The 57,671-nt window shown below is 62.3% G+C and carries 40 protein-coding genes (1 of these 40 running past the window's edge); 23 read left to right on the top strand and 17 right to left on the bottom strand.

The genetic code is table 11. The annotated features are described in order from the left end of the window. Positions 1 to 328: 328 nt before the first annotated feature. Both PFEN_RS11735 and leuS read right to left on the bottom strand, forming a co-directional pair. Entirely contained in the window at positions 329 to 1,231 is a 903-nt protein-coding gene (locus tag PFEN_RS11735; protein ID WP_191487005.1) for a hypothetical protein, read from the bottom strand. Positions 1,232 to 1,333: 102 nt separating this feature from the next. Continuing rightward, complete coding sequence (leuS, locus tag PFEN_RS11740) at positions 1,334 to 3,787, bottom strand: leucine--tRNA ligase (RefSeq protein WP_191487006.1); 2,454 nt, start codon at positions 3,785 to 3,787, stop codon at positions 1,334 to 1,336. Positions 3,788 to 4,394: 607 nt separating this feature from the next. On the opposite strand from leuS, the gene PFEN_RS11745 reads away from it, so the two are divergent. The 11 genes from PFEN_RS11745 (at position 4,395) to PFEN_RS11795 (ending at position 20,724) form a co-directional block, all read left to right on the top strand. Then, the gene (locus PFEN_RS11745; protein WP_191487007.1) at positions 4,395 to 5,414 is read left to right on the top strand and encodes an alpha/beta fold hydrolase; all 1,020 of its coding nucleotides are present in this window, start codon (positions 4,395 to 4,397) and stop codon (positions 5,412 to 5,414) included. 14 nt (positions 5,415 to 5,428) lie between these two features. Beyond that, on the top strand, positions 5,429 to 6,382 hold the full coding sequence (locus PFEN_RS11750; protein ID WP_191487008.1) for a D-2-hydroxyacid dehydrogenase family protein: 954 nt from the start codon (positions 5,429 to 5,431) through the stop codon (positions 6,380 to 6,382). Positions 6,383 to 6,496: 114 nt separating this feature from the next. Next, the gene (locus PFEN_RS11755) at positions 6,497 to 7,306 is read left to right on the top strand and encodes a hypothetical protein (RefSeq protein WP_224770948.1); all 810 of its coding nucleotides are present in this window, start codon (positions 6,497 to 6,499) and stop codon (positions 7,304 to 7,306) included. A 329-nt stretch (positions 7,307 to 7,635) separates the two neighbouring features. Then, on the top strand, positions 7,636 to 9,201 hold the full coding sequence (gene glgA / locus PFEN_RS11760; RefSeq protein WP_191487009.1) for a glycogen synthase GlgA: 1,566 nt from the start codon (positions 7,636 to 7,638) through the stop codon (positions 9,199 to 9,201). 14 nt (positions 9,202 to 9,215) lie between these two features. Then, positions 9,216 to 11,024, top strand: coding sequence for a malto-oligosyltrehalose trehalohydrolase (gene treZ / locus PFEN_RS11765; RefSeq protein ID WP_191487010.1), 1,809 nt, complete (start codon positions 9,216 to 9,218; stop codon positions 11,022 to 11,024). Continuing rightward, entirely contained in the window at positions 11,021 to 13,102 is a 2,082-nt protein-coding gene (malQ, locus tag PFEN_RS11770; RefSeq protein WP_191487011.1) for a 4-alpha-glucanotransferase, read from the top strand. The genes treZ and malQ overlap by 4 nt, the downstream gene beginning before the upstream one ends. Next, positions 13,099 to 15,840, top strand: coding sequence for a malto-oligosyltrehalose synthase (locus tag PFEN_RS11775; protein ID WP_191487012.1), 2,742 nt, complete (start codon positions 13,099 to 13,101; stop codon positions 15,838 to 15,840). The genes malQ and PFEN_RS11775 overlap by 4 nt, the downstream gene beginning before the upstream one ends. A gap of 16 nt (positions 15,841 to 15,856) precedes the next feature. Then, positions 15,857 to 16,138 carry a DUF2934 domain-containing protein gene (locus tag PFEN_RS11780; RefSeq protein ID WP_191487013.1) on the top strand — a complete coding sequence of 94 codons (282 nt, stop codon included), beginning with the start codon at positions 15,857 to 15,859 and terminating at the stop codon, positions 16,136 to 16,138. A 179-nt stretch (positions 16,139 to 16,317) separates the two neighbouring features. Further along, entirely contained in the window at positions 16,318 to 18,477 is a 2,160-nt protein-coding gene (gene glgX, locus PFEN_RS11785) for a glycogen debranching protein GlgX (RefSeq protein ID WP_191487014.1), read from the top strand. A 140-nt stretch (positions 18,478 to 18,617) separates the two neighbouring features. Further along, complete coding sequence (locus PFEN_RS11790) at positions 18,618 to 19,370, top strand: PIG-L deacetylase family protein (RefSeq protein ID WP_191487015.1); 753 nt, start codon at positions 18,618 to 18,620, stop codon at positions 19,368 to 19,370. A 307-nt stretch (positions 19,371 to 19,677) separates the two neighbouring features. After that, positions 19,678 to 20,724: an autotransporter outer membrane beta-barrel domain-containing protein gene (locus tag PFEN_RS11795; RefSeq protein WP_191487016.1), complete on the top strand. Its 1,047-nt coding sequence runs from the start codon at positions 19,678 to 19,680 to the stop codon at positions 20,722 to 20,724. Between the two features lie 6 nt (positions 20,725 to 20,730). On the opposite strand, the gene glgB is transcribed toward PFEN_RS11795, so the two are convergent. The 3 genes from glgB to PFEN_RS11810 all read right to left on the bottom strand — a co-directional run bounded on the left by glgB (position 20,731) and on the right by PFEN_RS11810 (position 28,499). Further along, positions 20,731 to 22,959 carry a 1,4-alpha-glucan branching protein GlgB gene (glgB, locus tag PFEN_RS11800; RefSeq protein ID WP_191487017.1) on the bottom strand — a complete coding sequence of 743 codons (2,229 nt, stop codon included), beginning with the start codon at positions 22,957 to 22,959 and terminating at the stop codon, positions 20,731 to 20,733. Then, positions 22,959 to 26,294, bottom strand: a complete 3,336-nt coding sequence (gene treS, locus PFEN_RS11805; RefSeq protein WP_191487018.1) for a maltose alpha-D-glucosyltransferase — start codon at positions 26,292 to 26,294, stop codon at positions 22,959 to 22,961. Before treS ends, glgB begins: the two co-directional genes overlap by 1 nt. A 207-nt stretch (positions 26,295 to 26,501) precedes the next feature. Further along, positions 26,502 to 28,499, bottom strand: coding sequence for an alpha-1,4-glucan--maltose-1-phosphate maltosyltransferase (locus PFEN_RS11810; protein WP_191487019.1), 1,998 nt, complete (start codon positions 28,497 to 28,499; stop codon positions 26,502 to 26,504). 239 nt (positions 28,500 to 28,738) lie between these two features. Between PFEN_RS11810 and PFEN_RS11815 the strand changes: the two genes are divergently transcribed. The 3 genes from PFEN_RS11815 to mapR all read left to right on the top strand — a co-directional run bounded on the left by PFEN_RS11815 (position 28,739) and on the right by mapR (position 32,372). Beyond that, positions 28,739 to 28,918 carry a hypothetical protein gene (locus PFEN_RS11815; RefSeq protein WP_191487020.1) on the top strand — a complete coding sequence of 60 codons (180 nt, stop codon included), beginning with the start codon at positions 28,739 to 28,741 and terminating at the stop codon, positions 28,916 to 28,918. 366 nt (positions 28,919 to 29,284) lie between these two features. Beyond that, positions 29,285 to 30,697, top strand: a complete 1,413-nt coding sequence (ccoG, locus tag PFEN_RS11820) for a cytochrome c oxidase accessory protein CcoG (protein WP_191487021.1) — start codon at positions 29,285 to 29,287, stop codon at positions 30,695 to 30,697. A 256-nt stretch (positions 30,698 to 30,953) separates the two neighbouring features. Beyond that, the gene (gene mapR, locus PFEN_RS11825) at positions 30,954 to 32,372 is read left to right on the top strand and encodes a GntR family transcriptional regulator MpaR (protein WP_191487022.1); all 1,419 of its coding nucleotides are present in this window, start codon (positions 30,954 to 30,956) and stop codon (positions 32,370 to 32,372) included. A 25-nt stretch (positions 32,373 to 32,397) separates the two neighbouring features. Here mapR and PFEN_RS11830 read toward each other — a convergent pair whose 3' ends face one another. The 3 genes from PFEN_RS11830 to PFEN_RS11840 all read right to left on the bottom strand — a co-directional run bounded on the left by PFEN_RS11830 (position 32,398) and on the right by PFEN_RS11840 (position 34,108). Continuing rightward, positions 32,398 to 33,144: an SDR family oxidoreductase gene (locus tag PFEN_RS11830; RefSeq protein ID WP_191487023.1), complete on the bottom strand. Its 747-nt coding sequence runs from the start codon at positions 33,142 to 33,144 to the stop codon at positions 32,398 to 32,400. A gap of 94 nt (positions 33,145 to 33,238) precedes the next feature. After that, positions 33,239 to 33,592, bottom strand: a complete 354-nt coding sequence (locus tag PFEN_RS11835) for a gamma-glutamylcyclotransferase family protein (protein ID WP_191487024.1) — start codon at positions 33,590 to 33,592, stop codon at positions 33,239 to 33,241. A gap of 141 nt (positions 33,593 to 33,733) precedes the next feature. Beyond that, a complete protein-coding gene (locus PFEN_RS11840) occupies positions 33,734 to 34,108 on the bottom strand; it encodes a nuclear transport factor 2 family protein (RefSeq protein ID WP_191487025.1) in 375 nt (124 codons plus the stop codon). A gap of 295 nt (positions 34,109 to 34,403) precedes the next feature. On the opposite strand from PFEN_RS11840, the gene mrdA reads away from it, so the two are divergent. Next, a complete protein-coding gene (mrdA, locus tag PFEN_RS11845; protein ID WP_191487026.1) occupies positions 34,404 to 36,296 on the top strand; it encodes a penicillin-binding protein 2 in 1,893 nt (630 codons plus the stop codon). Positions 36,297 to 36,435: 139 nt separating this feature from the next. Here mrdA and PFEN_RS11850 read toward each other — a convergent pair whose 3' ends face one another. Then, complete coding sequence (locus tag PFEN_RS11850) at positions 36,436 to 37,065, bottom strand: LysE family translocator (protein WP_191487027.1); 630 nt, start codon at positions 37,063 to 37,065, stop codon at positions 36,436 to 36,438. 176 nt (positions 37,066 to 37,241) lie between these two features. On the opposite strand from PFEN_RS11850, the gene PFEN_RS11855 reads away from it, so the two are divergent. From PFEN_RS11855 to PFEN_RS11865, 3 genes are all read left to right on the top strand, one after another. Continuing rightward, complete coding sequence (locus PFEN_RS11855) at positions 37,242 to 38,867, top strand: NADP-dependent glyceraldehyde-3-phosphate dehydrogenase (RefSeq protein WP_191487028.1); 1,626 nt, start codon at positions 37,242 to 37,244, stop codon at positions 38,865 to 38,867. 204 nt (positions 38,868 to 39,071) lie between these two features. Beyond that, positions 39,072 to 40,652: a diguanylate cyclase gene (locus tag PFEN_RS11860; protein ID WP_191487029.1), complete on the top strand. Its 1,581-nt coding sequence runs from the start codon at positions 39,072 to 39,074 to the stop codon at positions 40,650 to 40,652. Between the two features lie 99 nt (positions 40,653 to 40,751). Further along, positions 40,752 to 41,900 carry a MalY/PatB family protein gene (locus PFEN_RS11865; RefSeq protein ID WP_191487030.1) on the top strand — a complete coding sequence of 383 codons (1,149 nt, stop codon included), beginning with the start codon at positions 40,752 to 40,754 and terminating at the stop codon, positions 41,898 to 41,900. A gap of 399 nt (positions 41,901 to 42,299) precedes the next feature. On the opposite strand, the gene PFEN_RS11870 is transcribed toward PFEN_RS11865, so the two are convergent. From PFEN_RS11870 to PFEN_RS11890, 5 genes are all read right to left on the bottom strand, one after another. Beyond that, the gene (locus tag PFEN_RS11870) at positions 42,300 to 42,506 is read right to left on the bottom strand and encodes a hypothetical protein (protein WP_191487031.1); all 207 of its coding nucleotides are present in this window, start codon (positions 42,504 to 42,506) and stop codon (positions 42,300 to 42,302) included. A 168-nt stretch (positions 42,507 to 42,674) separates the two neighbouring features. Further along, positions 42,675 to 45,794, bottom strand: a complete 3,120-nt coding sequence (locus PFEN_RS11875; RefSeq protein WP_191487032.1) for an efflux RND transporter permease subunit — start codon at positions 45,792 to 45,794, stop codon at positions 42,675 to 42,677. After that, entirely contained in the window at positions 45,791 to 46,996 is a 1,206-nt protein-coding gene (locus PFEN_RS11880; RefSeq protein ID WP_191487033.1) for an efflux RND transporter periplasmic adaptor subunit, read from the bottom strand. Before PFEN_RS11880 ends, PFEN_RS11875 begins: the two co-directional genes overlap by 4 nt. After that, positions 46,993 to 48,432, bottom strand: coding sequence for an efflux transporter outer membrane subunit (locus PFEN_RS11885; RefSeq protein ID WP_191487034.1), 1,440 nt, complete (start codon positions 48,430 to 48,432; stop codon positions 46,993 to 46,995). The genes PFEN_RS11880 and PFEN_RS11885 overlap by 4 nt, the downstream gene beginning before the upstream one ends. Before the next feature lie 249 nt (positions 48,433 to 48,681). After that, positions 48,682 to 49,380, bottom strand: a complete 699-nt coding sequence (locus tag PFEN_RS11890; RefSeq protein WP_191487035.1) for a response regulator transcription factor — start codon at positions 49,378 to 49,380, stop codon at positions 48,682 to 48,684. A gap of 172 nt (positions 49,381 to 49,552) precedes the next feature. Between PFEN_RS11890 and PFEN_RS11895 the strand changes: the two genes are divergently transcribed. From PFEN_RS11895 to PFEN_RS11905, 3 genes are all read left to right on the top strand, one after another. Beyond that, the gene (locus tag PFEN_RS11895; RefSeq protein ID WP_191487036.1) at positions 49,553 to 50,242 is read left to right on the top strand and encodes a response regulator transcription factor; all 690 of its coding nucleotides are present in this window, start codon (positions 49,553 to 49,555) and stop codon (positions 50,240 to 50,242) included. Further along, positions 50,220 to 51,578 carry a sensor histidine kinase gene (locus PFEN_RS11900; protein WP_191487037.1) on the top strand — a complete coding sequence of 453 codons (1,359 nt, stop codon included), beginning with the start codon at positions 50,220 to 50,222 and terminating at the stop codon, positions 51,576 to 51,578. The genes PFEN_RS11895 and PFEN_RS11900 overlap by 23 nt, the downstream gene beginning before the upstream one ends. A gap of 101 nt (positions 51,579 to 51,679) precedes the next feature. Beyond that, on the top strand, positions 51,680 to 52,489 hold the full coding sequence (locus tag PFEN_RS11905) for a DUF1460 domain-containing protein (RefSeq protein WP_191487038.1): 810 nt from the start codon (positions 51,680 to 51,682) through the stop codon (positions 52,487 to 52,489). Between the two features lie 6 nt (positions 52,490 to 52,495). Here the strand turns inward: PFEN_RS11905 and PFEN_RS11910 are convergent, their stop codons facing one another. Further along, positions 52,496 to 53,389: a LysR family transcriptional regulator gene (locus PFEN_RS11910; RefSeq protein WP_191487039.1), complete on the bottom strand. Its 894-nt coding sequence runs from the start codon at positions 53,387 to 53,389 to the stop codon at positions 52,496 to 52,498. Positions 53,390 to 53,514: 125 nt separating this feature from the next. Between PFEN_RS11910 and PFEN_RS11915 the strand changes: the two genes are divergently transcribed. Continuing rightward, positions 53,515 to 54,705, top strand: a complete 1,191-nt coding sequence (locus PFEN_RS11915; RefSeq protein WP_191487040.1) for a serine hydrolase domain-containing protein — start codon at positions 53,515 to 53,517, stop codon at positions 54,703 to 54,705. A gap of 77 nt (positions 54,706 to 54,782) precedes the next feature. After that, on the top strand, positions 54,783 to 55,967 hold the full coding sequence (locus PFEN_RS11920) for an MFS transporter (RefSeq protein WP_191487041.1): 1,185 nt from the start codon (positions 54,783 to 54,785) through the stop codon (positions 55,965 to 55,967). Positions 55,968 to 56,082: 115 nt separating this feature from the next. Here the strand turns inward: PFEN_RS11920 and PFEN_RS11925 are convergent, their stop codons facing one another. After that, on the bottom strand, positions 56,083 to 57,234 hold the full coding sequence (locus PFEN_RS11925; RefSeq protein WP_412071425.1) for a methyl-accepting chemotaxis protein: 1,152 nt from the start codon (positions 57,232 to 57,234) through the stop codon (positions 56,083 to 56,085). A gap of 6 nt (positions 57,235 to 57,240) precedes the next feature. Further along, a protein-coding gene (locus PFEN_RS31430) for an MCP four helix bundle domain-containing protein (RefSeq protein WP_412071426.1) crosses the window boundary here: on the bottom strand, positions 57,241 to 57,671 show its 3' portion. The gene runs 34 nt beyond the window's last position; only the last 431 of its 465 coding nucleotides appear in the window; its start codon lies off the right edge, out of view — the gene reads right to left on this strand; the stop codon is at positions 57,241 to 57,243.

Here is a 57,671-nt window from a genome sequence, read left to right on the forward strand (position 1 = left end):
CATATAGTTTCCTTCCCATAAGAGCGCTTTCGCGCAGGTTGAGCACAGCGCATTAAAAACCTATAGACCAGCAACATGATATATTTTGCTTAGCCCCTTGCTCGATGCTATTGCGACTTGAGTGTCAATTTCTCAACACACAAGCAATGTACCTTGAACAAAATCAATGCACCACCAGCTATAGCTATTACCTGCCATTCACTGATAGAGATGCGAGCAAATACCTTGACTATATGAATCAACGAGATCAAACACACTTGCATCGCTGCCAGCACGGCTACCACTAGCAGACGGCTGAGGGTGTCATACGTTTGCGCAAGACTTGCAACTATCGACGACATGACCAGTGTACTTGTGCTTCCCAACCCAAATACGGCTGCAGCCAGTAGCAGAGAATCCTCGGTAGCGTTGCCAGCAAGCCAATACCCGATGGCGCAAAGGCGAGCAACGCCACGATTAATAGCCTCTCATCACAGACCCTCAACCGGGACAACAGCGCTACACTGGTCAAAACACCGAGGATATAGAATCCGGTAATGCCGGGGACACTGCCCCACCAATGCTGCGCATCAAGTCCCGCCCAATAATGGAGTGACAGATTGAAATAATTGGCCGCGAACGCTGCAAGCATATAGCAGCACAAGTTATAGATCGAAAGCGATTTACCGAGAACCAGCAGTTGTTTGATGCTGACACGCTGGGTCTTTGCAGTACCGACAAATGTGCTGAGGTAGAGCAAAGGCACAATTGTGGCAAATGCATAGGCTAGCGACAGCCAGACTCGGGACTGCTGCTCCGAGAGCCAGCCCAGAGCGGCATACCAGACCAGAGATTCAATATTGATGATCAGCACCAACACCGATGCAAGCAATTTGCCGTGTTCTCCCTTGGAGACCTCGCGCATCGCAAAATAGAAACTCGATGAGGCAATAAGCCCCGAGCACAGCGCTTCTGGAATAGTCCACACAATACCGGTCGACAATACGCAGAGCACCAGTAGTATCTTGACCACCAGGGCCACCTGCACTACTCGCTCACAACTAGCCCCCATTAGAGGAACCAACACTACTGCCAGACAGCCCGACAAATAGAATGCCAGAATTCCCTGAGAGGTGAAGGTAATACTGGTAATGCTCAAGTAAAGCAGGGTGATTCCGCCATGAAGGGAAATCATGCCACACATAAACAATGCGAAGATAACTCTGACCTGAAGGTGAAATTTATTATTCATAATTTCTTTTCTTGAGGCGATAGGTATACTATCTTTTAGATCGAGACAAATCTCGATCCTACAAATATCAGTTGCCCCTCGCGTATTATCTGCAATCTCGGCTCAGGTTTCATGACTGCCTAGGAAATTCACGATTTGGTTTGGCACATATATCACTTTGGTCACTGCATACCCTTTCAGGGCATCAAATACTTTGTTTCGAGCCAGATCGACATCAATCAGCTCCTCACCTGTTCCCTCCATCAGATCGTCCATATATTTACCATTGATGTAGATCCGAGTCGCCCTGACATGGATCACCCGCGCCACGGGCCATTGTACATAGTCGATATTGTGATAGCCCAAACGTTCCCAGATTTCAGAACACACATGAGGGGCGAAGGGGAACAGGGCCTTCACAAAGTCGGCACCTATACGTTCGAAAAAATAGTCCTTTTGTTTCTCGGCCTGATTCAGGAACTCCATAAATGCAGCAATCGCGGTATTGAAGTTCAAGGTCACAAAGGACGCATCGACCTTGGATAGGGTTTTTCCCCACTGAATATCCAGCGGGTGCCGGTCCGAATCCGTAAATTGGTCGTGAGAAGCGTCGGATTCAAGACCGTCGGTAAAAATGTTCAGCACCCTATTAAGGAACCGCTTACATCCCTTTATACCCTTGACATCCCACTTTTTACTCTGCCCGAGCGGCCCCATGAACATCATATAGATACGGAAGGTATCGACCCCGAACTCACGAATGATGTCGTCTGGTACGACCACGTTTAGAAGGGATTTTGACATTTTTGTATTGAAAACCTGTAACTCGTGATCGCTATTCCTTAACCAGTATTTGCCGGCCCGATACTCCGCTTCATCCACCGCTACTATCCGGCCGGTCCCATCCTTGAATGCATCGGCAGTCACCAACCCCTGATTATAGAGCGTCTTGAAGGGTTCATCGAAACTCACCAACCCGACATCGAAAAGCACCTTGTGCCAAAATCTGGCATAGAGCAGGTGCATGGTCGCATGGGCCGCCCCGCCAACATAAAGATCAACCTGCTTCCAGTACTCAACACTTGCGACAGAGAACGGTTCGGCCTCGTTATGCGGATCCATAAACCGCAGGAAATACCAACACGATCCAGCCCATCCAGGCATGGTGTCAGTGACCCGGTATAGCGGGTTATCCGCAGTATCTTTGCAGTTCACCCAGTCCTGCGCGCGCTGCATCGGACTGGTACCGTCGGCGCTTGGGAGGAAACTCTCGACCGTCGGCAACTCGATCGGCAGCTCTCCACGGCTAGCCGCAACCAAGTTACCGTGACGGTCCCGGTATAGTGGAAAAGGCTCACCCCAGTACCTCTGCCTAGAAAACAGCCAGTCGCGCATTCTGTAACGAACCCTGCTGACAGCCCCATGACTGCCTATGAGTTCGGCTTCGATCCGCGCACGAGCTTCGTATCTGGAGAGACCGCTAAAAACCCCGGAGTTTTTGAGGCAGTCCCGCATATCGACCTCATCGAGAACAGAAATGTGGGGCAAACCAAATTGCTTGCACAAAGACGTGGCTTTAGGATCAGTTTCTGGAATAGAGAATATCGCCTGCTCTCTACCATCGAACGTCAGGTAGTTGACGACATAAATGGGCAGCAGTGCTCCCGTCAGTGGATGACGTACGTGGCGCTGCAAAGACAGGCCGTCTACCGTGACCTTTGGATCCTGCAAGTCGGCAATCCGGGTGAAGAGGTCACTGTCATGAACCCGGCAAAGCTCTTTTACGTAGGGGTGTTCAGTACACAGAAATACGGCGTTGGTGCCATAAAGTGTTTCGGCTTCTGAGACAAACAAAGTGAGAGAACTGGCTGCGTCCTCCCGCACGAGGAGATCGATATCGATACCCTCGGTACGCCCGATCCAATCACGCTGCATTTTTTTGACTGATTCCGGCCAATCAAGCTGATCCAAATCTGCTAACAAGCGCTCAGCGTATTCAGTGATTTTCACCATCCATTGCTTTAGCGGCTTTTTGATGCAGGGGTGATCACCACGCTCAGAACGCCCATCAATAACCTCTTCGTTCGCCAGAACAGTTTGAAGGGCCTCACACCACCAAACATTTTCCTCTTTCTCATACACCAAACCACGCTCATACAATTTGAGAAAAAGAAACAGAGTCCACCGATAGTATTTTTTATCAGATGTATTGATTTCCCGGTCCCAGTCATAGCTTAAGCCCATCAGCATAAGCTGTCGCTTGAAGTTCTGGCAGTTTGTCCGTGTCACTTCGGAGGGGTGCACACCGGTCTTTATCGCATATTGCTCTGCAGGCAAGCCGAATGCATCCCAGCCCATAGGGTGCAGCACGTTGAATCCTTCCATTCTTTTTTTGCGCGCAACAATATCTGTTCCGATGTAACCGACGGCATGACCAACATGCAAACCATGGCCCGACGGATAGGGAAACATATCAAGCACATAATAAGGAGGCTTATCGACAAAATTATCGACGGCGAATACATTACCTTCCGCCCAGCGCCGCTGCCACTTACTTCTAAACTGATCGTTATCCATATCGGACCACCACGCTTTTCCAAAAGCTTTTATGGATTCGTCGCACAAAAATGAAAATGGCTACACGCCAAATCGTTTCGCACGGATAAACTTTTCGTCTATGAAAAACACTCTAGATGTAGAAAAAACACTCTGTCAACCGCTAATTTGACAGCAAAACAATAAGCACAGCCATCAACCATCTAGTTTTTACCAAGAAATAGCTCTATATCGTGGGCAACATGCCGACCAGAGGGGCTGAGCCCTCGGAAACCATAATTTATTTCAGAGTATTTCCAAGTTGAGAAGTACTCAAGCCTTACGAAAATCACAACTGACCCGATACGTTTTTAAGACTAAGGAAGAAGCAATTTCCGCAACACTCAGCAAACCCGAGATAATCTATAAAGATATAGGAAAAGAGAAAACATTCTTGAGAAAACACACCAAATCTTGCAGGAAAACTCGCACAGCAAAGATCAAGAAATATGAGAAACATGAGGAGCGAATCGAGGTCGCACTCGACGTTAACTGCTAACCTCCAATGTTATGAATTGATTTATTCACCTGTTAATCCAGAGTTAATCGCCACTCACCAGCATCGCTCCGATTCTTCTGGAGATCCTGTATGCCGAATGCCCGCGCGCTCGTCCTCGGTAGCCTGTTCCTGGCCACTTCCCTTCCCGTGTTGTCCAATGCTGCCGAAGGGCCGGCCTATGGCGCGGAACTGCAAGGCTTCGAATACCCCTACCCGGTGCAACACTTCGCGTTCCAATCCCAGGGCAAGTCCCTGCAGATGGGCTACATGGATGTCCCGCCCAGCGGCAAGGCCAACGGCCGGAACATCGTGCTGATGCACGGCAAGAACTTCTGCGCCGCTACCTGGGACTCGTCGATCAAGGCCCTGAGCGACGCCGGCTACCGCGTGATCGCCGCGGACCAGATCGGTTTCTGCACCTCCAGCAAACCCGACAACTACCAGTACAGTTTCCAGCAACTGGCGAACAACACCCACGCCCTGCTGGAAAAACTCGGCATCGCGAAAACCCTGGTCCTGGGGCATTCCACCGGTGGCATGCTGGCCACCCGCTATGCCCTGCTCTACCCGCAACAGGTCGAACGCCTGGCGCTGGTCAACCCCATCGGCCTGGAGGACTGGAAAGCCCTCGGCGTACCTTACCGGACCGTCGATCAATGGAATGAGCGCGAGCTGAAACTCAATGCCGCGGGCATCCGCAATTACGAACGCACTACCTACTATGCCGGCCGCTGGAAACCCGAGTTCGAGCGCTGGGTCGATATGCTCGCCGGCCTCAACAAAGGTCCCGGTCACGTCGCGGTGGCCTGGAACTCGGCGCTGATCTACGACATGATCTTCACCCAGCCGGTCTATTACGAGTTCAAGGACCTGAAGATGCCCACCCTGTTGCTGATCGGCACCGCCGACACCACGGCCATCGGCAGTGATATCGCGCCACCCGAGGTCAAGGCGCGCCTCGGTCACTACGACATGCTGGGCAAGCAGGTGGCGAAACTGATCCCGCAATCAACCCTGGTGGAGTTCCCCGGACTGGGCCACGCGCCGCAGATGGAAGAACCGGCACGCTTCCACAAGGCCCTGCTCGGTTGGCTTGCCAGCAAACAATAATGAGGAAACAGCGCATGACCCTACGGATCGCGGTAATCGATGACTGGCAAGGCGTGGCCGCCGAGGCCGTGGACTGGAGTGCCTTGAGCCACGTGGGCCAGGTGAGTTTTCTCCACGACTACCCGGCCGATACCGCCACCATGGCCGAGCGCCTGGGCGGTTTCGAAGTGATCTGCGTGATGCGCGAGCGCAGCCCGTTCAACGAGGCGCTGCTGCGCCAACTGCCGCGCCTGAAGCTGCTGGTGACCGGCGGCATGCGCAATGCCGCCCTCGATATCAAGGCCGCCAATGCCCTCGGTATCCAGGTCTGCGGTACCGACAGCTACAAGCACGCGGCACCGGAGCTGACCTGGGCGCTGATCATGGCCGCCAATCGCAATCTCCTCAAGGAGGCCAACGCGCTGCGCGCCGGACACTGGCAGCAGGGCCTGGGCGGCGACCTGTATGGCAAGACCCTGGGCATTCTCGGCCTGGGCAGCATCGGCCAGCGCGTCGCCGGCTACGGCAAGGCATTCGGCATGCGGGTCATCGCCTGGAGCGAGAACCTTAGCGCCGAACGAGCCGCCGAATCCGCCGTGGAGTACGTCAGCAAGGCCGAACTGTTCAGTCAGGCCGACCTGCTCTCCGTGCACCTGGTGCTCAGCGAACGCTCCCGCGGCCTGGTGGACGCCCAGGCGCTGAGCTGGATGAAGCCCTCGGCCTACCTGATCAACACCGCGCGCGGGCCGATCGTCGACGAACAGGCGCTGATCAGCGCACTTGAATGCGGCAAGCTGGCCGGCGCCGCCCTCGACGTCTTCGAACAGGAACCGTTGCCGGCCAACCACCCGTTCCGCACCCTGGACAACGTCCTGGCAACGCCCCACGTCGGCTACGTCAGCCAGAACAACTACCGGCTGTTCTACAACCAGATGATCGAAGACATCCAGGCCTGGGCCAGCGGCCAGCCGATCCGGCTGCTGAGTTAAGCACCTGTCGGCCCGCCTGGAGCCATAAATAAGCACCTCCATCCCAGCCCCGCGCCTTCGTTTACTCGCTCCTGAAGTGTCGTCACCTCCGACGGCACGCTCAGGAGAACGCGCATGACCCGAACGCCCTTCGAACTCGGCGGCTGGAGCCAGACCCTCAGCCGCGAACCCCTGCCGCATTTCACCCAGATGATGTACGGCATGGTGACCAACCTCGACGGCCTGACCACCGGCACCGCCGGCACCCCCGGCTGGAGCCCCGCCACGTCAACCGCCCCGCGTCCGCACGATTACACCGGCAAGGTACTCTGGACCTACGGCGGCGGCCTCTGCTCGCCGAAAGCCAAGCCCGCCAACCAGGACGAGATCGATCTCATCGTCAACGCGACCCTCGACAAAGGCTGGGATGGCGTCGACTTCGACGACGAGTGCCAGATGAACATCCCGAACGTCATCACGGCCATGAGGATCCTCAAGCGGCAGGGCAAACAGACCCGCTTCGGCTTTATCTCGGGCTACACCTACAACACTCCCACCAGCAGCAACGGCATGGCCCTGAACGACAAGGTGCGGCAAGTGGTGCAATCCGGACATTGCGACCAGCTCGTGCACTATTGCTACGCCAGCCGGATGTGGACCGATGCCGAAATCGAGCGCTATGTGGGACAGTCCCTGGAGCGCACCCTCGCCCATGGTGCAAATACCGGACAACTGATCCTGGCGCTGACCAGCCGTGGCCTGACCGATCACAACCTGCGGCTGTTCCTCGACCAGGTGATCCAGAAACAGATCGGCGGGCTCTATATCTGGGCGTACCATCAACTGCTGCCCAGCCATCAATGCACCATCCTTGAGCGCCTGGGCTTCGAACCTGCGCCAGCGGGGTGCGGCCGTTCCGGGACGATCGTCCATGACCCGCTGTGACATAGATCAACCGCGCTGTATTTTTCCGACATTCGTCTAAACAACGCCTCTCACGGCGGCGACATCTCTCCTACACTGACTTCGGGCCTGCCGACCGCTCAGTCATTTCGCTGCAAAAAAGTCGAAACTTCTGAAACAGCGGTCGGTCAGGTTAAAGGTAGGGCCTCTGTTCCGGGTGTTTTGCGGGCAGTTGCTCCCCCACTCTTTCTTGCCTCCGTGCGACGGGCACTCTTGGCCCTGCCGCACGGAAACAGCGTGTCCGACCAAAGGAAGGGGTTTGGGCACACTGTGTGAAAGAAGAACCAGATCAAATAAAATGGGAGAGACACATGATCAGCGCTGCGTTGGGAACTCAGGAAGAGCATTTTAATCAGGCCAGCGAAGCAGTCCCCGTGTCAGCTCCCTTGGCGGGAGGAAAAGCCGTATTGACGGCAACTGCTGTCAATTCCAACAAGAAAAAGGTCCTGTTCGTCACCTCCGAATTCGCCGATCTGGTCAAGACCGGCGGCCTCGGCGATGTGTCCGCGGCCCTGCCACGGGCCATGCATCACCTGCACGATGTGCGGGTGCTGATCCCTGGCTACCCGCAGGTGATGCAGAGCGACAACCCGATCCATATCATCGGCGAGCTGGGTGGCCACGCCGCGCTGCCGCCGTGCAAGATCGGACGCATGGACCTGCCCGACGGCCTGGTGATCTACGTGCTGATCTGCCCTGAGCTCTACGAGCGCGATGGCACGCCCTATGGTGCCAACAACGGTCGCGACTGGCCGGACAATCACATCCGCTTCGCCCGCCTGGGCCTGGCGGCGGCCGATATCGCCGCCAACCTGGCCCAGATCCACTGGACCCCGGACCTGGTCCACGCCCACGACTGGCCGGCCGGCCTCGCCCCGGCCTATATGCATTGGCGCGGCCAGCGCACCCCGACGCTGTTCACCATTCACAACCTCGCCTACCAGGGCGTGGTCAGCCTCGCCTGTTGCCCGGAGCTGGGGATCCCGCCCCATGCCCTGCAGCAGGAAGGCATGGAGTTCTACGGCAAACTGTCGTTCCTCAAGGCCGGCATGGCCTACTCCAGTCATATCACCACGGTGAGTGCCACCTACGCCGAGGAAATCACTACGCCGCAATTCGGTTGTGGCCTGGACGGCTTTCTCGCCAGCAAGACCCATCAGGGCCTGCTCAGCGGCATTCCCAACGGCATCGACGAAAGCTGGGACGCGGCCACCGACAGCCACCTGGTCCACCCCTTCACCCCGGGTGACTGGGAAGGCAAGGCGGTCAACGCCAGCCACGTGCGGACCCTGTTCGGCCTCGATCCCTCGAACGGACCGCTGTTTGCGGTGGTCTCGCGGCTGGTCTACCAGAAAGGCCTGGACCTGACCGAAGCGGTCAGCGAAATGATCGTGAATGAAGGCGGCCAGATCGCGATCATCGGCCGTGGCGAACCGGAAGAAGAACAGGCCATGCGCCAACTGGCCCTGCGCTTTCCCGGCCGGGTGGGGGTGCGCATCGGCTTCAACGAGACCGATGCCCGGCGCATGTTCGCCGGTAGCGACTTCCTGCTGATGCCCTCACGCTATGAACCTTGCGGCCTGAGCCAGATGTACGCCCAGCGCTTCGGCTCGCTGCCGGTGGCGCGCAACACCGGAGGGCTGGCCGACACCATCGAGAACGGCGTCACCGGCTTCCTCTTCGACGAGTCCACCGTGGAAAGCTATGCGCAGGCATTGCGTCGGGCGTTCAAGGTGTTCGCCTACCCGCCGCTACTCAATGCCATGCGCTGCCGCGCCATGGCCGCGCCGTTCAACTGGTGCAAGGCCGTAGAGCCCTACGCCGAGCTGTACCAGAACCTGGTCGCCAAGTCCCGGAGTCGGTCGGGCCAGCACTGAAGAGGCCTTCATAGATGCCGTCACGGACTCTGGAAACCTGGCCTCATGGCGCGATCCTGCTGGACGCGGAACACACCCGCTTTGCATTGTGGGCACCGGACGCCTACTACGTCAGCGTCGAACTGCAGGATGGCCGCTCTCTGGCCATGCTACCGCAGCACAACGGCTGGTTTGTCCTTGAAGCACGCTGCCCGGCCGGCAGCCAATATCGCTACTGCATCGACGGCGAGCAACCGGTGCCCGACCCGGCCTCCCGGCGCCAAGCCCTGGGGGTGCACGGGCCGAGCCAGGTGGTCGATTCCCTGGCCTATCACTGGCGGCACAAGGAATGGCCCGGTCGGCCCTGGCATGAAGCGGTGATCTACGAGCTGCACGTCGGTGTCCTCGGCGGCTATCGCCAGGTGGAAAGCCAACTGGCGCGCCTGGCCGGACTGGGGGTCACCGCCATCGAGTTGATGCCCCTGGGCCAATTTCCCGGTGAACGCAACTGGGGCTACGACGGCGTGCAACCCTATGCGCCGCAGGCCTCCTACGGTTCGCCCGAGGACCTCAAGCACTTGATCGACAGTGCTCACGGTCATGGCCTTATGGTGCTGCTGGACGTGGTCTACAACCACTTCGGCCCGGACGGCAATTACCTCGGCCAATACGCCCGCGACTTCTTCCGCGATGACCAGCAAACCCCCTGGGGCGCGGCCATCGACTTCCGCCGCCGCGAAGTCCGTGATTTTTTCATCGACAACGCGCTGATGTGGCTGCTGGAATACCGCTTCGACGGCCTGCGCCTGGATGCCGTGCACGCGATCAACGACAGCGGCTTCCTCCACGAACTGGCGCAAGCGGTGCGCCAACAGGTGGACCCGGCGCGCCACGTCTGGCTGACCCTGGAAAACGAACGCAACCAGGCCAGCCTGCTGGAGGAGGCCTTTGACGCCCAGTGGAACGATGATGGCCACAACGCCCTGCACGTCCTGCTGACCGGCGAGACCGCCGCCTATTATGCCGACTACGCCCGGGAGACCACCGCCAAGCTGGCCCGCTGCCTGAGCCAGGGCTTCGTTTTCCAGGGGCACTCCAACCGTCACGGCCATAGCCGCGGCGAACCCAGCGCGCACCTGCCGCCCAGCGCCTTCGTGTTGTTCCTGCAGAACCACGATCAGATCGGCAACCGGGCCCTCGGTGAAAGGCTCAATCAGCTCTGTCCGGCCCCGGCCCTGAAGGCCGCCACGGTGTTGCTGCTGTTGTCACCGATGATCCCGCTGCTGTTCATGGGCGATGAAACCGGCGCCCGCGAACCGTTCCTGTTCTTCACCGACCACCACGGTGAACTGGCTGACGCCGTGCGCGAAGGTCGCCGCGCGGAATTCGCCGAGTTCCCGGACTTTGCCGATCCCCGCCGCCGGGCGTTGATCCCCGACCCGAACGCAGAGGCCACCTTCAACGACTCGCGCCCCGACCTGAACGAGGCGAGCGACGATTTGATCCGCCAGGCAAGCCTAAGGCTCTACCGCCAATTGCTGGAATTGCGCCACCGCGAAATCATTCCCCGACTCCCCGGCGCCCAGGCCCTGGGCTGCGATGTACTGGCCGACGGCGCGCTCAGCGCACGCTGGCGAATGGGCGATGGCAGCCTGCTGCGTATCGACCTCAACCTCAGTGCCGAGTCGATCCGCCACAGCCCGCCCACCGAGGCCCGCTTGTTGTTCGAAAGCACCGCCGGCGCCAGTCGCCAACTCGACGAAGGCCATCTGGCCCCCTACTGCGCGCTGGTTACCCTGACCCCCGGGGACGTCATGCAGTCACCCACCGGAGAGCAACCATGAGCGATGCGCAACTGGAAATACTCGCCAGCCGGGCCGGCCTGGCCGTCGATTGGATCGACGCCAATGGCCGGCCACAGAAAGTCCGGCCCGAGGTCTTGCGCAAGGTCCTCGCAGGGCTGGGGCACCCCGCCGACAGCACACAGGCCATTGAAAGCAGCTTGCTCGAACTGCAACTCACGCAGCAACAGCAACACCTGCCACCGCTGCTGACCGCGGACCTCGGCAAGGGCCTGGACCTGGCCCACTATTTCACCGCCGGTACGGCCTGCGAAGTGCATCTGGAAAGCGGCGCGGTCCTGCACTTGCATCTGGACCAGGACGCCGTGCTGCCGGGCAAGATTCCCCTGGGCTACCAGACCGTGCATATCGCCGGCCAGCGCTTTACCCTCGCCGTGGCCCCGGCGCAGTGCCACAGCATCGCGGCGGCCACCGATACCGCGACACCCCGCGCCTGGGGCCTGACAGTCCAGCTCTATGCCCTGCAACGAGCGGGCGATGGCGGTTTCGGTGACAGCCTGGCCCTGGAGAACCTGGTTCGAGCCGCCGGCGAACGTGGCGCCGACGCCCTGGCGATCAGCCCGCTGCATGCCATGTTCAGCTGTGACCCGCAACGCTACAGCCCCTATTCGCCGTCCAGTCGGTTGTTCCTCAACAGTCTCTATGCGGCACCGGAAGCGATTCTCGGCGAACAGGCCCTGCACCAGGCCATCAGCAGCGCCGGGCTGGCCGATGAACTGCGGCAGCTGGAAGCGTTACCCTTGATCGACTGGCCCCGTGCCGCCCGCGCCAAGCAGCGCCTGCTGCGCGCGCTGTACGACGGGTTTCGCCTGGATACTCAGCCACTGGCCACGGACTTCGCGCATTTTCGCCAGGCGGGTGGCGAAGCCCTGGAGAATCACTGCCGCTTCGAAGCCCTGCAAGCCGCCTGTGCGGCACGCGGCGAGAGCACTGACTGGCGGCATTGGCCCGCGGCCTGGCACCACCCCGACAACCCGGCCCTCGCCAGCTTCGCCGAGGAACAGGCCGAAGAGATCGGTTTCTACGCCTTCGGCCAATGGCTGATCGCCCGCTGCCTCGAGCGCGCACAACAAACCGCCCGGGACAACGGCATGGGCATTGGCCTGATCGCCGACCTCGCCGTCGGCGCCGACGGCGGTGGCAGCCAGGCCTGGAGCCGGCAGGACGAATTGCTGGCCGAACTTACCGTCGGCGCACCACCGGATATCCTCAATCGCAGCGGGCAAAGCTGGGGCATCTCGGCCTTCGCCCCGGAAGGTCTGAAGCGCCATGGCTTCAGGGCCTTTATCGAAATGCTGCGGGCCAACTTCGCCCATGCCGGGGGCCTGCGTATCGACCATGTGATGGGCCTGCAGCGGCTCTGGGTGATCCCCCTCGGCTCACCGCCGAGCGACGGCGCCTACCTGTATTATCCGCTGGACGACCTGTTGCGTCTGCTGAGCCTGGAGTCCGCGCGCCACCAGGCGGTGGTGCTCGGCGAAGACCTCGGCACGGTCCCCGACGGCCTGCGGGAAAAGCTCGGTGCCCGGGCCATCCTCGGCATGCGCGTGCTGTTGTTCGAGCAGGAATACGGCCATCGTTTCCGCCCCATACTCGACTGGCCGGACGATGCCCTGGCCACCACCAGCACCCACGACCTGCCGACCCTCAATGGCTGGTGGCACGCCCGGGACATTGACTGGAACATCCAGCTCGGACTGATCGACACCGACACCGCCGAATACTGGCGCGAAACCCGCGAACGCGAACGCGAGGGCCTGCATCGTGCCTTGAGCAACGATCCGCAGAATTTCCGCGATGAGTCCCAGCAAACCGACCAGATACTGGACGCCAGCGTGCGCTTCCTCGGCCATACCCGGGCGCCACTGGTGTTGTTGCCGCTGGAGGATGCCCTGGGCGTCGAAGAACAGGCCAACCTGCCGGGGACCATCGACAGTCACCCCAACTGGCGCCGGCGCCTACCGGGTGACAGCGCTCGCTTGCTCGACGATGTCGACGCCGCGCGCCGCCTGGAACTGCTGGCCTGTGCCCGGCTCCAGGCGGCCGAGCGTGACCGATGAATCCGCCATTGCGTGCCACCGTGCGCCTGCAGTTTCATAAAGACTTCAGCCTCGATGCCGCCATACCGCTGGTGCCCTACTTCGCGCGACTGGGCATCAGTCATCTCTACGCCTCGCCGCTGCTCACCGCTCGCGACGGCTCGCTGCACGGCTACGATGTGGTCGACCCGACCCGGGTCAACCCGCAACTGGGCGGCGAACCGGCCTTGCGACGCCTGGTGCGGACCCTGCGCCAACACGATATGGGGCTGATCCTCGACATCGTGTCCAATCACATGGCCGTCGGCGGCGCGGACAACCCCTGGTGGCTGGACCTGCTGGAATGGGGACGGCTGAGCCCCTATGGCGAGTTCTTCGATATCCAATGGCACTCGCCCGACCCGCTGCTCGAAGGGCAACTGCTGATGCCGTTCCTGGACAATGACTACGGCGTGGCCTTGCAGGAAGGCAGCATTCCCTTATGTTTCGACGCCGAGCACGGCAGCTTCCATGTCGAGCATTACCAGCACCGCTTTCCCATCTGTCCACGGGATTACGCACAGATACTGGCCAACATCCCGCAACTGGAAACCCTGGCCGGGCACTTCAAGGCCCTGAACAGCCTGCCCGACGCCTATGCCCAGGCGCAGGTCCTGCGCGCGGAACTGGCGCAACGCCGCGATCTGCATGAAGCCATCGAACAGAGCCTGGCGCGCTACGACTCGCGACAGCCCGAAGGCTTGCAGCGCCTGCACTGGCTGCTGGAGCGCCAGCACTACCGCCTCGCCAGTTGGCGCACCGCCGCCGACGATATCAATTGGCGGCGCTTCTTCGATGTCAATGAACTGGGTGGCCTGCGGGTCGAGCGCCCGGCGGTGTTCGAGGCCACCCACCAGAAAATCTTCCAGCTCATCGAGGAAGGCTTGGTGGACGGCCTGCGTATCGACCATATCGACGGCCTCGCCGACCCGCGCGGTTACTGCCGCAAACTGCGTCGACGGGTCGACCGCCTGGCCCCCGGACGGCACCTGCCGATCTATGTGGAAAAGATCCTCGGCCAGGGCGAAACCCTGCACCCTGACTGGCAGGTGGACGGCACCACCGGCTACGAATTCATGGATCAACTGTCGTTGCTGCAACACGATCCGCGTGGCGAACCGCCGTTGACCGAGCTCTGGACCCGTTTGAGCGAGCGCCCCGGCGAGTTCGCCGAGGAAGCCCGGCTGGCCCGCCAGCAGATCCTCGCCGGTTCCCTGGCCGGCGACTGCGAAAGCGTGGCCCAGGCCCTGTTGCAAGTGGCCCGGGACGACCTGATGAGCCGCGACCTGACGCTCGGGGCGCTGCGGCGGGCCTTGCAGGCGCTGATCGTGCACTATCCGGTGTACCGCACCTATATCAATGCCCTGGGCCGCCCGACCCAGGACGAAGCGTTTTTCCAGCAGGCCCTGGCTGGCGCCCGCACCACCCTCGGCGAAGCCGACTGGCCGGTGCTCGAGTACCTGCAACAATGGCTCGGTGGACAACCCTGGCGCGAGCGCGCGCTGGGACGTCCGCGCAAACTGCTCAAGCATGCCTGCGTGCGGTTCCAGCAACTGACCTCGCCGACGGCCGCCAAGGCCGTGGAAGATACGGCGTTCTATCGCTCGGCGGTGCTGCTCTCGCGCAACGACGTGGGCTTTTGCGCCGAACGCTTCAGTGCGCCGGTGGAAGAGTTCCACGCGACCAACCGACAGCGCCTGGAAAGCTTCCCGGACAACCTGTTGACCAGCGCCACCCATGACCACAAACGTGGCGAAGACAGCCGCGCGCGCCTGGCGGTGCTGAGCGAGTATGCTCCGTGGTACGTCGAACAGGTGCAACGCTTTCGCGAACTGGCCCAAGCGCTGCGCGGCGATCCCCTGGCGCCCTCGGCGGCGGACGAGTTGATCCTCTATCAGGCACTGCTGGGCAGTTGGCCGCTGACGCTGTCGAGCGACGATGCGCCCGGCCTGCGCGATTACGCCGAGCGTCTGTGGCAATGGCAATGCAAGGCTTTGCGCGAAGCCAAGCTGAACAGCAGTTGGAATGCACCGAACGATGCCTATGAACAGGCCTGCCGCGATTTTCTCGAGGCGCTGCTGACCCGCCCCGTCGGCCTGGCACTGCGCAGCGCCCTGCTGGCGGCGGTGGAAAAGATCGCGCCGGCCGGCGCGCTCAACAGTCTGGCCCAGTGTTTGCTGCGCATGACCGTACCGGGTGTGCCGGACCTGTACCAGGGCAACGAGTTCTGGGACTTCAGCCTGGTGGACCCGGACAATCGCCGGCCGGTGGACTTCGCCGCCCGGCAACGGGCGCTGGAGCATCCAGCGTCATCGCAGGGACTGCTGACGGATTGGCGCAGCGGCCGCCTCAAACAAGCCTTGATTGCCCGTACGCTGGCGGTGCGGGCCGAACATGGGAGGGTCTTCAGTCGTGGCGATTATCAACCGTTGGAAGTGCTCGGCGAGCAGGCCGAACACGTGCTGGCCTTTATGCGTAGCGCGTCGACGCAGCGGGTCATCGTGATCGTGCCCAGGCAGGCGGCCAGACTTCTGGCACATGCTCACCTGCCACGGGTACAGGCACCGGTTTGGGGCGATACGCGGGTCAAACTGCCGTTCGCCGCACCGGATTGCAAATTAAAGGGACTTTTTTCGATGTGCGCAGTCACACCCCATAGCGAGCTGATGGTCGGTGCGGCACTCGGAGATTTCCCGGTTAATCTCTTTACCCAAACTTGAGTTCAGGAGCATGGCGATGAATACCGACGAAAAACGTATCCGTGAGTTTGCTTATCAGATCTGGGAATCGGAGGGTCGCCCCGAGGGCCACGAGGCCCGACATTGGGAGATGGCATGCAAGCTGGCGGAAGCCGAGGCGCTGGCGCCGAAAAAGCCGGCAGCGAGCAAACCCGCGGCCAAATCCAAGGTCGCCGCCAAGCCGGTGGCGGTAGCGAAAGCCACGGCAAAACCTGCGACCGCCACCAAACCAGCCGCCGAAAAGAAACCGCGAGCACCGCGCAAACCGACGGCCAGTTGAGTGTTGCGCGGTATTGAAGACCACACATACCTGTGGGAGCGGAGCTTGCCCGCGAAGCTTTTGGCGATCTTGAGGGCCTCTTCGCGGGCAAGCTCCGCTCCCACTGTTGGCCAGATCATATAGCCACCTGAGCCTTCGATCCGTACACCGGACCACCGAACACACCCGCAGGAGCGCCCATGACCAAGCCGAAAAAGCCCGAACCCACGCCCGAAGTCCAGGCCTCGCGAATCCGTGAGGGCCTGCCCTTCCCGCTCGGAGCCACCTGGGATGGCCTGGGAGTCAATTTTGCGCTGTTTTCCGCCAACGCCACCAAGGTCGAGCTGTGCGTGTTCGATGCCAACGGCGAAGTGGAACTCGAACGCATCGAACTGCCCGAGTACACCGACGAGATCTACCACGGCTACCTGCCCGATGCCCATCCCGGACTGATCTACGGTTACCGGGTGCACGGCCCCTACGACCCGCAGAACGGCCACCGCTTCAATCCCAACAAGCTGCTGATCGACCCCTACGCCAAGCAGTTGATTGGCCAGTTGAAATGGTCCGAGGCGTTGTTCGGCTACACCATCGGCCACCCCGACGCCGACCTCAGTTTCGACGAACGCGACAGCGCGCCCTTCGTCCCCAAGAGCAAGGTGATCGACCCGGCCCACACCTGGGGCCACGATCAGCGGGTCAACGTGCCCTGGGAACGCACCCTGCTCTATGAAACCCATGTGCGCGGCTTCAGCATGCGCCATCCCGCGGTACCGGAAGAGGTGCGCGGGACCTTCGCCGGACTGATGGTCGACGAGGTGCTGGAACATATCCGCAAGCTCGGGGTGTCCTCGGTGGAGTTGCTACCGATCCACGCCTTCGTCAACGACCAGCACCTGCTGCAAAAAGGCATGACCAACTACTGGGGTTACAACAGCATCGCCTTCTTCGCCCCCGACCCGCGCTACCTGGCCAACGGCAAGATCGCCGAATTCAAGGAGATGGTCGCGCACCTGCACGACGCCGGCCTCGAGCTGATCCTCGACGTGGTCTACAACCATACCGCCGAAGGCAACGAGCAAGGCCCGACGCTGTCCATGCGCGGCATCGACAACGCTTCCTATTACCGCCTGATGCCCGAGGACAAACGCTTCTACATCAACGACTCGGGCACCGGCAACACCCTGGACCTGAGCCATCCCTGCGTGCTGCAGATGGTCACCGACTCACTGCGCTACTGGGCCACGGAAATGCACGTGGACGGTTTCCGCTTCGACCTGGCGACCATCCTCGGGCGCTATCACGACGGCTTCAACGAACGTCACAGTTTCCTCGTCGCCTGTCGCCAGGACCCGGTGCTGCGCCAGGTCAAACTGATCGCCGAACCCTGGGACTGTGGCCCCGGCGGCTATCAGGTGGGCGGCTTCCCGCCGGGCTGGGCCGAGTGGAACGACCGCTTCCGCGATACCGTGCGGGCGTTCTGGAAAGGCGACGACGGCCAGCTCGCTGACTTCGCCCGGCGCATGACCGCCTCGGGCGATCTGTTCGACCACCGCGGTCGACGCCCCTATACCTCGATCAACTTCATCACCGCCCATGACGGCTTCACCCTGCACGACCTGGTGTCGTACAACGACAAGCACAACGAAGCCAACGACGAAAACAATCAGGACGGCACCAACAACAACCTGTCCTGGAACCACGGTGTGGAGGGTCCCACGCAGGACCCGCAGATCAATGCCCTGCGCCTGCGCCAGATGCGCAACTTCTTCGCCACCCTGCTGCTGGCCCAGGGTACGCCGATGATCGTCGCCGGCGACGAGTTCGCCCGCACCCAGCACGGCAACAACAACGCCTACTGCCAGGACAGCGAAATCGGTTGGATCAACTGGGAGCTGGACGAGGACGGCAAATCGTTGCTCAAGTTCGTCAAGCGCCTGATCAAGTTGCGCCTGACCTATCCGATCCTGCGCCGCGGACGGTTCCTGGTCGGCGACTACAATGAGCAACTGGGGGTCAAGGATGTCACCTGGCTGACACCCGATGGCAATGAAATGACCACCGAACTCTGGCACGACGGCAATGGCCGCTGCCTGGGTATGTTGCTCGACGGCCGCGCCCAGGTCTCCGGGATTCCCCGCACCGGCGACGATGCGACCTTGCTGCTGGCGGTCAATGCCCACCACGATGGAGTCAATTTCCGCCTGCCCGAAGTGCCACAAGGCCTGGACTGGACCTGCGTGATCGACACCAACGACCCGCAGGTCAAGGGCCAGGAACGTTTCGCCTTCAACAGCGAATACACGCTCACCGGACGTTCGCTGGTGATGTTCGAACTGCAACGCAGCGAACAAACCTGAGCGTTTTCCAGCCGTAAAAGTCGCATTCTGGGCCATATGGGCGATACTCACTCGCGCATTCCCGGAGTGGAATGCGGCACCGGATGCATCAGGGCTGATGGACGGTGTATGCAAGTCCACACAAGGAAGTGACTACCATCATGAGAATCCAAACCGCACGCAACGAAGTTGAACCGCAGATCTGGAGTTCAGCGCAACTGGCCCGTGTCCCGACCGTTGGCCTGCACCGTTTGATTCGCCCCGGGGCCCGGGCCGTGGTGATCGCCCCGCATCCTGGTGACGAAGTGCATTGCTGCGGTGGCCTGCTGCAAATGCTCGCTACCCTCGGACACCCGCTGCTGTTGATCTCCATTACCGATGGCAGCGCCCTCTACCCCGGCTCCACCCTGTGGCCTTCGAGCCGCCTGAGCATCGTCTGCCCCCAGGAAAGCGCCGAAGCCTTGCGCCGCCTCGGTCTGGAACCGCACCGGTTGAAGTGGATTCGCGGCGGCTTTCGCCACGGTGGATTGGAGCACCAGGAGCAACCGCTGAGCCAATTCCTGCGGCGCTATCTGCGCCCGGACGACGTGGTGCTGACCACCTGGCGCGAAGACGGGATCGCCGACCACGACAGCTTGGGCCGGGCCGCCGCCCAGGCGTGTGCCGCCAGCGGCGCGATGCTGCTGGAAATCCCCCTGCACACCTGGTTCCGCCCCTTGCGCGACGAAGGCCTGATCCCCTGGCAGCGGGCCCGCAAGGTTCGGCTCGACACCTGGAGCATTGCCCGCAAGCTGCATGCCGCGCATGCCTACCACAGCCATTTGCAAGGCGATCCCGGACTGGGGCTGGCACCGTTCCTGGTGCCGGCCTTGCTCGAACGGGCGCGGCAACCATTCGAGATGGTGTTCATCTGAGAAACGTGGCGCAAAGCCGCGCTTCCGGGGCCGCTCAGATCCAGCCTGAATAGACTAAATAGCCGATTGTTCAATGACTTGCGAAGTCTGGCAAAAACTATCTATTTATTGGCTATTTTCTTGACGCAAACCTGTAGCTCTCCTTAGCTACAAGTGACTACCCCCGGTTTAAAAACCCAAGGGACAAGCCTTCGGATGCCTGCCAGAGCGGGTCGCCGGGGGTTTGCCTCGATGATTTCGGCCGTCCCTCGTTCGGGGGCAGGAGAGACGCCAATGCAGGTATTTATGCGACCGAAAGGAACACCCGATGAAAACGTTCATGACCCCCCCCAGCCTGAGGACCATGGCTTATACGATTTCGACAGCCCTTTTGCTGAGCCACGCCCTGGAGCTCCAGGCAGCGCCCACCGAAGAAGACCGCCAACCCTGGTACCACGACGTCACGCCGTCACTGTTACCTCCCGATCGATTGCCCATGCTGGACAACAGCGGTCAATTACCTGGCTGGCGGTTCGCCGGTATTGCACCGAGCATCGGCGCGCCCGATCAGACGGCTCGCTTGCACGACCGGGCGCTGGGTCAGGGCGAGGTCGGCAACCTCGATCCACTGTTTGCCGGCGCCTTTGGCGACCTGCTGATTGTTCCCGGCCTTTACAGCAATCACCGCGCTGGCCAGACATTGACCGCCGGGGTCTTTACCGGACGCAGCGGCGCATTGGACCGGGCTGACGGTTTTGTCACCGCGCCCCGCGACCCGCGCATGGATGGCCTGAGTCCCCAAGGTACCAATCTCGGGGCCTTCTGGAGTCTGACCGGGCAACAGGGCTGGCACGTCAACCTGACCGCCATGAACAACCAGAGCACGCTCTATAGCCGCTCCGAGCAGGGCACGCTGCAGGGCCTGGTCGCCCGGCAACTGACGTTTTCGCTGGAGGGCGGGTTCCCGATCGGGCTGGGCAAGTATTGGGTTATCGAGCCCCAGGCCCAGGTGGTCAACCAGCAAGGTGGCATGGAGACTCCCGGGCAGACGAATACATCCGCCGACCCATCGCTTTGGAGCGGTCGGATCGGCGCCCGTCTCAAGGGCCGCTATGAAGTGCACGGCCTGGCGGTGGAGCCCTACCTGCGGACCGACTTCTGGCACACATTCGGCAGCGGCAACACCCTGAGCCTGGAACCGGTCGACAAGATCGCCACCGGGCGCAACAGTTCCACCGTGGAACTGGGTCTGGGCCTGGTGGCCAAGGTGTCGCCGACGGTCAGCCTGTATGTCAGCGCGGATTACAGCGGCACCTCCGACGATACGGGCCTGAATGGCATCATCGGCAACGTCGGGGTGCGGATGCGCTGGTAGCTGTGGCTACCTCTGCGGTCGCAACATCAACACCGCCAGCGGCGGCAGGTTCAGCACCAGCGACGCGGCCTGCCCATGGCTGGCATGGTCCTCGGTGAAGACCCCGCCGCCATTGCCATAGTTGGAGCCGGCATACATCGCCGCATCGCTGTTGATCACTTCCTTCCACTGTCCGGCAAACGGCACGCCGATCCGATAAGCCTCGCGCGGCACCGGGGTGAAGTTGGCGACCACCAGCAGCGGCCGCCCTTCCCGACTCCAGCGCAGCCAGGCGTAGACGCTGTTGGTCGCATCATCGCCAATCAACCACTGGAAGCCCTGCGGCACATCGTCCTGGTCGTAAAGCGCTGGCTCGTCGCGGTAGAGCTGGTTGAGATCGCTCACCAGCTTCTGCACGCCGAGGTGCTCGGAGTATTGCAGCAAGTACCAATCCAGTTGCTGGTCATGATTCCACTCGCGCCACTGGCCGAACTCACAGCCCATGAACAGCAGCTTCTTGCCCGGGTGGGCCCACATGAAACTCAGGTAGGCGCGCAGATTGGCGAACTTCTGCCAGCGGTCGCCGGGCATCTTGTCGATCAGCGAATGCTTGCCGTGCACCACTTCATCATGGGAAATCGGCAGGATGAAACGCTCGGACCAGGCATAGACCAGGCCGAAGCTCAATTCGTTGTGGTGGTGCGCGCGGTACACCGGATCCTGCTGGATGTAGTGCAGCGAATCATGCATCCAGCCCATGTTCCATTTGTAGGCGAACCCCAGCCCGCCCTGCTGGGTTGCTTGACTCACGCCGGGCCAGGCCGTGGACTCTTCGGCAATCACCAGGGCACCCGGCGCTTCCAGGGCCACCACATCGTTGAGATGCCGCAGGAAGTCGATGGCCTCGAGGTTTTCCCGACCGCCATAGCGGTTCGGCACCCACTCGCCGGCGTTGCGCGAATAGTCGCGGTAGAGCATCGACGCCACGGCATCGACCCGCAGGCCGTCGACATGGAAATGCTTGAGCCAGTGCAGGGCCGAGGCCAGCATGAAGCCATGCACTTCGGTGCGTCCGAGGTTGTAGATCAGGGTGTCCCAGTCCTGGTGAAAACCTTCCAGCGGGTTGCCGTACTCATACAACGCGGTGCCGTCGAACTGCGCCAGGCCGTGGGTATCGGTGGGAAAGTGTGCCGGTACCCAGTCGAGGATGACGCCGATTTCGGCGCGGTGACAGGCATCGACAAACGCGGCGAAGTCGTCCGGGCTGCCATAGCGCGCACTCGGCGCGAACTGCGACAGTGGCTGGTAGCCCCAGGAACCACCGAACGGATGCTCCATGATCGGCATCAATTCGATATGGGTGAAGCCCAGTTGCCGGATATAGGGGATCAGGCGCTCGGCCAGTTCGCTCCAGTTGTATTGCCGCGACACCTCGCCGACTTCATCGATCTCGCACTGCCAGGAACCAGCGTGCAGTTCATAGATCGACAACGGCGCATCATGCCGATGCCGTGCGCCGCGCGACTCCATCCAGGCCTGGTCCCGCCAGTCGATCCGTAACGGCGAGGCGACCCGCGAAGCGGTATCCGGAGGCAGCTGGGTGGCCAGGGCCACGGGATCGGCCTTGAGCGGCAGGATCGCATCCCTGCCGAGAATCTCGTACTTGTAGGCCTCCCCCGCCGACAGGCGCGGCACGAAGATTTCCCAGACGCCGCTGGGATGGCGCAGGCGCATCGGGTGCCGACGCCCGTCCCAGACGTTGAAGTCACCCACTACCGAGACCCGCCGGGCATTCGGCGCCCAGACCGCGAAACGCACGCCGTCGACGCCCTCGACCTGGGTCACCTGGGCGCCCAGGCAGCTGCTCAGATCGCGATGGTTACCTTCGGCGAACAGGTAGAGATCCATTTCCCCCAGCAACGGCCCGAAGCTGTAGGGATCCTCGCAGATCTGCTCGCCCGTGGCCCATTGGATGCGCAGCCGATAGGGCTGGCGCTGCGCGAAGTGACCGACATACAACCCCGGTACTTCGGTGCTGTCGAGGCCGCCCAGTTCCTGGTCGCTGTCGCGGGCCAAGGCCTGGACACCCAGGGCACCCGGCAGGAAGGCACGGATATATTGCCCGCCGGCACCATCGTCATGCGGACCGAGGATGGCAAACGGATCATGGTGTTCAGCCCGAACCAGGGCCTCGATATCACCTTTCGCGGGTAATGCACGGTGTACGGTTTTACCTTGTTCCTTGTTCAAACTCATCACTGCTCTCCACCGGACAAGGTTTTCACTTCATTCAACAACCCGTCCAGGCCGTGCAACGGCACGCTGAGCCAGGTCGGACGATTTTCCGCCTCATAGACAATTTCATACGCGGCCTTCTCCAGGCTGAACAGGGTCAGGGCCGCTTCTTCGCCGGCCGGATCCTGCCATGCCTGAACAAGACTAGCCGTCGTCCGCCGATATGCCTGGATAAAAGCCTCGCGGGCTTCCTTCAGATAACGCTGGGTCACGCGCCGACAGGCCGCAACGGTAACCCCGGCCAGATCGAGAGCCGTCGCGCTGCTGTAAGCCATGGCCGCAGCATAGTCGAACGAACGCAGCACACCGCTGACATCCTTATAGGGGCTGTGCTTGCCGCGACGTTCCTGCAACGACCGCGCGGGCTCGCCTTCGAAGTCAATCAGGTAGGCATCGCCCTGCACCACCAGCACCTGGCCCAGATGCAGGTCGCCGTGGACCCTCAAGCGCAGACCGCCGACCAGCTGGCCGGCGAGCGCGTGGATGTAGTCGAGAATGGCTTTTTCCCGCGACAACAGACCGCCCACCAGCGCCTGCTCATCTGCCGCCAGCGCGGACTGGTGCTGCTTGAGCAATTGCAAGGCATGCTCCATCTGGCTACCGATCGCCCTGCCCCAACGCTGGGTGTCCTTGCTCGTAGTCACTTGGGCACTGAAGGCCGGGTCGACGCTGGGCGCCGCGAGCACCCGGTGCATTTCACCCAGACGCTGACCGAGCAAGGCGGCGAAATCCGCCAGTTCGCCGAGGGCGTTGTAATGTTGCTCGTGTTCCGAAACGGCATCGGCCAACTCGTCGCGGATTGCCCGTTCCAGGTTGTTCTGGGTCCAGTTCCAGGCATCGCCCTGGTTGGCGAGCAGGCCCTGGGCGATCATCAGCAGAGTGTCCTCGCCACGGGCGTCGTGGCGCACCAGCGAACCCAGCAGCGGCGAAATATGGTGGAAGCCGGCGGCGGTGAGGTAGGCGCTCATTTCCAGTTCCGGGTGCACACCGGCACTGACCTTGCGGATCAGCTTGAGCATGATCCGCTCGGCCACCACCACCGAACTGTTGGATTGCTCGGTGGACAGATAGCGTACGCTCATGTCGGCGGGAAGCTCCAGGGCCTTGAGTTCGGCCGCGGCCTGGAAACGCAACTCACCGTCGCTGGAGGCCAGTACCGTCTCGCCGCGCATGCCATCGATCACCGCACGGATAAACGGTTCGAGACTGAATGCGTCGGTGATCAGGCCCACCTGCCGACCGCGGCGAACCCGAGCCATGGCCAACTGTTGCGGCAACGCGGCGTTGATCTGGTCCTCGGCCAGCAGCCCGAAAGGCAACTGGTAACGGCTGCTCTCGCCGCCCGCCATGACTTCAACCTCACCGAGCAGTACCGGGTGCTGCGGGTCGCCGAAGCGCACGCCATAGACCAGGCGTATCTGTTCCAGACCCGCATTCTTGCCGGCGAACCAGCGACGCTTGGGCAGCCATTCCGGCAGGACTGTCTGCTCCAGGGCCGTTCGCGAAGGGTTTTCGAGCAGTTCTTCCAGGCGTTTTTTCAGCACCAGGGTGATGAAGTCCGGCAGGGTCTGGACCGGCTCCACATGCCAACTGGGCATCTGGGTTTGCGAGGCGAGCAGGAACCAGTAGAAGCCGTAGGGTGGCAGGGTCAGCAGGAAATTGAGCTGGCCAATGGGCGGGAACGCGTTACCTCCGAGCATCTCCACCGGCACCCGGCCCGCGAACGCCGACAGCTCCAGCTCCGCGGCCTGCGCGGTACGCGAAACGTTGGCCACACAGAGGATGATCTCGCTCTTGCCGTCGGGCCCGGTGTATTCGCGGGTATAGGCCAGGATGCGGCGGTTGTTGGGCGAGAGCATTTTCAGGCTGCCGCGGCCAAAGGCTTTCTGTTGCTTGCGCACGGCCAGCAAGCGTCGGGTCCAGTTCAGCAACGAATGAGGGTCGCCGGCCTGGGTCTCGACGTTCACCGTCAGATAGCCGTAGAGCGGGTCCATGATCGGCGGCAGCACCAGACTGGCCGGATCGGCGCGGGAGAAACCGCCGTTACGGTCGATCGACCATTGCATCGGGGTACGCACGCCATCGCGGTCGCCCAGGTAAATATTGTCGCCCATGCCGATTTCATCGCCGTAGTACAGGGTCGGCGTGCCCGGCATCGACAGCAGCAGGCTGTTGAGCAATTCGATGCGCCGGCGGTCACGCTCCATCAGCGGGGCCAGGCGCCGGCGGATACCGAGGTTGATCCGGGCACGGCGATCGGCGGCGTAGTAGTTCCAGAGGTAGTCACGCTCGCGATCGGTGACCATTTCCAGGGTCAGCTCATCGTGGTTGCGCAGGAAGATCGCCCATTGGCAATTGGCGGGGATTTCCGGGGTCTGGCGCAGGATGTCGGTGATCGGGAAGCGATCCTCCTGGGCCAGCGCCATGTACATGCGTGGCATCAGCGGGAAGTGGAAGGCCATGTGGCATTCGTCACCGTTGTCGCCCTTCTGCTCGCCGAAGTACAGCTGGGTATCCTCCGGCCACTGGTTGGCTTCGGCCAGCAACATGCGATCGGGATAGTGGGCGTCGATTTCGGCACGGATCTGCTTGAGCACCTGGTGGGTCTCGGGCAGGTTTTCGTTGTTGGTGCCGTCACGCTCGATCAGATAGGGAATGGCATCCAGGCGCAAGCCGTCGATGCCCAGGTCCAGCCAGTAGCGCATGACCGCCAGTACGGCCTTCAACACCGGCGGGTGGTCGAAATTCAGGTCCGGCTGGTGAGAATAGAAGCGGTGCCAGAAGTACTGACCGGCCACCGGGTCCCAGGTCCAGTTGGACTTTTCGGTGTCGAGAAAGATGATTCGGGTGTCGCTGTATCGGTTGTCGCTGTCGGACCAGACGTAGAAGTCGCGGGCGCTGGAACCGGGTTTGGCCCGGCGCGCGCGCTGGAACCAGGGGTGTTGGTCGGAGGTGTGGTTGATCACCAGCTCGGCGATGACCCGCAGGCCACGCCTGTGGGCTTCGGCGATAAACCGCTTGGCATCGGCCAGGGTCCCGTAGTCGCTGTGGACGCCTCGGTATTCGGCGATGTCGTAGCCATCGTCGCGGCGTGGCGAAGGATAGAACGGCAACAGCCAGATGGTGTTCACACCGAGGTCGGCAATGTAGTCGAGCTTGGCGATCAGGCCGGGAAAGTCACCGATGCCGTCGTTGTTCGAGTCGAAGAAGGATTTGACATGTACCTGGTAGATCACCGCGTCCTTGTACCAGAGCGGGTCGTCGATAAAGCTGGCAGGGCGGTTTTTCTTCGCCATGGGTAACTCCTGTTGAATCAGTAGGACCGCAGGCAACAACAGTCTGTTATTTATGCAGGGTTTGGCTGACAACAGCGTCACTGTGGGAGCGGAGCTTGTGTGGGAGCGGAGCTTGCCCGCGAAGAGGCCCTTAAGACCGCTAAAAGCTTCGCCGACAAGCTCCGCTCCCACTAGTTAAGCGTCCCCACGGAACCCTGACCCTGCCTGTCAAAGGGTCTGAATCCGCCAGATCCCGAACGGCTGGTGCCAGGGCTCGATGCGCAGCCACTGGACCTTGCCATGCCAGGTCCAGGTGTGACCGTTCATCAGGTCCTCGCCACGGGTGGTGGCGTCGTCGGCCAGGCCGAACTCCCACAAGGGCAACTCGAAGTGCGCTTCCTGGGCGTTATGCGGATCCAGGCTGACCGCCACCAGGATGAAACTCTCCAGGTCAGCCGTGCGCTTGCCGAAATACAGGATGTTGTCGTTCCAGGCGTTGTAGACCTGCAACCCCAAATGCGTCTGCAACGCCGGATGCTGGCGACGAATGCGATTGAGCTGGGCGATCTCGGCGATGATATTGCCCGGCGCGCTGAAGTCCCGCGGACGGATCTCGTATTTCTCCGAATCCAGGTATTCCTCCTTGCCCGGCAACGCCGCCGCCTCGCACAGTTCAAACCCCGAGTACATACCCCAGAGCCCCGAGCCCATGGTTGCCAGCGCCGCGCGGATAAGGAACCCGGCGCGCCCCGAATGGTGGAGGAAGGCCGGGTTGATATCCGGCGTATTGACGAAGAAATTCGGCCGGTAGCACTCGCGCCAGGGCGACTGGTTCAGCTCGGTGAAATAACTGGCCAGCTCGGCCTTGGTATTACGCCAGGTGAAATAGGTGTAGCTCTGGGAATAGCCGAGCTTGCCCAAGCGCGCCATCATCGCCGGCGTGGTGAACGCCTCGGCGAGAAAGATCACCTCGGGATGGACGCCGCGCACATCGGCAATCAGCCATTGCCAGAACGGCAGCGGCTTGGTGTGCGGATTGTCGACGCGAAACAGCTTCACCCCCTCCGCGACCCAGCCCAGCACGATGTCGCGCAGCTCGACCCAAAGACTGGGAATCGCGTCGGCGGCATAGAAATCGAGGTTGACGATGTCCTGGTATTTTTTCGGTGGGTTCTCCGCGTACTTGATACTGCCGTCCGGTCGCCAGTTGAACCAGCCGGGATGCTGCTGCAACCAGGGATGATCCTGGGAGCACTGGATGGCGAAGTCCAGGGCGATTTCCAGGCCATGTTCGGCCGCGGCACTGACCAACCGACGGAAATCCTCGCGACTACCCAGTTGCGAGTGAATCGCCTCGTGCCCACCCTCCTCGCTGCCGATGGCATAGGGGCTGCCCGGATCGTCGGGGCCGGCCACCAGGGCGTTGTTCGGACCTTTGCGGTAGCTGCGACCGATGGGATGAATCGGCGGGAAGTACAGCACGTCGAAACCCATGTCGCGAATCATCGACAGGCGACTGTGCACATCGTCGAAGGTGCCGTGACGCAAGGCATGCTCGGTGACCGAACGGGGAAACAGTTCATACCAACTGGCAAACTGCGCCAGGCTGCGCTCCACGTCCAGTGGATAGTCGTAGCTGCGACTCAGGTAGGCGTGGTGGTCGGCCTGGCGCATCAACGCCGCCGTGGCCGGTTTGAGAAAGCGCTCGACCTGGCCATCGTTGGACAGGTGCAGCAACTCCTCGTACAGCGCGGTCAGCCCCATCGCCAGTTCGCCCTGGCTGCGTTCGATGGCATGCAGCACCTGTGCCCGCCCCTCCTGCAACTCGAGATCGAGGGCCACGCCGGCGACGAACTTCTTCTCCAGTTCGTAGCAGAAGCTGGCGAACTGATCGATCCAGGCTTCGATCCGATAGACGTAGCGCCCCTGGTCGCCGAGCCGCAAGCGGCCCTGCCAGGCATTGTTGCCTTTATCGGTCATGGCCGTGCGTTGCCAGTCGGCGTCGCCCAGGTTTCTCCAGGCCAGCAGCACCGCCAGCTTGTCATGGCCGTCGGCGAACACCTTGGCGCTCACTATCAGTTCCTGCCCCGCCACCGCCTTGACCGCGAACTGCCCACCATCGACGGTAGGCGCCACGTTCTCAATGGCGATGCGCGGCATCAGCAAGGCCTGGGACAAGGGCAGGACTTCAGTCCCCTCTTCGTCCAACGGTTTATCGGCTGACATCGAGCATCACTCCTTACGCCCCATGGACGCTCTACTCTGCGTAATCTGCATGGCAAACGGCTTCATCCTGAAAAAGCCCGCTTCAGTTCGGAGCCCGCCGCCGGAACAAAAGTTCAGCCCGATTTGTCGGGAAACTCCACTCGTCATAAAGCCCGAGTTAAAAGCACATGGGCAGGGTCCACCGTTGTACTGGGCCGCCTGTTCCATAAAAGGGGCCACGCATAAAAGAGGCCAGCTTCATGAATATTCCGATTCCAGCGCAAACGCCCGACCCCAATATCGACCAACCGACCCTGCCCCCCAGCGAGCCGCCACCGGTACCGGAGCAGGAACCACCGGGCACCACGCCGCCGCCCAAGGTCGATCCGCCGACGACCATGCCACCGGTGATTGCCCGATGCGGCGCGCCTGAAGCATAGACCGGAATATCACTTCAGCCGCCCCCCTGAACGCTCCCCCCGGAACATCAAGGAGAGCACCATGCCCGTGCATATCGAACCCTCGAACCAGACCTGTGCCCTGGAGCAAGGCGATGTCCGCCATCATGTGAAAGCAAGCAACGGTGATTCGCTGATTTGACCGACCTGTACCAGTGCTGGCGCCCGCTACAGGCGCCAGACACCACAGAGTAAGACGGCAGGGGGCGACACAGGGTAGGACAAGCTGTCGCAGGTACTCGCCCAGAACCATCTGATCCGCTTTTTATTCAAATACCTGAGTCTGTTATGCAAACAGTTCGCCCGGCATAGTGCCCAGGCCTGATGGAGGCTGACGAGCGACAGATCATGAGCGAGAGAATCCCCGTCCAGATAGTTGAAACCTTCGAGCCGGCGCGTCCCAGGCTGAAGGCCAGGTCCACTGACCAGTTGATCCACACCCGCAGCTTCAGCGGGCTGTTCCGTAACCTGCGCCTGGCTGGCGCGGGTTTTCTGTTCCTGCTGTTCTTCGGCACGGTATGGCTGGACTGGGGCGGGCGCCAGGCGGTGCTCTGGGATCTGGCCGAAAGCCGCTTCCATATCTTCGGTGCGACCTTCTGGCCGCAGGACTTCATCCTGCTCTCGGCGCTGCTGATCATCTGTGCCTTCGGCCTGTTCGCCATCACCGTGTTCGCCGGACGGGTCTGGTGCGGCTATACCTGCCCACAAAGCTCGTGGACCTGGCTGTTCATGTGGTGCGAGAAAGTCACCGAGGGCGAACGCAACCAGCGCATCAAGTTGCAAGCCGCGCCCTGGGGCCCGAACAAACTGGCCCGACGCGCCGCCAAGCACACTTTGTGGCTGGGCATCAGCTTGCTGACCGGGCTGACCTTTGTCGGCTACTTCACCCCGATCCGGCCGCTGGCCCAGGAGCTGCTGAGCCTGCGGATCGGCGGCGTGAGCTTGTTCTGGGTAGTGTTTTTCAGCGCCGCCACCTATATCAACGCCGGCTGGCTGCGTGAAGCGGTGTGCATGCACATGTGTCCCTATGCACGCTTCCAGAGCGTAATGTTCGACAAGGACACCCTGACCATTTCCTACGACGCCGCCCGTGGCGAAAACCGTGGTCCGCGCAAGCGCGATGTGGCGCCGGCCAGCGTCGGCCTGGGGGATTGCATCGACTGCCAGATGTGCGTGCAGGTCTGCCCCACCGGCATCGACATCCGCGACGGTTTGCAGATGGAATGCATTGGCTGCGCGGCCTGCATCGACGCCTGTGATTCGATCATGGACAAGATGGGCTATGCCCGCGGCCTGGTGAGCTATACCTCAGAGCGCCAGTTGCAAGGCGGCCAGACCCATCTGCTGCGCCCGCGCCTGATCGGCTACAGCGTCGTGCTGCTGATCATGGTTGGCGCACTGGCGGTGACCCTGGTGGAACGGCCCATGGTCTCGCTGGACGTGAGCAAGGACCGCGGGCTGTTCCGGGAAAACAGCCTGGGCCAGATCGAGAACATCTACAGCCTCAAGGTCATCAACAAGACCCAGCAGTCCCAGCGCTATCGCCTGGAACTGGTGGACAGCGACGGTTTCCAGTTGCAGGGCAAGACCGAGCTGAGCCTGGCGGCGGGTGAAATCGTCGATCTGCCGGTATCGGTAACGATGCTCGGCGACAGGCCGAAAAGCAGCTCGCAGGCGGTGAGTTTCAAGGTGGTCGACAGCGACGAGCCCGCTGTCTACAGCGTGGCGAAGAGCCGCTTTGTCGCCCCGCTGAACCGTTGATGCCTTAGAATCCCGAACGCCATGAACGGCGAATACTCAATGTGGCGAGCGGGCTTGCCCGCGCTGGGGCGCGTAGCGCCCCTGAAACCGGCAACCGTGGTCTGTCAGATAGAACAAAGTGCCTGGTTTTACGGCTGCTGCGCAGCCCAGCGTGGGCAAGCCCACTCGCCACAACGGTGTACGACCGCAAAAAAGCGTTCTTGTCATTAGTAAGGCAATTCGCTGTTGCGTGCCTCTATGAATGAGCCAAACCTGCATGAAACGCTACGAAAAATTCGCCGACGACATCGCTGAACTGATCCGCACCGGCGTCCTCGGCCCCGGCCAGCGCGTGCCGTCGGTGCGCTACGCCAGCCAGACCTACGGAGTCAGTCCGTCCACCGTGTTCCAGGCCTACTACCTGTTGGAACGCCGCGGCCTGATCCGCGCCCGGCCGCGCTCCGGCTACTTCGTCAACGCCCACACGCCCAGCCCGTTCTCGGAGCCGGCGATCAGCAGCCAGGTCAACGAGTCCACCGAGGTGGATGTCAGCGAACTGGTGTTCTCGGTGCTGGACTCCATCAAGGACCCCGCCACCGTGCCCTTCGGCTCGGCCTTCCCGAGCCCGACGTTGTTTCCGCTGCAACGCCTGTCCCGTTCCCTGGCCAGCGCCAGTCGTGAGATGGACCCACGCATGGTGGTCACCGACCTGTCGCCGGGCAATCCGCAACTGCGCCGGCAGATCGCTCTGCGCTACATGGTCGGCGGGCTGATGCTGCCCATGGAGGAACTGCTGATCACCAACGGCGCCCTGGAGGCGCTGAACCTGTGCCTGCAAGCCGTCACCGAGCCCGGCGACCTGGTGGCGATCGAAGCCCCGGCCTTCTATGCCTGCCTGCAGGTGCTGGAACGGCTCAAGCTCAAGGCGGTGGAAATCCCGGTACATCCGCGCGACGGCATCGACCTCGGGGTTCTGGCGCAGACCCTGGAGCGCCATCCGATCAAGGCCTGCTGGTGCATGACCAGTTTCCAGAACCCCCTCGGCGCCACCCTGCCGGAAGCGAAGAAGCAGGAGCTGGTGGAACTGCTGCGCCACCATCAGGTGCCGCTGATCGAGGACGATGTCTACGCCGAGCTCTATTACGGCCAACAGGCGCCAAAACCGGCCAAGGCCTTCGACACCGAAGGCCTGGTGATGCACTGCGGCTCTTTCGCCAAGAGCCTGGCCCCCGGTTATCGCATCGGCTGGGTGGCGGCGGGACGTTACGCACAAAAAGTCGAACGGCTCAAGCTGATGACTTCGCTGTGCGCCTCTATGCCGGCCCAGGCCGCCCTGGCCGACTATCTGCAAAACGGCGGTTACGATCGGCACCTGCGCAGACTGCGCTATGCCCTGGAAGAGCAACAGAGCGCCATGCTGGCGGCGATTGCCCGCTACTTTCCGACGCAGACCCGGGTCAGCCAGCCGGCCGGCGGCTACTTCCTGTGGCTGGAACTGCCGGAACAGATGGATTCGCTGAAGCTGTTCCGGATCGCCCTCGCCCAGGGCATCAGCATTGCCCCCGGGCCGATCTTCTCGCCGACCCAACGCTTTCGCAACTGCATCCGGTTGAACTACGGCAGCCCGTGGAACGAGGTGTCGGAGCAGGCCATGGAGACCCTGGGGCGGATTGTGCGATCGTTGCTGGACCAGTGAGCCAGGTGAGCTCGCGAAACCCGACCTAGCGCCCGCCCGCCAGGTCGATAAAGGTCCCGGTGGCGTAGGAGGCCTTGTCCGAGAGCAGCCAGACTATCGCCTCGGCCACTTCTTCGGCGCGGCCACCACGGCCCATGGGAATGGCCGACTCCAACTTGCTGACGCGGTCGGCGTCGCCGCTCAGGGCATGAAACTCGGTGTAGATATAACCGGGACGCACGGCGTTGACCCGGATACCCTCGCCCGCCAGTTCCTTGGACAAGCCGACGGTGAAGGTGTCCAGCGCGCCCTTGGAGACCGCGTAATCCACGTATTCGTTGGGTGAGCCGAGACGCGCCGCCGCCGAAGACACGTTGACGATGTTGCCGCCCTGACCACCATGGCGTGGCGACATGCGCAGCACCGCGTGCTTGGCGCAGAGGATCGGCCCCAGGGTGTTGGTCTTCAGGGTTTGCAGGATACGGAACTCGGACATTTCATCGACCCGCGACTTGTGCCCGACGGTCCCGGCATTGTTGACCAGGGCGGTGACCGGCCCCAGTTCGGCGTCTACCCGGTTGAACAGGTGGATCACCTCATCCTCGATACTGACATCGGCGCGCACGGCAATGGCCACGGCGCCGAGCCCACGGACCTGCTCCAGCACCCGCAGTGCCGCGGCCTCGCCCGTCAGGTAGTTGATACAGACGCGATAACCCTGTTGCGCGGCGAGCAATGCGGTGGCGGCGCCGATGCCACGACTGCCGCCGGTGATGACGATAACTTTGTCCATGAACCCGAACCCTCGATCAAGCGGAAACCTTGCCGCGAAAGCATACCTGTCGGTGAGCACTTTTGTGTAGTCGCCGAAGGTCGCAAGGGCTGTACTAAACGCTCACATAGACCCAGGCATCCAGACCGGACGCCAATCGGACCGAAACCCGCTGGTAGTCCGACACTTCGTAGGCATCCGCCGCCGCCAACTCTTCGGCGCTGATCTGGAAAACCATGCCACTCACACTGTCCTCGGGGTTGCTGCTGGGACGCACGATGGGATGGTGGGTCTTGCCGCTGGTCGCGACGACCTGGGGATCGGTAATCTCGACCCAGGATTGCCCATAGCCGAGCATGCGGTCGGCGTTACCCGCCAGTTCGCGCCCGAAGTTGGCCAGTTGCACCGCCTTGTCCTGCAAGGTGCCATAGGAGAACAGCAGTACTGGCGTTACAGTGAAGTCGGTCATGGTGACCCGCGTGTCAAAGAGGCCCCACAGTCTAAACGCCCCGCCGCCGAATGCCGAGCCGTTCGGCACGGAACGCTATCGCCGGAGTTCCCCGGGGGCCCCGGAGAGCCGGGTCAAGAAGCGATTCGCCGCTCTATCGGGTCATTGAGCGACAGGTATCCGTTGCTGCGGATCATAGAAAAACTGCTCCTCGGCGATACGCTCGCCTTCCCAGCGCTGGTGGGCAATTTCCTCCAGACGGGTGACGCTGCCATCGGCCCATTCGAAACGGAAAATCCAGCGAATGGCCACATGGTCGCCATTGAGAAAGGCCGGGCGCACGCAGGTCGAGGTGACGCAACGCGCCCGGGACATCACCGCGCGCTCCTTGGCGACATGAAAGTCCCGTCCGATCCGCGGCGCCTCCTGATTCTCCCGCAGAGACGCATCGGTGGTGTAGAAGGCTTCGACCGCTTCGGCATGGGCATTGGCTTCGACTTGGGCGATAAAGCGTTCGAGGGTTTCAAGGGTCGGCATGGTCAGCTCCTGGCTGGGGTGATCGGCATTTATCACCCCGCCGAGGCTAAGGCCACCAATGGGCGATGGAAAGGTCCATTCCGACCGATCCGTGCAGTACCAATCGCTAGCGCCGCCAGACCGCACAACCCAGCGCCCTGAGTGGCACCGACCATTGAGCGCTGTACTCGCGAATAACCACCCGGAAACCGGCTCTTCTTGGTATCGTGTGCGCCGATTTAAATAGCCACCTATGCACCTTTCGTCTTAGCAGACTCTTTCATATTCAATTTTCATTGCACAAGACAGGTTCCAGATGTCCGATCCCATCCATATCAAGGATCACGAGAACGAAAAGCGCCTGGTGAACAAGCGCTTGCTGGCCTGCGGCATCCTGGTCCTGGCGCTGGCCGGGAGCCTGGTCGCGCGCCTGTATTTCCTCCAGGTCACCGAGTTTTCCTATAACTCCACCGTCTCGGAAAACAACCGCGTCCACGTCCTGCCGATTCCGCCGGAACGCGGGATTATTTTCGACCGCAACGGCCAGGTGCTCGCCGACAACCAGCCCAGTTTCAACATGACCCTGACCCGCGAACGCGCCGGCGATGTCGGCCAGGTGCTCGACACGGTGATGAGCGTGCTCAATCTGCCGGAAGAAGACCGGACGATGTTCACCAAGATCCTCAAGCAGTCGCGCCACCCGTTCGAACCGGTCACCCTGCTCTACGAACTGACCGAACAGCAGATCGCCCTGCTGGCGGTGAACGAGTTCAAGTTGCCGGGCGTCGAAGTCGAGCCGCAGTTCGTTCGACATTACCCGCTGGGCGATCATTTCGCCCATTCGGTGGGCTATGTCGGGCGGATCAACGAAAAGGAAAGCAAGCAACTGGACCCGGTGGAATACCGTGGTACCCAGTCCATCGGCAAGACCGGCATCGAACGCTTCTACGAAGACGAACTGCACGGCCACGTCGGCTACGAGGAAGTCGAGACCAACGCCCAGGGCCGGGTAATGCGGGTGCTCAAGCACACCGATCCGATTCCCGGCAAGAACATTGTCCTGAGTCTCGATATCAATCTGCAGGAAGCTGCCGAGAAGGCCCTGGGCGACCGCCGCGGCGCGGTGATCGCCATTGATCCGAAGACCGGCGAAGTGCTGGCGATGGTCAGCAAGCCAAGTTTCGATCCAAACCTGTTCGTCACCGGGATCCGTGCCAAGGACTATTCGGCCCTGCGCGATTCCCTCGACCGGCCGCTGTTCAACCGCGCCTTGCGCGGGCTCTACGCCCCGGGCTCAACGATCAAGCCGGAAGTGGCCATCGCCGGCCTGGACAGTGGGGTGATATCCCCCTCCACCCGGGTGTTCGATCCCGGTTACTTCCAATTGCCCAATGTCGAGCACAAATACCGCAACTGGAACCACAGCGGCGATGGCTGGGTTGACCTGAACGCGGCGATCATGCGCTCCAACGACACCTATTTCTATGACCTGGCGAACAAGCTGGGCATCGACCGCCTGCACGATTACCTGAACAAGTTCGGCGTCGGCCAGAAGGTCTCCCTGGACATGTTCGAGGAGTCGCCGGGACTGATGCCTTCACGCGAATGGAAACGCATGACCCGGCGCCAGGCCTGGTTCCCCGGCGAGACAGTGATCCTTGGCATCGGCCAGGGCTACATGCAGGTCACGCCGCTGCAACTGGCTCAGGCCACAACCCTGATCGCCAACAAGGGCGTGTGGAATCGCCCGCACCTGGCGCGGAGCATTGGCCAAGTCGCGCCGGTGGATGAGCATCCGATTCCCAATATCGTGCTGCGTGATCCCAGGCAGTGGGAACAGGTCAACTACGCCATGCAGTTGGTGATGCATGATCCGCGCGGTATCGCCCGGGCGGCGGCGGTGGGCGCGCAGTACCGCATCGCCGGCAAGAGCGGTACGGCGCAGGTGGTGGCGATCAAGCAGGGCGAGCGCTATGACCGTCTGAAGACCTCGGAGCGCAATCGCGACAACGCTCTGTTCGTCGGCTTTGCCCCGGCGGAAGACCCGCAGATCGTGATTTCGGTGATGATCGAGAACGGCGAGGCCGGTGGCCGGGTAGCAGGTCCCGTGGTACGGGAGATTCTCGATGCCTGGCTGCTGGACAAGGACGGCAAGCTCAAGCCTGAATACGCGCATCCGCTCAAGCCGCATGAGGATCCGAAAGTCTAGTTGAAGCGACTGGCCTCTTCGCGGGCAAGCTCCCCTCCCACTTTAATTCCATGTCGCGCACATCATTTGTGTACCACACAAAACCAATGTGGGAGCGCAGCTTGCCCGCGAAGAGGCCATCAGGAACATCCCCCACCCATCAAGCCGCGGCACTACGCCGATAAAACGCCAACACCCCACCCAAGGTCATCAACAAACCACCGGTCACCCGGTTGAACGCCCGCAGATGCCCGCCCTGCAGGCGACTCAACAAGCGTGCGCCGCACAACGCGTAAAACAGCATGATGCTGACATTGAGCAACGTCAGCACCACGGCCAGCAGCGCATATTGCGGTAGTTGCGCTTGCGTGCCGTCGATGAATTGCGGCAGGAATGCCGACATGAACAGCAACGCCTTCGGATTGGTCAACGCCACCACGAAACAGCGCATGAACAACCCGACGGAGCAGCTCGAACCTTCCTCTACTGGCAGTTCAGCCAAGGCTCCGGTCGAGCGCAGCATTTTCCAGCCCAGCCAGACCAGATAAGCCGCCCCCACCCACTTCACCGCCTGGAACAGCGTCTCGCTGGCCTGCAGCAGGATCCCCAGGCCACAGGCCACCGCCGTCACCAGAAGCGCATCGGCCAACACCGCCCCGCCCATGCCCCAGGCCGCCGCCCGCACGCCGTGATTGGAGCCGTTGTGCAACGCCAGCAGCACGGTCGGGCCGGGCATGGCGATGATCGCCGCCGAGCTGATCAGGAACAGGAGCAACGTTGCCAGCGTCATGAAGGTAGCCTTGATAATGAAAAATGAACGTCATTCTGCGGCCGGCACGTCCGCGCTTCAACCGCAGGTACGCCAGCCTGTCGTTTGCGCTGGACGCGACTAAGCTGTTTCGTGATAAAACAGGCTCAATCACTGAAGCGTTTCAGCGTCCTTCCCCACAGACAGGGTGATGCCTCATGACCGACCAGAAGCTGCTCGACTCACTGTTTCCCGCCGCTGCGGACATTCCGGAAAAGTATCGCCTCGAAGGCCAACTGGAGCAACGCGAATACCTGGTCAACGGCAGCTTGCGCACCTGGGCCGGCCCACTGGCGCAGGTCCGCAGCCCAGTGTATCTCGCCACCGCCAACGGCGACGAACAGGTGATCCTCGGCAGCACGCCACTGCTGGACGCCGAGACCGCCCTCAGCGCCCTCGATGCGGCGGTCCACGCCTATGACCGTGGCCAGGGCGAATGGCCGACGTTGCGCGTGGCCGAACGCATCCAGCACGTGGAATCCTTCCTGCGGCGCATGCGCGCGCAACGTGAGGCCGTGGTCAAACTGCTGATGTGGGAGATCGGCAAGAACCTCAAGGACTCCGAGAAGGAGTTCGACCGTACCTGCGACTATATCGTCGACACCATCAATGCCTTGAAGGAGCTCGACCGCCGCTCCAGTCGCTTTGAGCTGGAACAGGACACCCTCGGCCAGATCCGCCGCGTGCCGATGGGCGTGGCGCTGTGCATGGGCCCCTACAACTACCCGCTGAACGAAACCTTCACCACCCTGATCCCCGCGTTGATCATGGGTAATACCGTGGTCTTCAAGCCGGCCAAGCTCGGCGTGCTGCTGATTCGTCCGTTGCTGGAAGCCTTCCGCGACAGTTTCCCGGCTGGGGTGATCAACGTCATCTATGGTAGTGGCCGGGAGACCGTCAGCGCGCTGATGGCCAGCGGCAAGATCGATATCTTCGCCTTTATCGGCACCAACAAGGCCGCCAGCGACCTGAAGAAACTCCATCCCCGGCCCCACCGCCTGCGCGCCGCCCTGGGCCTGGATGCGAAGAACCCGGCCATCGTGCTGCCTGCGGTCGACCTGGACAATGCGGTCAACGAGTGCATCACCGGTTCGTTGTCGTTCAATGGCCAGCGCTGCACCGCATTGAAGATCCTGTTCGTGCACGAAGACGTGGTCGAAGGTTTTATCGAGAAATTCAACCGCAAGGTACAAAGCCTGGTACCCGGCATGCCCTGGGACAACGGCGTGTCTCTGACGCCACTGCCGGAAGCCGGCAAGATCGACTACCTCAAGGCCCTGGTGGCCGATGCCCAGGACAAGGGCGCCACGGTGATCAACCCCGGCGGTGGCCAGACCCGCGCCTCGTTCTTCTACCCGGCGGTGCTCTACCCGGTGAATGCCGGGATGCGTGTGTACCAGGAGGAACAGTTCGGCCCGGTAGTGCCCATCGTGCCCTACCGTGACCTGGAAACCGTCATCGACTACGTGCTGGAGTCGGACTTCGGTCAGCAGTTGAGTGTTTTCGGCACCGATCCGGCCCAGGTCGGCCGACTGGTGGATACCTTCGCCAACCAGGTCGGGCGGATCAATATCAATGCCCAGTGCCAGCGTGGTCCGGACTCCTACCCGTTCAACGGCCGCAAGAACTCGGCCGAAGGTACGCTCTCGGTGCACGATGCCCTGCGGGTATTCTCGATCCGCACCCTGGTGGCAACCAAATTCCAAGACAGCAACAAGACACTGATCAGCGATATCATCCATAATCGCCAGTCGACGTTCCTGACCACCGATTACATCTTCTGACGCCTCAGGTCACCTGTGGGGGCTGGCTTGCCGGCGATGGTAACGACGCGGAGCCTGTCAACCCGCGGTTGCCTGAGTCGCCGGCAAGCTGGTGCTTACAAATGGCATCGATTTTTTATGCCAGGCCCATAGGGTCGCCGGGCGCTCTGATCTATCATTGCGCCTCTGGCTGCCCGGGCCCGCCCTTATTTTTATAAGAAATCCATGCCACGCATCGACCTCCGCCGATTGATCCTGTTGTTGTCGCTCTCCGCCGTCACCCTGACCGCCGGCAACCTGTTCTTCGCCAGCTACCAGACCCAGCGCAACTTCCTGATGGCACAGACCCTGGAAGCCAATCGGATCTATGCCCTGAAGTTGGCCAACACCACCAACAACTTCCTCAAGTCGGCCCAGCAACAACTGGCCTTCAGCGCCGGACTGCTCCCGGCGATCTGGAACCAGCCGCAACAACTGTGGCAGGAAACCCACCGGCTACGTCGCGAGACCAACAGTTTCAACTCGCTGATCATCGTCCGGTCGGACGGCAAGATCATCGCATCGTCTCCACTGTCGATGAACCTGACAGGCGCGGTGGCCGCCAGCGAAGGCTATCGCCAGGCCAGCAGCGCGCGCCAACCCTACATTTCAAGCCCCTATGTCGGGGCCAAAAATCACCTGATGATCCAGATTTCCCATCCGATCTTCGACGCCGGCGGTAACTACCTCGGCTACCTGGGTGCCGGTATCTACCTCAATGAACAGAACATCCTGCACTCGCTATTGGGCGAACAGTATTACCGTGATGGCACCTACCTCTACGTCGTCGATACCCAGGGTCGGCTGATCTATCATCAGGACCCGGCGCGCGTGGGCGAGACGATCAGGGGCAACCCGGCCATCGACGCCGTGATCGCCGGCCAGAGCGGCAGCCTGAGATTGCACAACTCCCGGGGCGTCGACATGCTCACCGGCTATGCGCCAGTGCCCCGGATCGGCTGGGGCGTGATCAGCCAGCGGCCCACGGCCATCACCTTGGAGGGCCTGCAACGACTGATGCTGGAAGTCGCCGGTTACGCCGTGCCGCTGTTGCTGCTGTTGTTGCTGGGCATCTGGTGGGTCTCGACGCTGATCACCAAACCCCTCTGGCAACTGGCCAACTCCACCCAGTATTGGGGCTCGTCCAGCGCCGCCCAGTCGGTCAGCAAGGTAAGGGCCTGGTATTACGAGGCTGCCCAGCTGAAGAACGCCATGCAAAAGGCGCTGTTATCGCTGCACCAGCAATTGGGCCGACTCAATCAGGAAAGTGTCACCGATCCGCTGACCGGCCTGACCAACCGGCGCGGCCTGCAATTGATCCTCGATGACTGGGAAAGCCGTCAACAGCCGTTCTCACTGATCGCCCTGGACATCGACCACTTCAAGCAGGTCAACGACAGCTACGGGCACAACGCTGGCGACCTGGTACTGCAACACCTGGCCCAGCAAATGCGCCGCCACTCCCGGGAAAGCGATGTACTCTGCCGCCAGGGTGGCGAGGAGTTCCTGATGCTGCTGCCGGATACCCCGCCGAACCAGGCGATCCAGGTGGCCGAGCGTCTGCGGGCGGCGATGGCCTACACCGAAAGCCCCAATGGCATTCCGGTCACCGTATCCCTGGGCGTGGTCAGTTGGCCCCAGGTCGGGCAGACCGTGGCCCAGGCGCTCAGGGAAGCGGACCAGGCCCTCTACCAGGCCAAGGCCGGCGGACGCAATCGCGTGGTGTACACCGATCAGGGCATGCCACCAGACGACACGAACGGATAGACTGGGCGCCTCGAGCGAGGCTAACCAGGCCCTCACTCGCCACTGCCAGCCATGGACACCCGACGATTTCGGGAATTTCTTTCGAGATTGACCGCCAGCATGACCTTCAACTTCGACACCCTGATCGACCGCCACAACACCGGCAGCACCAAGTGGAGCCGCTACCCGGCCGATGTCCTGCCGATGTGGGTGGCCGACATGGACCTGCCGGTGGCGGACGCGATCATCCAGGCCCTGCACAAGCGCCTGGAACATCCACAACTGGGTTACAGCGTGGCCCAGGAAGCCCTGCGCCAGGCCATTGTCGCCGACCTCTGGGCCAAGTACGCCTGGCGGGTGCAGCCCCAGGAGCTGATTTTCCTGCCGGGTGTCGAGCCGGGTTTCAACATGGCCCTGCACGCCTTTGTCCAGCCAGGCCAGAACGTCGTGGTGCAGACGCCGAACTACCGGCCGCTGCGCCTGGCGCCGGGCCACTGGAACCTGCCGAAGGTCGAGCTGGCGTTCGAACGTGATGCCCACGGTGACTACCTCACACCGTTCGACGCGCTGCGCAGCGCCTTGCAGGGTGGTGGCGCGCTGTTGCTGAGCAACCCGCACAATCCGTTGGGCAAGGTTTTCCCTCGGGAAGAACTGCAGCAGGTGGCGGATATCTGCCTGCAACAGGGCGCGCTGATCATCAGCGACGAAATCCATGCCGACCTCTGCTTCGACGGTCGCCGCCATGTGCCGATCGCCTCCCTGAGCGCGGAAATCGCCAGGCGCACCATCACCCTGATGTCGGCGAGCAAGGCCTACAACATCGCCGGCTTGAAGACCGCCTATGCCATCGTCCAGGATCCGGCGTTGCGTGAGCGCTTCAACGCCGCCCGCAGTGGAATGGTCGACAGCGTCAACGCCCTTGGGCTGGAAGCCACGTTCACCGCCTACAGCGAGTGCGGGCCGTGGCTCAAGGGCCTGGTCGAATACCTGCAGGGCAACCGTGACTATCTGCAACACGCCGTGGCGACCCGGCTGCCGGGCGTGACCCTGCAACCGATCCAGGGCACTTACCTGGCCTGGCTGGATTGCAGCGCCTTGGGCCTGACGGACCCGTACCGGTTTTTCCTGGAAGAGGCCAAGGTGGGGTTGAGCGCGGGTATCGAGTTCGGCGATGACGCCAAGCAGTTCGTGCGCCTGAATTTCGGTTGCCCGAGGGCGTTGCTGGAGGAAGGTATCAGCCGGATGGAGCAGAGTTTGCGTCGGCGTTGAGAAGGCGATGCCAAAAAACACCGCCACATCCGTAGGAGCAGCCGGTCGACGCTCGATTGCTCGCGAGGGTCATCCAGGCACCGCTGGGTATCAGATGTTGTGGCGATCGGGCTTGCCCGCGTTGGGCTGCGAAGCAGCCCCGAATCCAGTGTAATTTGCAGGAGCGAACTTGCTCGCGAGGGGGCGTCCAGCCCCCACTGGGTATCAGATGTTGTGGCGAGCGGGCTTGCCCGCGTTGGGCTGCGAAGCAGCCCCGAATCCAGTGTAATTTGCAGGAGCGAACTTGCTCGCGAAGGGCGTCCAGACCCCACTGGGTATCAGATGCCCCGAGTTATCGTTGACGTCCATCGCGAGCAAGCTCGGCTCCTACAAGTACAAGGAGCGTGTTGTTTCAGTAGGTCAGGCCTGCTTGTTCAAACGTGGTTTGGCCTTGGGGAAATACGGCGGCTTGACCAGCAGCGTCGGCGCGGGCTTCACCGTCCTGGCCGCAGACTCCTCGACCGGCGGCTCCCCACCGAACTCCGCCACATAAGCCGTCTGGCCGCAGCGCAGACGATTGTTGATGGGAAACTCATCTCCATTGTCGTAAATGTACGCGTCCTTCATAGCCTTCTCCTTCTCACCATAATTGATCCCCGCCGGCAAATACCCGGCGGCTTCAAAAATATTGAGAGTAGTCGAGCGACAGCGATTCGCAGGCCCTGGTGTCAGGTTCCGACGAATGACCAGCCAGTCACAAAACTTCACTTGCGTGACCGGGCTTTCACATCGATTTCACTGGCGCACGCCTGGAGTCGACTCACGCCTCACGTGAATCCCCTTCGACTCGCCTTCGTCGCGAGTCTTTTTTTGCCCGCGCAGCCGGTCGAACCACAGGTAGACCACCGGCGTGGTGTAGAGCGTCAGCAGTTGCGACACCACCAGCCCACCGACAATGGCGATCCCCAGGGGCTGGCGCAGCTCCGAACCGGCGCCGTGGCCGAACGCCAGCGGTACGGCGCCGAGCAACGCCGCCAGCGAGGTCATCAGGATCGGTCGCAGGCGCAGCAGGCAGGCCTCATGCACGGCTTCGCGCGGCGTCATGCCGCCGCGCTCGGCCTCCAGGGTGAAGTCGACGATCATGATCGCGTTCTTCTTGACGATGCCGATCAGCAGGATGATCCCGATCATCCCCAGCACCGACAGGTCCTGCCCGCAGATGATCAACGCCAGCAAGGCACCGAAGCCGGCCGAGGGCAAGGTGGAAATGATCGTCAGCGGATGGATGGCGTTTTCATAGAGCACGCCAAGGACAATGTAGACCGTCAGGATCGCCGCCAGGATCAACCAGGGTTGCGACTTCAGCGAATCCTTGAACGCCTGGGCCGTGCCCTGGAAACTCCCCGACACCGTGTCCGGCAGGCCCACTGCCAGCGAAGCCTTCTCGATGGCGGTGACCGCATCGCTCAAGGCCTGGCCGGGAGCCAGGTCGAACGACAGGGTAATGGCCGGGAACACCCCCTGGTGGTTGATGATGATCGGTGCCAGTTCGTTGCGGATACTCGCCAGCATATCCAGCGGCACCATCGCCCCGCTCGTCGAACGCACATACAGGTGCTTGAGGGTGTCGATGGACATCTGCCAGCGCGGATCCAGTTCGAGGATGACGTGATTCTGGTCCAACTGGGTGAACATCGTCGCGATCTGGCGCTGGCCGAAGGCGTCATAGAGCACGTCGTCGATCGCCTGCACATTGACCCCCAGGCGCGCCGCCGATGGCCGGTCGATCACCAGAGTGGCCTGGGGCGCGGCGCGCTGCTGGTCGGAGGTCACGTTGCGCAACTGCGGCAACTGCTTGAGGCGCGCGAGCAACAACCCGCTCCAGTGCTCAAGCTCCTGACTGTCCGGGTCTTGCAAGGTGTACTGGTACTGGGTCTTGCTGGCCCGGCCGCCGATCTGGATATCCTGGTTGGCCTGCAGGAACAGCTTGATGCCCTGCACCTTGTCGAGTGCCGGCTGCAACCGTGCGATCACCTGCTGGGCACTGACGCTGCGCTGGTCGAACGGCTTGAGGTTGACCATCACCCGCCCCTGGCTGACTGTCGGGTTGGGGCCGATCCAGAAATACGCCTTGGCCACCGCCGGGTCGGCGCTGACGATATCAGTCAGCAGGGCGACCCGCTGGCGCATGGCCTCCGGGGAAATATCCGAGGCGGCTTCGGCCACGCCCTGGATCAGACCGGTGTCCTGCTGCGGAAAAAAGCCCTTGGGGATATACAGGTAGAGCATGGCCGTGGCGACGAAGGTTGCCACGGCTACCGCCAGGGTCAGGCGCTGGTGATCGAGCACCCATTCCAGGCTGCGCCGGTAGCCTTCATGAATCCGCGTATAGACGGCCTCGCAGGCATCGCCGAAACGACTCGCACGCGAATCGTGCTCCGCTTTGAGCAACCAGGCGCACAACATCGGTGTCACGGTCAGGGAAACAATACCGGACATCAGGATCGCCACGCTGACCGTCACCGCGAACTCACGCATCAGCCGGCCGACGATACCGCCCATCAGCAGGATCGGCAGGAACACCGCGATCAGCGACACGGTCATCGAAACGATGGTGAAACCCACCTCGCGCAAACCGTCCAGCGCCGCCTGGATCCGCGACTTGCCCATTTCCAGGTGGCGGACGATGTTTTCCATGACCACGATGGCGTCGTCGACCACAAAACCGACGGCGATCGCCAGGCCCATGATCGACAGGTTGTCCAGGCTATAGCCCAACAGGTACATCACGGCAAAGGTCGCCACCAGCGACAGCGGGATGGTCAGGGTGGGAATCAGCGTCGCGGTGGCCTTGCGCAGGAACACGAAGATCACCACGACCACCAGGGCGATGGACAGCAGCAGGGTGAACTGCACGTCGTTGACCGAGGCGTTGATGGTCTGGGTGCGGTCGCCGATCACCTGGACCTGGACATCCCGCGGCAACGACGCGGTCAGGCCCGGCAGGCTGGCCTTGATGTTGGCGATGGTCGACAGCACGTTGAAACCCGGCTGTTTGTGGATGTCGACGATGACCGTCGGCTGACCGTCGATACCGGCGGCCTGCTGGGTGTCCTCGGCGGCATCGATGACCCGGCCAAGGTCGCCGAGCTTGATCGGCACCCCGGCCTTGTAGGCCACCACCTGCTCGCGATAGCCCTTGGGGTCGAGCAGTTGATCGGTGGCATCGAGGGTCACCGAGCGGTACTGGCCGTTGAGGTTGCCCTTGGGTTGATCCAGGGTGCTGAGGCCGACCACGCCGCGCACCTCTTCCAGGGTCAGGCCACGCGCCGCCAGCGCGTCCGGGTCGATCTGGATACGCACCGCCGGCTTCTGCTCGCCATGGAAATCCACCAGGCCGACGCCGGGCATCTGCGACAGGCGCTGGGCCAGATAGTTGTCGGCGTAGCGATCGAGTTCCGGCAAGGTCCGTGTCGGCGAGGTCAGCGCCAGGGACAGTACGGTGAACTCCGCCGGGTTGACCTTGTTGAAGGTCGGCGTACTGGTCATGGTATTCGGCAAGGTGGCACTGGCGGTGTTGATCGCGGTCTGCACGTCCTGGGCCGCACCGTCGATATTGCGCGACAGGTCGAACTGCAGGACGATCTGGGTCTTGCCCGAGGAACTCGACGAGGTCATCGAGGTAACCTGCGGCACCGCCGCGAACGCCCGTTCCAGTGGGGTCGCCACCGAAGTCGCCATGGTTTCGGCACTGGCCCCGGAGAGTTTGGCGGTCACCTGGATGGTGGGAAAGTCCACCGTTGGCAACGGCGCCACCGGCAGTTGAAAATAGGCGACGATGCCCAGCAACATCACCCCCAGGGCCAGCAGGCAGAGGCCGGTGCGGCGCTGGATCAGACCGGCGAGCAGGTTCATCGCTGGCCTCCACTGCTGCTGGACAATGCCAGTTCGGGCGTCGCCGGGGCCGAGTCCAGGCTGACGGGTTTGACCTTGAGCCCGGGGGCGATCCGCGACTGCCCCTGGACCACCACCACCTCACCCGGCGCCAGGCCGTCCTTGATCCACTGCTGCCCATCGACCACCGTCGCCGCCGTGACCTGCCGTGGCTCGACCCGCTGGTCGGCATTGACCACATAGACGAAGTCACCCTTCTGCCCCTGCTGTACCGCGTTGGCCGGCACCACGGTGGCGGCCTTCTCGGTATTCACCAACAGGCGCGCGCCCACCAGTTGGCCGGGCCAGAGTTGCTGGTCGGCATTGTGAAATTGCGCCTTGAGCTGGATCTGCCCGCTGGCGGCGATCACCTGGCTATCGATGAAACTCAGGTAGCCGGTGGCCAACTGCCGATGACCGTCGCGGCTCATGGCGAACACCTGCAAGGGCGCCACGGCGTTTTCCTTGAGGATCCGCGCCAAGTCGTCCTGGGACACCGCGAAGGCCACCGAGATCGGGTCCATCTGCGTCAGGGTCACCAGTCCGCTGGCATCGGCGCCATGGACAATCGAACCGACGTCCAGCAGGCGTTGTCCGGTGCGGCCGGTGAACGGCGCGTCGATCCGGGTAAAAGCCAATTGCAAGCGGGCATTCTCCAGTGCCGCCTGGTCGGCCTGGACCGTGGCCTGCTGGGCCGCCAACTGGGCCCGGTAGGTGTCGACGTCCTGGGTCGGGCCGGCCTTGGCCGCCGCCAGCTTGCTGGCCCGGTCGAGGTTGACCCGCAAGTTAGCAAGCTGCGCCTGGTCCTTGCTGACCAATGCCTGGGCCTGGGCTACCTGGGCCTGGTACACCCGCGGATCGATCTGCGCCAACTGGCTGCCTTCGCTGACCATCTGGCCCTCGGTGAACAGGACTTTCTGCAACTCGCCGTCGACCCGCACCCGCACGTTGACGGTGTTGAGGGGCTGGACATTGCCGATGGCGTCGATCCAGATCGGCAGGTCCTTTTGCCCGGCCGCCTGCATCACCACCGGGATGGCGCTGTCGACGGACGCAACCGGCGCCGCCTGGGCCCGATCGATCCATTGGCTCTTGATCAACAGCGACGCGCCGAGCAGGGCCACGGCCAACAGGCCGAGGCGCAGACGACGGGAATGGGATAGCGCCTGGGGTAAGTGCTTCATGGCTGAGCCACCTGAGAAGGGGAAGAAGGGCTGACGGCCAGGGTCGGCACGCTGAAATCGCCGCCGATGGCGCGGAACAGACCGACGGCGGCCTGTAAATGCTGGAGGCGGACCTGCAACAGGCTGTCTTCGGCCTGGTACTGGGTGCGCTCGACCACCAGCAGCGTCTGGAAATCGGTAGAGCCGAGCCGGTAGCGGACCTGGGCCAGGCGCGCGGCCTCGCGAGCCGACTCGACGGCGGCCTGGTTCAGGACGTAGGCCTGGTCCAGTTGCCGCGCGGCACTGAGCTGGGTTTCCACGTCACGCAGGGCTTCGATGATGGATTCGCGATAGCTGGCGGTCAGCTCCTGCACATGGGCCTGGTCGGCGTGCAGTTGCCCGGTCAGTTGCCCGCCGCTGAACACCGGCTGGGCCAGGGTGCCGACGACACTCCAGAGATGCCCGCCGGCCAGGGTGTCGACACCGCCCAGCAGATCCAGCGAGAGGTTGGGCAGGAACGCCGCCCGGGCCACGCCGACGTCAAAGTTGGCCGACATCAGGCGGGCTTCGGCGGCCTGGACATCCGGGCGCTGGCGCAGCAGGCCAACGGGCAGGCCGACCCTGGGTTGCGGCACCTGGAGAGCATCGAGCCCGCTCTGCTGCAGCTTGAAACCTTCAGGTGGCACACCCACCAGCACCGCCAGTTGGTACAGCGCCGCGTCGAGCTGCTGTTGCAACAGCGGTACGGCGGCCTCGAAGGTTTGCTGGGCATTGCGTTGCTGTTCGACTTCCAGGCTCGACACCGCGCCCTGGCTGGCCTGTACCTGTACCAGGTCGAGGACCTGGCTGGCGTCGGTGGCGATGGACTGAGCCAGGCGCACCCGTTCTTGCAGCGAGAGCACCTGGAAATAGGTGTCGGCGATACTGGCGCCGAGGGTCATGCGCAGGGTCTGGGCGTCGAACTGGCTGGCGCTGGCCAGGGCCTCGGAGGCGTCGGCCGTGGCCCGTTGCTTGCCCCAGAAGTCCACCTCGTAGGTGGCCTGGGCGAAGACGCTGGCTTTTTTCGTGCTGCCGTAGTTGTTCTGGCGCTGGTAGTTACCGCCCAGGGACAGGTTGGGGTATTGCCCGGCCCCGGCCACCTGGGCAATGGCCCGGGCCTGGTCGACCCGACTGATGGCGGCCTTGAGGGTGTAGTTGTCATTCAGGCCGCGGGCAATCAGGCCATCGAGCTCGGCACTGCGGAACTCACGCCACCAGGCCCCGCCCTGGGTATCGGCCGGGCTGGTTGACGGGTCCTTGGCCGACCACCGCGGAGCCAGGGGCAAGGCTGGTGGCTGGTAGCCTGGCACCAGCGAGCAGCCGCCCAGCAGGGTCAGACCGGCCAGGGCCAGGGCGCGGAACAGTCGGCCTGGGGCATGGGGGGGATGAAAAACCTCGAATCTCGGCGTGAGACGCATCTACGGGATATCTCCAAAACCTGTGTGGCAGAGCCATCGATCAGGTTCCGAAGCTATCAGGCACGGGCTCGCGCCCCGTTCCTCCAAAGCTAAATTTTAGTTTAGGCAAGCGTCAGGTGAACGCGGCTTCTTCTGTAGGAGCCGAGCTTGCCCGCGATGGTCGCCCAGGCACCGCTGGGTATCAGATGCCCCGCGTTATCGTTGACGTCCATCGCGAGCAAGCTCGGCTCCTACAGAGTGAACCGCGCATCAGGGCTCAAGACGCTCCTCGCCATCCCGGACCAAGCGGTAACCCACCCCCGGCACCGTCTGGATCAGCGAATGGCTGAACCCGACATCCAGTTTGCGGCGCAGCCGATAGATATGCTTATCGATCACATTGTCGATGGGATCGAAGTCGTAGTCCCAGGCACTTTCCAGCAACATGCCGCGGGTCACCACCTCATCGCTGTGACGCATGAGCTTTTCCAGGATCAGCGACTCGCGCTGCTGCAAGGCGATGACCCGCCCTTCGCGGGTGGCGGTACGCGAGGCGCAATCCAGTTGCAGGCTGCCGACCCGCAAGGTGCGCGACAGCCCCACCACCGGGTCGCGGCCACGCTGCAAGGCCTCGAGCCGAGCGAGTACCTCGACGAAGGCATAGGGTTTGGCCAGGTAATCGTCACAACCGGCGCGCAAGCCTTCGACCCGCTGGGCGGTGGAGTCCAGGGCACTGAGCATCAGCACCGGAGTGCGCAGCCCCTGGCGCCGCAGTGCCTGGACCAGCGCGATGCCATCGAGCCCGGGCAACTTGCGGTCGACGATCAGGGCGTCGTAAATCCCTTCCAGGGCCATGTCCAGGCCGCTGCGACCATCGTTCACGGTATCGGTGACATGCCCGCTTTCGTTGAGGCCACGCACCAGGTAACTGGCGGCCCGGGCATCATCCTCGATGACCAGAATCCTCAAGGCCGGCTCCGCGGCGACTCAGCTAAACTTTTTTTCATATTGACGCGACCTTTCAGATAAACCCGGTTTGGCACACTATGCCGGTCGACAAGCCAGCCACGATGCGCCGGCCAGCCGGAATCCTCCGGGATCCGTGCAAGACTACCACCCTCTCTCATCCTGCGAAGTGCCCATGACCCATGTACTGGTCGTCGAGGACGACCCCGCCACTGCTCGGGAGATCGAAGCAGCCCTGCAAGACCACGGCTTCGACGTCACCCACGTCGATAACGGCCGGGACGGCCTGGTGCGCGCGATCAGCGACAGCTTCGACGTCATCGTGCTCGACCGCATGCTGCCTGGCGCCCTTGATGGCCTGGGCATGCTCACTGCCCTGCGCGCCTCGGGCATTGCCACGCCGGTGCTGATCCTCAGCGCCCTCAGCGCGCTGGATGAGCGGGTGCGCGGCCTGCGCGCCGGCGGCGACGACTACCTGACCAAGCCCTTCGAATTCATCGAACTGACCGCCCGCCTCGATGCCCTGAGCCGACGGCGGGTCGCCCCCAGCGAGGAACGGGTCAACCGCCTGCGCGTCGGCAACCTGGAACTCGACCTGCTCAAGCGCAGCGTCAAGCGTGGCGAACGCCTTGTCGAACTGCTGCCACGGGAATACGCCCTGCTCGAATACCTGGTGCAACACGCCGAGCAGGTAGTGACGCGGACCATGTTGTTCGAGGCCGTGTGGAACTACGCCTATGACGAACGGACCAATGTCATCGAAGTGCATATGGGCCGCTTGCGCCGCAAGGTCGACGGCGACGGCGAGGAGCCGATGATCCATACCATTCGCGGGGCTGGCTATGTTCTCCGTTCACCTGCGTGAAATCCCCCGGACCATCAGTTTCCGCACGGCGCTGATGTCCCTGGCGCTGTTCAGTTGTTCGTTCCTCGCGCTGTTCGGCTACCTCTATTGGCAGACCGCCGGCTACCTGATGGCCGAGGTCGATAGCGCCCTGTATCGGCAGATCGACACCCGCAGCGCGCAATCCGACGAAGTGCGCCTGGAAGAAATCCGCAAGCACTCCGAACAGGATATCGACGGCCGGGTCCCCCATGGTCTCTACAATGCCCAGGGCAAGCTGATTGCCGGGGCGGTCAGTGACATGCCGGCGTTCAAAGGCTATGACAAACCCAACGAATTTTTCTGGGAGAAGACCCGCCGAAAGGACCGACCGATCCGCTTCATGATGCATCGCCTGGACAATGGCCAGACCCTGATGGTGGCCCAGGATATCCATGACATCCGCGAGTTCGACGAATTGCTGGTCAATGCAATGGTCTCCGGTGGCGCGCTGCTGTTGCTGGTGGGCTTGCTCGGGGCGGTCGGGCTGGGCTACGCGGCGCGCCGGCGCCTGGATGTGCTGACCCGCGCCATCGAACGCATCGTCAAGGGCGACCTCAATGAACGTCTGCCGACCCGCGGCAACCGGGACGATATCGACCGTATCGCCACGGTGGTCAACCAGATGCTCGACGAGCTGGAGCGCCTGATGAGCGAGGTCAAGGGCGTCTGCGACGATATCGCCCACGACTTGCGCACCCCCCTCACCCGCTTGCTCGCCGGTCTGGAGCGGGCCCAGCGGCGGCACCTGCGCGAAGACGAATACGCGGCGGCCATCGACAACGCCATCGCGGATGCCCAGGGCTTGCTCTCGACCTTCCGCGCCCTGCTGCGGATTTCCGAGATCGAGGCCAGCGCCCGGCGCAGCAGCTTTGCCGAGATCGACCTGAACCGTATCGCCGCCGACGCCGCCGAGTTCTTCGAACCACTGGCCGAAGAGCGTGGCATCGAGCTGAGCCTGAGCTGTACGCCCGCGCCCTGCCTGATCTTCGGCGATGCGCAGTTGCTATTCGATGCCACCTACAACCTGCTGGACAACGCCATCAAGTTTTCGCCCGACCACGGCCGGGTGCGGATGGTGGTGCTGGATACCCCGGGGCACCGAGGATTGTGCGTGGTCGACAATGGCCCGGGGATTCCCGAGGCCGAACGCGAGGCGGTGTTCCGCCGCCTGTATCGTTCCGAGTCGAGTCGGCATACGGCGGGCAACGGACTGGGCTTGAGCATGGTGGCGGCGGTGGCGCGGCTGCATGACATGCGCCTTGAGGTGCGGGATGCCCAGCCGGGTTGCCGGATCGAATTGATCGTCGGTTCCTGAAAGCCCAGCGATAAGTTTCATTGAGGCGACACAACAGTGGTGTAAAATCGATAGACCAGCGCTTGTGCCGATACTGGCACCTGCGCCCCTGCGGAGAGCGAATGAACAAGGTCATCGCATTGCTATCGGGCTTGCCCCTGATGCTGGCGTTGAGTGGTTTTACCACCCGAAATCACCTCGACAACCAGGTCAAGCTGGACGACTACACACGCCAGAAGATCGAGTTCATCGAGACCCGGATCCTCAGGCACGCCGGCAACGAGCAAGGCGAGCGGATCAAGAATATCTCCGCCAACTTCCTCGGCACGCCCTATGTCGCGCATATGCTGGTCGGCTCCGCGACCGCGCCGGAGAAGCTGGTGATCGACTTCCGCGGTCTGGATTGCTTTACCTACCTGGATTATGTCGAGGCCCTGCGCAAGTCCGACAGCCTGCCGCGCTTCGTTGAAAACCTGGTCCGCACGCGCTACGCGCAGGGCAAGGTCAGCTACGCCGAACGCAAGCACTTCTTCACCGACTGGGCCCACACCCAGCCCCTCAACGCCCGGGATGTGACAACCCAGGCCAGCCCCAGGGCCACGACCGTCACCAAGGTCTTGAATGCACAAGCGGACAGCGCGGGTGGCACGCTGATCCCGTCGCTCGGCACGGTCGAGCGCGCCATCACCTACATCCCCAGCCAGTGGATCGACGACAGCGTGGTCAGCCACCTGAAAACCGGTGACTACATCGGGATCTACACCCCGGCCGAAGGGCTGGATGTCACCCACACCGGCATCTTCATCATGACCGACAAGGGGCCGGTGCTGCGCAATGCTTCCGCCCGCGAAGCCAACCACAAGGTGGTCGATTCGCCGTTCCTGGAGTACGTGAGGAAAACCCCGGGCATCGTGGTACTCAGGGCGATCTGAGTGGTGTCAGCGCTGCAGCGGTATGTCATCGGCGCAGATGAAATCGATGAACGCGCGTAGCTTGGGGGTCAAGTAGCGACTCGACGGCCAGACCACCTGCATCTGTAGCGTGCGCAGGATTCGCCCCGGCAATATCGACTCCAGTTCGCCGACCGCCAGCGCCTCGCGCACGGCGAACTCGGGTACGCAGGCAATGCCCAGGCCTTGCCGAGCGGTATGGATCAACATATCCAGGTTGTTGCAGACCATCGTCTCCGGCACCTTCAGCTCAGTGCCCTGGGCCAGCCCCGCCAACGGCCACTTTTCCAGCTTGCCGGTGGAAGGCATCCGGTAATGCAGGCATTGGTGCTCCAACAGCTGTTCCACCGCCTGCGGGTAACCCTTCGCGGCGAAATAGCCCGGTGCGCCCACCAGATGAAACTCGCAGTTGCCCAACTTCCTGGCCATCAGCCGCGAATCGTGCAATTGCCCAGTGCGGATCACGGCATCAAACCCCTCCTCGACCAGATCCACCAGGCGATCGGTGAAGTCCAGCTCCAGGCGGACTTCCGGATATTGGCGCATGAACGACGAAAGTTGCATGAACAGCACCTTGCCCTGCAACGGCAGACTGATGCGCAACGTGCCCCGTGGCGCTTGGCTGGAACTGCAGAGCTCCTGCTCGGCCGCTTCCAGTTCATTGAGCACTCGCCGACAGCGCTCAAGAAACAGCGTGCCTTCGGCGGTCAGGTTGATGCTGCGGGTATTGCGATGGAACAGCCGCGCACTGAGCTTGTGCTCCATGCGGGCGATACTTTTGCCCACGGCCGAGGCGGAAATACCGAGCAAGCGGCCGGCGGCGACAAAACTACGACTTTCGGCGACCTGCACGAACACGGTGATGCCATTGAGTTTGTCCACCACTCGCTCCCTTGATTAAGGACAAAAAGATCCGTATAGCGCGGAATTGTAACCTCTGTTTTCCTGATATGCCCCGCTCTACCATCGAATCATCAGCTTGACTCATCCATCACTCGGGGCCCGATATGTCTGTCAACGAACCGCTACGCACATTGCAATCCCTTCGTCCTGTCGAGACGACCAGTCTGGCGTCACGGATCGATGCCGTGCTCGAACAGACCCTGCATGAGCGACGCCTGGTCGGCGCCGTGGTCCTGGTCGCTCATCGCGGTCAACAGGTCTATCAGCGCGCGGCGGGCCTGGCCGACCGCGAGGCTCAGGTGCCGATGCGCCAGGATGCACTGTTCCGCCTGTCCTCGGTCTCCAAGCCGATCACCTCGGTTGCGGCACTGGCGCTGATCGCCCAGGGCCGCATCAACCTGGACGACGACATCAGCCACTGGCTGCCGCACTTCAAGCCGACCCTGGCCGACGGCACGCCGGCGCTGATTACCGTACGCCAACTGCTGACCCATACCGCCGGGCTCACCTATGGTTTCCTGGAAAGCGATCAGGGCGGAGCTTATCTCGAGGCCGGCGTCTCCGACGGCATGGACCGCACCGAGCTTTCCCTGGAAGAAAACCTGCGCCGTCTGGGCCAGGCGCCCTTGCTCTACAAACCGGGCAGTCACTGGGGCTACTCGATTGCCACCGATGTCCTGGGCGCTGTCATCGCCGCCGCACATGGCACCTCGCTGGCCGAGGCCGTGGACCAGTTGGTCGCCCGTCCATTGGGCTGGAGCGACAGCGGTTTCCGGCTGACCGACGCCAACCGCCTGAGTCCGGCCTACCTCAACGACCAGCCACAGCCACGGCGCATGCGGGCACGGGAAGTGGTGCCGGTGTTCGAAGGCACCGCCGGCATCCGGCTGGACCCTGCCCGGGCCCTGGACAGCGGGGCTTACGACTCCGGTGGTTCGGGCATGGTCGGCAGTGCTGGCGAGTTTCTCCAACTCCTGGAAACCCTGCGTAAAGGCGGCGCCCCGCTACTCCCCAAGCACCTGGTGGCGGAAATGGCCAGCAACCAGACCGACGACCTGGAGTTGGCCAACTGGCCCGGACGCGGCTTCGGCCTGGGCTTCACGGTGCTCAAGGATCCGCTTGCCGCGCAGACCGCCGAATCGGTTGGCACTTGGCGCCTGGGTGGTGCCTACGGGCACTCCTGGTTCGTCGACCCGGCCCAGGAGTTGACAGTGGTGGCCTTCACCAATACAGCCTTCGAAGGCATGTTCGGGCAATTCACCGTCGACCTCTGCAACGCGGTCTACGGCCAGTAATACCGTGCCAGCAGCTGTTCGAGCGGATCTGGCGCTTCGAATTGATCATCCCCTCACCGAGACCCGGAGTCCGGATCATGAAAGTCCTCCATCCGATCTACTTCCTGGCCCTGGGCCTGTTCGGCCTCTACACCCTCGAGTTCGGCGTGGTCGGCCTTCTGCCGACGATCATCGAACGCTTCGCCATCAGCGCCTCCCAGGCCGGCCTGCTGGTGGGATTGTTCGCACTGATCATCGCGGTGTTCGGTCCGATCATGGTGTTGCTGCTCTCGCGCTTCAACCGCAAGCGAATGCTCAGCCTGGCACTGTTCTTGTTCGCCGGCAGCAGCGTGCTGTCGGCCTACGCACCGAACTTCGAATCGCTGTTGCTGCTGCGCAGCATCCCGGCGTTGTTCCATCCCCTGTACTTTTCCCTGGCATTCGTCGCGGCCAGCGCGCTGTACCCGCCTCAGGAGTCGACGCGGGCCGCCGCCAAGGCATTTGTCGGCACCAGCATGGGCATGGTCCTCGGGGTACCCTTGACCACCCTGATCGCAGCACAATACTCCTATGAGACTTCGTTCCTGTTTTGCGCGGCAATCAACTGCATCGCGGGCCTGGGGATCATTGCCCAGTTGCCCGAGGCCCCGGCCAAGGTGAGCGTGTCCTACCGGGAACAACTGGCGATCCTGCGCAAATTCCCGCTGTGGTTGAACATCACTGCCTCGACCCTGATCTTTGCCGCGATGTTTTCGGTGTACAGCTACTCGGCCGAGTACCTGGCCAAGGAGGCGGGCATGAGCGCTCAGTCGATCAGTATCCTGCTGGTGGTATTCGGTATCGCAGGCGTCGCTGGCAACCTGTATGCCGGTAAGCTGATCGGCCAGAACCTGGCTCGCACCACCCTGCTACATCCGCTCCTGTTAGCCGCTGCGTATGGCCTGCTGTACCTGTTCGCCAGCCCGTCCTTGCCGGGCATGCTGCTGATCGCGGCGATCTGGGGCGCGACGCATACCAGTGGGCTGATCGTCACGCAGATCTGGCTCACCTCCGAAGCCCCGCAAGCGCCAGAGTTCGCTACCGGTCTGTACATCTCCTTCATCAACCTGGGCGTAACCATCGGCACCACGACCGGCGGCTGGTTCCTCGCTCGCCTCGGCTTGCAGGGCACCCTGTACAGCGGTGGCCTGTTTGCCGGGCTGGCCGTGCTGGTCATTGCGCTAAAGGTGCTGTTCTTCAGCGGTGCCGGCGCGCAGACGCGCGCGCCTGTCGCCAGCGACTGAGTGAAACACGGATGCTTGTCCATTGACTGACGAACCTTCGGCGCACCTGTCAACACAGCCCACCGCGAGGTGGGCGGGGCTGTTACGGCCGTGGGCGGCGACCCGGCTGAAACGTCTAGATCTGGAAGTGCCTGACCATCGTGTTGAGCTCGGCGGCCAGGCTGGCCAGGGACTGCGACGCGGCGGTGGTCTGGTGCGAGCCTTCGGAAGACTGGATCGACAGCTCGCGGATATTCAGCAGGTTGCGATCCACCGCGCGCGCGACATGCGCCTGCTCGTCGGCGGCCGTGGTGATGACCAGGTTGCGGTTGTTGATCTCGTCATTCGCCTCGACGATCTCCGCCAACGCCGTCTTCGCCGATTCGGCGAGTTCCAGGGTCTGCCGGGTCATGGAACTGCTGTTGTGCATGGAGCTCACCGCGTTGGCGGTACCGGCCTGGATGCTGCCGATCATCTCTTCGATTTCCCGGGTCGACTGCGCGGTCCGGTGGGCCAAGGCCCGCACTTCATCGGCGACCACCGCGAAGCCACGACCAGCCTCACCGGCGCGTGCGGCTTCAATGGCGGCATTGAGCGCCAGCAGGTTGGTCTGCTCGGCGATGGTGCGAATCACATCGAGAACCTTGCCGATGCCCTGTGCCTGCTCCGCCAGCCCGCCGATCTGTTCGGAGCTGACCTCGACCCCACGGGTCAAGGCCACGATGGCGGTGACCGCCTCGATCATGCGCTGCTGCCCCGTCAGCGCAATCGTCCGCGACCCCTGGGAAAGTTCCGAGGTCGACGAGGCATTCCTGGCCACCTCTTCAATGGCGCTGGTCATTTCGGTCACGGCGGTGGCGGCCTGCTCGATTTCACCATGCTGCTGTTGCAGGTCGCGGCTGCTCTCGGCGGTCACCGCGTTCAGCTCTTCGGCTGCCGACGCCAATTGCGTCGATGAGCCGGCGATTTGCTTGAGGGTGGTGAGCAAGCTGCCCTGCATGGCGGCCAGCGCCGTGAGCAAACGGCTGGCTTCGTCGTTGCCGACCGGATCGATCGGTTGTGTCAGATCGCCCTTGGCGATGGTTTCCGCGACCAGCACCGCTTCGATGATCGGTACGGTGATGCTGCGGGTGAGCAGCCAGGCCACCAGCACGGTGCCGATACCCACCAGCAGAATCACCAGGCCGATACCCGTTACCGCGTTTTCATAAGTGCTTACCGACTGTTTGCCCGCCCGCTCGGCGCCGCTATTCGCGCGCTCGATCAGGTCATCCAGATTCTTGGTCATCTGTTCTTAGGCGTCGCGGATAGTCGTGAGGTAGGCATTGGCGCCGGCCTTGTCCCCTTGCCGCGACAGCCTGAGCAGCTCAAGGTGATTCTTGGCATAGGCCTCCAGGCTGCGGTTGAATGCGTCCAACCGCCCTTTTTCTTCGCTGGAGGTCAGCAACCCCGCGTAAATCGCCATCTGCTCATGAACGTTCTGCAAGCGCCCGGCCGATTTGTCCTCATAGACTTTCATATCCGCGTCGCTGGCGGACAGGATGTGGGCCATGGAGCCCAGGCGATAACGGTCCAGCGAGGCGTTCGCCGCCGCCAGCACCCGCACCCGCTGCAACCAGTTGTTCTGGATATCGGCGGCCTGGGCCTGGACGTCGCGGGTCTGCTTCAAGGCGAACAAGCCCAGAAACACACTGAGCAAGGCGATAGCGGCAAAACCGATGAACG

It is taken from the genome of Pseudomonas sp. FEN, assembly GCF_904067045.1.
Classification (GTDB): domain Bacteria; phylum Pseudomonadota; class Gammaproteobacteria; order Pseudomonadales; family Pseudomonadaceae; genus Aquipseudomonas.

Bases quoted from the DNA above. Each gene is read 5' to 3' on its own strand.
- PFEN_RS11875 (WP_191487032.1), bottom strand. From the start codon at position 45,794: ATGAACCTGCTCGCCGGTCTGATCCAGCGCCGCACCGGCCTCTGCCTG.
- PFEN_RS11865 (WP_191487030.1), top strand. From the start codon at position 40,752: ATGACCTTCAACTTCGACACCCTGATCGACCGCCACAACACCGGCAGC.
- PFEN_RS11780 (WP_191487013.1), top strand. From the start codon at position 15,857: ATGAATACCGACGAAAAACGTATCCGTGAGTTTGCTTATCAGATCTGG.
- malQ (WP_191487011.1), top strand. From the start codon at position 11,021: ATGAGCGATGCGCAACTGGAAATACTCGCCAGCCGGGCCGGCCTGGCC.
- PFEN_RS11840 (WP_191487025.1), bottom strand. From the start codon at position 34,108: ATGCCGACCCTTGAAACCCTCGAACGCTTTATCGCCCAAGTCGAAGCC.
- PFEN_RS11905 (WP_191487038.1), top strand. From the start codon at position 51,680: ATGAACAAGGTCATCGCATTGCTATCGGGCTTGCCCCTGATGCTGGCG.
- PFEN_RS11810 (WP_191487019.1), bottom strand. From the start codon at position 28,499: ATGTCAGCCGATAAACCGTTGGACGAAGAGGGGACTGAAGTCCTGCCC.
- PFEN_RS11835 (WP_191487024.1), bottom strand. From the start codon at position 33,592: ATGACCGACTTCACTGTAACGCCAGTACTGCTGTTCTCCTATGGCACC.
- mapR (WP_191487022.1), top strand. From the start codon at position 30,954: ATGAAACGCTACGAAAAATTCGCCGACGACATCGCTGAACTGATCCGC.
- PFEN_RS11860 (WP_191487029.1), top strand. From the start codon at position 39,072: ATGCCACGCATCGACCTCCGCCGATTGATCCTGTTGTTGTCGCTCTCC.
- PFEN_RS11830 (WP_191487023.1), bottom strand. From the start codon at position 33,144: ATGGACAAAGTTATCGTCATCACCGGCGGCAGTCGTGGCATCGGCGCC.
- glgX (WP_191487014.1), top strand. From the start codon at position 16,318: ATGACCAAGCCGAAAAAGCCCGAACCCACGCCCGAAGTCCAGGCCTCG.
- treS (WP_191487018.1), bottom strand. From the start codon at position 26,294: ATGGCGAAGAAAAACCGCCCTGCCAGCTTTATCGACGACCCGCTCTGG.
- PFEN_RS11815 (WP_191487020.1), top strand. From the start codon at position 28,739: ATGAATATTCCGATTCCAGCGCAAACGCCCGACCCCAATATCGACCAA.
- PFEN_RS11925 (WP_412071425.1), bottom strand. From the start codon at position 57,234: ATGACCAAGAATCTGGATGACCTGATCGAGCGCGCGAATAGCGGCGCC.
- glgA (WP_191487009.1), top strand. From the start codon at position 7,636: ATGATCAGCGCTGCGTTGGGAACTCAGGAAGAGCATTTTAATCAGGCC.
- PFEN_RS11755 (WP_224770948.1), top strand. From the start codon at position 6,497: ATGACCCGAACGCCCTTCGAACTCGGCGGCTGGAGCCAGACCCTCAGC.
- PFEN_RS11735 (WP_191487005.1), bottom strand. From the start codon at position 1,231: ATGAATAATAAATTTCACCTTCAGGTCAGAGTTATCTTCGCATTGTTT.
- glgB (WP_191487017.1), bottom strand. From the start codon at position 22,959: ATGAGTTTGAACAAGGAACAAGGTAAAACCGTACACCGTGCATTACCC.
- PFEN_RS11795 (WP_191487016.1), top strand. From the start codon at position 19,678: ATGAAAACGTTCATGACCCCCCCCAGCCTGAGGACCATGGCTTATACG.
- PFEN_RS11885 (WP_191487034.1), bottom strand. From the start codon at position 48,432: ATGCGTCTCACGCCGAGATTCGAGGTTTTTCATCCCCCCCATGCCCCA.
- PFEN_RS11870 (WP_191487031.1), bottom strand. From the start codon at position 42,506: ATGAAGGACGCGTACATTTACGACAATGGAGATGAGTTTCCCATCAAC.
- PFEN_RS11745 (WP_191487007.1), top strand. From the start codon at position 4,395: ATGCCGAATGCCCGCGCGCTCGTCCTCGGTAGCCTGTTCCTGGCCACT.
- PFEN_RS11880 (WP_191487033.1), bottom strand. From the start codon at position 46,996: ATGAAGCACTTACCCCAGGCGCTATCCCATTCCCGTCGTCTGCGCCTC.
- PFEN_RS11850 (WP_191487027.1), bottom strand. From the start codon at position 37,065: ATGACGCTGGCAACGTTGCTCCTGTTCCTGATCAGCTCGGCGGCGATC.
- PFEN_RS11920 (WP_191487041.1), top strand. From the start codon at position 54,783: ATGAAAGTCCTCCATCCGATCTACTTCCTGGCCCTGGGCCTGTTCGGC.
- PFEN_RS11750 (WP_191487008.1), top strand. From the start codon at position 5,429: ATGACCCTACGGATCGCGGTAATCGATGACTGGCAAGGCGTGGCCGCC.
- leuS (WP_191487006.1), bottom strand. From the start codon at position 3,787: ATGGATAACGATCAGTTTAGAAGTAAGTGGCAGCGGCGCTGGGCGGAA.
- PFEN_RS11895 (WP_191487036.1), top strand. From the start codon at position 49,553: ATGACCCATGTACTGGTCGTCGAGGACGACCCCGCCACTGCTCGGGAG.
- mrdA (WP_191487026.1), top strand. From the start codon at position 34,404: ATGTCCGATCCCATCCATATCAAGGATCACGAGAACGAAAAGCGCCTG.
- PFEN_RS11775 (WP_191487012.1), top strand. From the start codon at position 13,099: ATGAATCCGCCATTGCGTGCCACCGTGCGCCTGCAGTTTCATAAAGAC.
- ccoG (WP_191487021.1), top strand. From the start codon at position 29,285: ATGAGCGAGAGAATCCCCGTCCAGATAGTTGAAACCTTCGAGCCGGCG.
- treZ (WP_191487010.1), top strand. From the start codon at position 9,216: ATGCCGTCACGGACTCTGGAAACCTGGCCTCATGGCGCGATCCTGCTG.
- PFEN_RS11790 (WP_191487015.1), top strand. From the start codon at position 18,618: ATGAGAATCCAAACCGCACGCAACGAAGTTGAACCGCAGATCTGGAGT.
- PFEN_RS11900 (WP_191487037.1), top strand. From the start codon at position 50,220: ATGTTCTCCGTTCACCTGCGTGAAATCCCCCGGACCATCAGTTTCCGC.
- PFEN_RS11915 (WP_191487040.1), top strand. From the start codon at position 53,515: ATGTCTGTCAACGAACCGCTACGCACATTGCAATCCCTTCGTCCTGTC.
- PFEN_RS11855 (WP_191487028.1), top strand. From the start codon at position 37,242: ATGACCGACCAGAAGCTGCTCGACTCACTGTTTCCCGCCGCTGCGGAC.